This window comes from Faecalimonas sp. (assembly GCA_029264305.1).
GTDB lineage: Bacteria > Bacillota > Clostridia > Lachnospirales > Lachnospiraceae > Faecalimonas.
This window is the reverse complement of sequence record JARICA010000008.1, coordinates 230,685-288,355: the sequence shown is the minus strand read 5'-3', so window position 1 is coordinate 288,355 and position 57,671 is coordinate 230,685. Positions and strand designations below refer to the sequence as shown.

The following is a 57,671-nucleotide window of genomic DNA, read 5'->3' as shown; positions in this document are numbered from 1 at the left end:
TTAATTCACATTCAACTCACATTGAACGCCTCAACAAGTATCTAACAATACTTTCAGCACGTTAACGAGTGCCAATCCGTTACAGCCTACTAATTCTCATATTCGGTGTACTGCTCCAAGATGTATTCATAACCAATAGTCCATGCGCCTCTCAGCAACCGGCAACTCTCTGTACGGCATTCTCAATTACTACTTTTTCTCTTCATCGCTTTTCGTTATATATCTGAATGGTAACGTATTCATATGCTTTTGTCAAGCAAAAGAGTTTTATGGAGCGAGTCATTTTTATTTTCTTACAAAAACTCGTTCAATTTCCGCTACATACATTGTATGGTAATCTTTCTCAGGGTAACTTCTTTGTTCCGTTTCTCCATCCAAAAAACATTCTGGCTTTAATGTATCCGCATATAATTTTCTACAAACAAAAACAAGTTGTGCTTCTTCAAAAGCAATTGTTTCTTCTAATTCTATCGGCGTCAATCCACATTCTTTTATTTTATCTCTATCTTTTCCAGACACTCTTCCTAAATAAGTCAAAGCTTCTCGATATTCTTCTGGAAAAAATGTAAGAGTGAATCTTTCATTTCCATCTACAAATTCCTTTGTATATCTTTGTGGTCGAATGTAAATTGTTGCCACGTTCTTATTCCAAAGAACGCCCACACCTCCCCAACTTGCTGTCATAGTATTATGCTTTTGCATATTTCCTGCTGTAATCAAAGTCCATTCTTTTCCAATCTTAGTAAACGGATTTATCTGCAGTTCATTTATTGAAATCTCTACAAATGCCATATTACTCCTTTTTATTAACCATTGATAATAACTTCTTTTAAAGATAAATCTTCATTCAACAATACAACATTTCCAATTTTTCCTGTTTTGATTGAGCCGTATTTGTCATCCAAACCAACACTTTTTGCTGGATTAATTGTCGCTGCTGCAATCGCCTCTTCTAACGGAATATTCATCTTTTGAACGGCAACTCTTACACAATCCATCAAGTTTGTCACCGAACCTGCCAATGCTCCAGTAGAAATAAGTGTAGCCTGATTTCCTTCTACTTTTACTGCCTGACCACCCAATGTATATTCTCCATCGTCAAGTCCTGTCGCGCGCATACTATCACTAATCAAAACAACTCTATTTTTAAACATATCAAATGTTGTTCTAACAACAGATGGGTGAATGTGTACACCGTCTGTAATTAATTCAACAAAGCAGTGACTACTGTCATGTGCCGCTCCAATAACACCTGGTGCGCGATGTGTAAATGCAGGCATTGCATTGTATAAATGTGTTGCATGGTCTGCACCTAAATCATATCCTTTTTTCGCAGTATCATAATCTGCCAATGTATGTGCAAAAGAAATATGTACTTCGTCTTTTAATTCTTTGATAAATTCCATTGCCCCATCTACTTCTGGTGCAATGTCGATAAGACGATATAACCCATTTGCAGCATCTTGCAATTTATGGAACATTTCCACACTTGGTGTAACAATATATGTTCCTGCCTGTGCACCTTTTTTGCCTGATGAAATAAACGGTCCTTCCATATTAATTCCTGCAAGAACAGCACCTTCTTCGCTTTTATATTCCCCTGCCGTCTTTGAAATATGTAACAATTCTTCTTCTGACAATGTCATTGTAGCTGGAATCATTGTTGTAATTCCCTGTGATGCTTCGTATTTTGCAATTTCACGAATTGCCTCTTCTGTTCCATCACAGAAATCATGACCCACTGCACCATGAAAATGTACATCAATCAATCCAGGGATGGCATATCCACCCTGTCCATCTATTACTTCATCCTGATTTGTTGCCACATCTTGAAAAACACCATTCTCAATAATAATTTCTCCCGGCTCAAATCTTCCTTCTTCTGTAAATACTTGTACGTTCTTAATAATCATTGTTCTCACCTCTATCGAGCTACTTTAGAATATGCTGCCTCGTCACATACAATTGTTACATCTGGATGCATCTGCAAAATAGATGCAGGTACTTCTGGAGTAACTGGTCCGAAAAATGCTTTGTTCACAATTTCTGCTTTATCTTCCCCACTTACAACAACAACAATTTTTTTAGCATTCATAATTGTTCCAATTCCCATTGTATATGCTTGTCTTGGAACATCATCTGCTGAAGCGAAGAAACGTTTATTTGCTTCAATTGTACTTTCCTGTAAATCTACACAATGTGTAACTTTATCAAACTGTGGAGCTGGTTCGTTAAACCCAATATGTCCATTATGTCCGAGTCCTAATAATTGCAAATCAACTCCACCAAGAGAATTGATTAATTCTTCATAACGTGCACATTCTTCTTCTGCATTAGGTTCCATACCATTTGGAACATTTGTATTTTCTTTATCAATATTAATATGATTAAAGAAATTGTCGTTCATGAAATAATAATAACTTTGATCATTTTCTCTTGGAAGTCCTTTGTATTCATCTAGATTTACAGATTTTACCTGTGAAAAATCTAAATCTCCTTCTTCATATCTTTTAATTAATTCTTTATATGTACCGATTGGTGAAGAGCCAGTTGCAAGTCCAAGAACACAATTTGGTTTCATAATAACCTGTGCTCCAATGATATTCGCTGCCTTTCTGCTCATTTCATTATAATCTTTTGCTACACAAATTTTCATGTTTATTTCTTCCTTTCTATATATGTTACTTTTGTCATTCTGTACTATTAACTAATACGCTTTATATATTACCACGTTACCTAATGATTTTGTAGCCTATTTAACTAATTCATTATCTTTTTTTCTTTTCTCTTCCAATAACAATATCGTTTTCTAAATTTTTAACTTTGCAAGTGCGTCTGCGAATGCGGTGTTAACAGGTTCTTCTTTCTGCTTCTTTAAGTAACGCTGTACCTCTTTTTTACTTACCCCAGCTCCCTCTTTTTCTCTTCTAACCTTAAAAGCAGACATTTTTTCTTTATAACCACAACCACATACAAATTGCTCTTCTTCACCCTTTTTTATTATTTCCATTTTTTTATGACAATTTGGGCATCTTGCATTGGAAAGTCTTGCGATTACTTCTTTGTGCCCACATTCTCTGTCTTGGCAAACAAGCATTCTAGCATTTTTCCCATTTACCGCTAACATCGGTTTATTACATTTTGGGCATTTCTTCGTTGTTACATTATCATGTCGAAATTGACCTTCTCCTGATTTAATTTCTTGAACGATATCTTCCGTATATGTTTTAATCTCCTTCATGAAAGTTTCTTTTTTTTGTTTTCCCTTTGCAACACGCGAAAGTTTCATCTCCCAATCCGCCGTTAACTCTGGCTTTTTCAACTCTTCGGGTACCAAAGACAACAGTTGTTTCCCTTTTGATGTTAAATAAATTTCCTTTCCCTTCAGTTCCATAAGAAATGTATTAAAAAGTTTGTCAATAATATCCGCTCTTGTAGCTACTGTTCCCAGACCTCCTGTTTCACCAAGTGTCTCTACTGTCTGTTTATCTTTTGACTCCATATATTTAACTGGATTTTCCATTGCCGATAAAAGAGTTGCCTCTGTAAATCTTGCTGGTGGCTTTGTCTTTCCCTCAGTCACAAATACTTTTTCAATTAAAAATGTATTTCCTTTTTCTATTTGTGGTAAAGATTGTTCGAGCAATTCCTCTTCCTTTTCTTCTTCGTACTCGTACACCTCTTTCCATCCAATCTGTTGAACTGTCTTTCCTTTTGCTATAAAAGTTTCTTTTTCCACTTTTCCTTTTAACGTTGTCTGCTCATATATAAACGGCGGATAAAGAACACTTAAAAATCTTCTCACAACTAAATCATAAATTTTTCTTTCTTCATTTGTCATATGTTCCAATTGTACGTATTGTTCTGTCGGAATAATGGCATGATGATCACTCACTTTTTTATCGTCCACAAAAGATTTATTTGTCTGCAATGGCTTCATCAAAAGACTTCCCGCAAGTTTTTTATATGGCCCTACACCACAAGCACGCAGTCTATCTTTAATCGTATCTACTATATCTCTTCCGATATACTTTGAATCTGTTCTTGGATAGGTCAACACTTTATGATTTTCATAAAGTCTTTGCATAATATTTAATGTTTGTTTTGCAGAAAATCCGAATCTCCTATTTGCATCTCTCTGTAATTCCGTCAAATCATAAAGACCTGGAGCGAAAGATTTCTTGGCTGTTTTTTCCACTTCTTCTATTTTCAGTTGTCCTCTTTGCACCGCATTCTCTAATTCTTGAATTCTTTCTTTTGAAAATGTGCGATAACTTCCTGATTTTCCATCTTGCCATGTCCATTTAATCTTTCCTGCTGAAACACCCAAGCCATAATATGTCTGTGCCTTGAATTTTTTAATCTCTTCTTCTCTTTTTGCAATCATGGCAAGTGTAGGGGTCTGCACTCGACCACAGGATAATTGGGCATTATATTTACAAGTCAACGCACGAGTAGCATTAATTCCAACAAGCCAATCCGCTTCCGCACGGGAAATCGCAGCCATATATAAATCATTATATTTTCTTCCGTCCGTAAGATGTGCGAATCCCTCTTTAATTGCTTTGTCTGTCACAGAAGAAATCCAAAGACGTTTTATTGGTTTATGACAATTCGCTTTTGCCAAAATCCATCTCGCAACAAGTTCTCCTTCTCTTCCGGCATCTGTAGCAATAATAATTTCAACCACATCTTTTCTAAATAATTGTGCCTTTACCGCATTGTATTGTTTTGCAGTCTTTTTAATGACAACTAATTCCATTTTTTTTGGCATCATGGGAAGAACATCCATTTTCCATTCTTTAAATTTCTTGTCATATCCCTCCGGATCTGCAAGGGTAACCAAATGCCCCAATGCCCACGTCACAATATAATTTTCCCCTTCAATAGCACCAGAAATATTCTTTTTACATTTCAGTACCCTTGCAATATCTCTAGCCACTGATGGTTTTTCTGCTATAACTAATGATTTCATTCTTCTTTTCTATTCCTCACTTTTGCATACTTTCTCTATTTAATTATATCTAATTTCCATTAACATCAACCCATGTGGAGGGGCTGTTACTCCTGCTATTTTCCTATTTTTTGCCTCCAGAATTTCTTTTACTTGTTCCGGTTGATAGAATCCTCTTCCCACTCTAATAAGTGTTCCAACAATAATTCGAACCATATTATAAAGAAAACCATTTCCGCTAATTCTAATCGTAATTTCTTCATTATTTTTCAGAATCTCTAATTCTTTGACTGTACGCACTGTATTTTCCACATCTGTTTTTATATTACAAAAACTAGCAAAATCATGTTCTCCTAAAAGGTATGCCGCCCCTTTTCGCATTTTCTCTATATCTAATTCATAGGAAACAAAGTAATTTGTCAAACGCTTTGTTGGAATAAGAGTTCGCGTATTTACAATATGGTATTCATATGTCTTTTCACAATCACAATATCTCGGATGAAAATCCAATGCGACTTCTTCTGATTTCACTACCACAATATCCTCTGGCAAAATGCGATTCACCGCCATAGCTATTCGCTCTGGAGGAATAGTTGTTTCCGTATCAAACACAGCCACATTTCCCATAGCATGCACTCCAGAATCTGTTCTACTCGCTCCAATCACTGTAATATTTTCACCAGTCAATTTTCTTAATGCTTTATTCACTACTTCTTCTATCGTAATCCCATTTGGCTGAATTTGCCATCCACAATAATTCGTGCCATCATAGGCAATTGTCAACTTCACTCTTTTCATTTCTTACCTCTACTCTTCAAAAAGGGACAGGGCATTTCTTAATTGGGGACGTAGTAAAACTCAATTTTACTACGTCCCCAATTAACTAAAATATCCACACCCGAAAGGATATATAACGTCCTACCAAAACCATAACTACTATATATAGTATTGTTACCACATAAGCAATATAATCTCTTTTTTGATATATAAGTGGTTTCATTTTTGTACGTCCTTCTCCACCTCGATAACATCTTGCTTCCATTGCCATTGCTAAATCGTTTGCTCTACGAAATGCAGATACAAATAAAGGAACAAGTATTGGAATCATGTTTTTTGCTTTCTGAATAAGATTTCCGTTTTCTAAATCTGCTCCTCTTGCTATTTGTGCTTTCATAATTTTGTCTGTTTCTTCCAGTAAAATCGGAATAAAGCGTAGTGCAATAGACATCATCATTGCGATTTCATGCACTGGCATTTTAATTTTGTTAAATGGTTTTAACAAACGTTCGATCCCGTCTGTTAACTCATTTGGTGTTGTTGTTAATGTCATCAATGATGAGCCGACAATTAAGTAAATAAGACGTATTGCCATATATACTGCCGTGCGAAGTCCTTCGTCCGTAATTTTCAAAACCCAAAAAGAAACTAATACGTTTCCTTGATTTGTTAAAAACAAATTAAATATGACTGTAATCATCAATAAAATAACGATAGGTTTCAGCCCTTTTGTGATAAATTTAAACGGTACTTTTGATACTTTAATTACTGTAAATAAAAATGCCGTACAAAGCACATATCCTAACACACTTTTGAATAGGAAAAGTGAAATCAAGTAAAATAACGTACACATAATTTTTACTCGTGGATCAAGTCTATGCACAATGCTGTTTGCCGGATAATATTGTCCTATTGTTATATCTCTAATCATAATACTTTCATTATCTCCTCTACGGCTTCCTCGATAGTTGTTGCCTCTGTGCTTACCTCAAATCCTTTATTTTTCAATGCATTCATTACATAAGTAACCTGTGGTGCTGACAACCCTATCTTCTCCAATTCCTGATAATGGGAAAACACTTCTTTTGGTGTCCCATCAAACATCTTTTCTCCTCTATTCATTACGATAAGTCGATCTACATATTTTGCTACATCTTCCATACTATGTGATACCAAAACTACCGTCATGTCTCCTTGGCGATGTAATTCTGCTATTTGGTCTAAAATCTCATCTCTTCCTTTTGGATCTAGCCCTGCTGTTGGTTCATCTAGTACAAGAACTTTAGGTCTCATTGCCAAAACTCCTGCAATCGCTACACGTCTTTTCTGTCCTCCTGATAGGTCAAATGGAGATTGTCCATAATATTTTTCAGGAAATCCTACCGCTTCCAATGCTTCTCTTGCTCTTTTTTCACATTCTTCTTTAGGCAATCCTTGATTTTTAGGTCCAAAACAAACATCCGTCAACACATCTACTTCAAATAACTGGTGTTCCGGATATTGAAAAACAAGCCCAACTTCACTTCTCAATTTTCGCATAGAATATCCTTCTGCATACACATCTTCATCATTGAAATAAAATTTTCCACCGGTTGCTTTCATCAAGCCATTTAAGTGTTGAATCAAAGTTGATTTTCCCGAACCAGTATGCCCTATAATTCCTACAAACTGTCCTTGCGGGATTTCTAAAGATACATCTTTTAGCGCTTGTTTTCTATACGCTGTACCCTCTCCATATATATAATTGATATGTTCTAATTTAATTGACATAATGCCTCCACTAATTCTTCGGTTTTAAGAATATCCTTCGGAAGTTTTACTCCTTTTTTTCTTAATTCATACGCCAACATTGTTACCTGTGGAACATCTAATCTATATTTTTTCAGTTCTTCCACTTGTGAAAATATTTCTCTTGGTGTTCCATCCATGACAACATGCCCCTGTTCCATGACAAACACTCTATCTGCTCCTATAACTTCTTCCATATAATGTGTAATTAAAATAACCGTAACCTTTTCCTTTTTTCGCAGTTCTTCAACTGTACGTAAAACTTCTTTTCTTCCAATTGGATCTAACATTGCCGTCGGTTCATCTAACACAATACATTTCGGACACATAGCAATTACACCAGCAATAGCCACACGTTGTTTCTGTCCACCTGACAATTTATTTGGTGAATGATGTCTATATTCCTCCATACCAACTGCATGAAGACTTTTATCCACTCTATTCCAAATTTCTTCCGTAGGAACACCCAAATTCTCTGGTCCAAATCCTACATCTTCTTCCACAACTGTTCCAATAATCTGATTATCCGGATTTTGAAACACCATTCCTGCTGACTGACGTATTTCCCAAAGTTTGTTTAAATCCTTTGTATCTTTTCCATCGACCCACATTGTCCCTTCTGTAGATGTCAAAATTGCATTAATATGTTTCGCCAATGTTGATTTTCCAGAACCGTTATGCCCTAGAATCGCAACAAACTGCCCTTCTTCTATATTTAAGTTCACATCATCAATTGCTCGATGCTTTCCAACTACATTACCTGTTTCATCTAATTTATCATATTCAAACACAAGGTGGTTTGTTTTTATCATACTCATACGCAACCCTCTTTTCATCTTGTCACTGTGTGTTATTGTACTTCATCTCACTTTAATTTGCAATAATCTGGTCTTTGCTTTGCTTTTCTCGATTAACAATTATAATTCCCGCACATACACACAATAATGCAATTGCATTTTTTATCGAAAGAATTTCCTCACCTAAAAAGATTCCTGATAACGCCACACCAAAAACAGGAATACTAAATCCAAAAATTGCAACTTTACTTACTGGATTATATTTTAATAATACTGTCCATAAAGTAAATGCAACGGTGGAAAGAAGTGCCAAATAAAGCAATAATAAAGTAGATTGTACCGTAAAGTTTGTAATACTTCCCCCTGCAAAAATACCAATAAAAGTCAACACAATTCCTCCAAACAGCAACTGATACGCTGTCAGTGTCATTGGCTTTTCTCTATGAGAAATTAATTTCAATGTAACTGAACTTGTACCATAAGCAATGGAACAAAGTAAAACCATACCCTCTCCTTGAATCGAAAAACCACTTCCCCATGCTCCTGGTGACAAATTGATAAAAATAACTCCCGCAAATCCTACAATACAACCTAATATTTTTTTCCATGTCATCTTTTCTGACGGAATAAGTATTGCCGCAACAATAATTGCAACAAATCCATTTGATGCATTAATAACAGAACCTTTTGCTCCAGATGTATTCGCCATTCCTATATAAAAAAGAAGGTATTGGATCGTTGTTTGTAACATCCCCTGTGCAAATACATAGGGAACAGACTCTTTCTTTATATAAACAAAACGTTTCTCATATATACACGCCAATAAAAGTGTTAACACACCTGCTAAAAAGAATCTGTAACCTGCAAATAAAATCTGGCTTCCCACCGTATTGATTTCAAATAACTTATACCCTATTTTGACTGCTGGAAACGCACTTCCCCAAAGTGCACAACAAATTAATGCCAAAATCGCAACTACACTTGTTTTTTTCATTGTTTTTTCCATTTTTTCACACTCCATTTTTTTCATTTCTCTATTGTAACGAAGTTTCTTTCATTCGTAAAGTGAAAACCGTACGTTGACAAAATATTTCTCCCCCATTACAATAAAGTATACTATTATTTTTCATAAGAAAGGAAGTAATCAAATGGCAAATCCAATCGTAACATTTGAAATGGAGAACGGAGATATAATCAAAGCAGAATTATATCCTGAAATCGCTCCAAATACAGTAAATAACTTTGTATCCCTTGTAAATTCCGGATATTATAACAACCTTATTTTCCACCGCGTTATTCGTGGTTTCATGATTCAGGGTGGTTGTCCTGATGGAACTGGAATGGGTGGTCCTGGATACACAATCAAAGGGGAATTTAATCAAAACGGATTTACAAATCATTTAAAACATGAACCTGGCGTACTTTCTATGGCTCGTGCAATGCATCCTGATTCTGCAGGTTCACAATTTTTTATTATGCATGAAACTTCTCCTCACTTAGATGGCTCTTATGCCGCATTTGGTAAAGTGACAGAAGGAATGGATATTGTAAATAAAATTGCTGAAACAGCAACAGATTACAGTGATCGACCATTAGAAACACAACGAATGAAAACAGTAACAGTAGAAACTTTTGGAGAAACTTATCCTGAACCAGATAAAATGTAATAATAGGCGGCAATTTTGCCGCCTTTTTTAGAAATTGGAGATGCTATGATTGTTTACTTGAAAACACTTGAAACCCCAGAAGAAAAACTAAAATTTGAAGAATTATACTTCCTCTATAAAGACAAAATGTACGCTATTGCCTTTAAAATTTTACATAACGAAAATGATGCGGAAGATATTGTTCACGAATCTTTCAAAGCGATTATTGAACATTTCGAAAAAATAAATGATATTTCCTGTCACAAAACATGGAACTACATTGTTACTATTGTAAAGAACAAATCATTTACACTTTATCAGAAGAAAAAACATCAGGAAACTTCTTCTTATGAGGATTGGACTGAAGTAGAAATGAATTTCACACCAGAAAAAGTGACTGAAGAACGAGAACTTGCAGAAATTCTTGCAGAATTAATTCGTAACCTACCTTTTCCTTATAAGGAAGTTTTATACTTACAATATTACAATTCACTTTCTGGTGAAGAAATTGCTAAATTTATCGACAAGACGCCTGCCCACGTTCGCAAAATTTCACAACGAGCAAAGGCAATGGTAAAAGAAGAATTATTAAAAAGAGGTATTCAAAATGAATGATAAATTATTAGAAGATGCCATAAAAATCGCTGTCGAAAAAGATTATAAAAAAGAAGTAACTAATTTTCCTCAAAAAGATAGTCATACTTTTTCTCTAGCATTTGAAGAAAAAATGAGACCTCTTTTACATCGGGATTCTATTATTGTATACCACAGACCTCGAAAGTTTCGATATATTCTTGTAGCAGTTCTTGTTCTTCTCTTTGGCGGAATGACTGTTCTTGCCAACCCTGATATTCGAGAACGTGTCGGAACATATTTTGAACAATTATTTGATGACCATACAGATGTATCATTTGACGCTCCTAAACAGGCTAAGAAACAAGAATTTGTGAAGGTGAAACCAACCTATCTTCCAGAAGGGTATGAGTTGATTAAAAAAACGTTCAATAAACAAACTCAAGAATATATTCTATCTTTCGTAAATGAAAATGGATATGCTCTGCATTACACTCAATCCATTCCAGAACAGTGGGAAAATTCTCCTAATTCAATTACCTCTGACGGAGTACCAGCAAAAAAAATAAATGTTGGTGGTTTCCCAGGCTATCTGCTTTCTGATGAACATGGAGTGTATTCTCTTATTTATGTTACTGATAACTACATTTTTTATGTAGGTGGAAAAACAGAGTCTGAAGAATTAATTAAAATGATAAAAAGTTTGCAAAAAGAATAATTTTTTTAGAAAGGAGAATTTTTATGAAACTATCTTTAAAAACTTACAAACCTCTAGTACTTATTTGGGAAATAATGTGTATTCTTTCCTGGTGTAAAGCCATTTTCTTACCTGCTGACATTAAGAACAACTATAGTAGTTTGTTTTTTGCACTCAATTTTGTATACTGCATCTACAGCATTGTTCTAATTTGGCTGATGCCTAAAGATTTTACAGTTTCTACCAAACAAAAAATCATTGCAGGAATACTAATTCTTGGATTAGTTATCAGCATTTTTTTCTAAATCTAAAATTTTTTAAAATATTTTGTCACATTTTTCTCCTTGGATTGTTACTACTTATATAAAAAAATTTAAGAAGGAAGTGATTATTTATGAAGGTATCCACAAAACAATTTAACTTTTTAAAAATCGTTTGGTTTATTCTAACTTTTATACTGGTATTTACCAAGTTTTATTTTCCTAACGGTACAAATTATAATAACATCACTAATTTATTCGATTTGCTACATTTTCTCTACACCTGCTTTCTTGTTTGGATAAGACCAAAAAATTATGACTTTTCTCTTTTCGAAAAGGGACTCATTATTTGTATAATTATAGCAATAATTATTTCTCTTTTTTAATCATTTTAATCCTGTAGACAGTAAAATCGTCTACAGGATATTTTCTATGGATTAAAATAAAAATCAATACCTTAAAAATAATACACAACTCACCACTCCTTAAGAATCACCTAACTTTTGGAAATAACTTCCGTATCCATTGACAACACAATGAACACCTAATATACTGAATTTACTAAAGGAGGTCTGCATATGAAAATACCCCATAAAACTTTTCGTTTTTTAAGAATTCTTGCAATTATAATGACGTTTATTTTTTGGGCAAATATGTTTTTCGTCCCTTATGAAATTTTAGTCACGTATAATACCGGATTTTTTATATTTGACATTCTATATTTCACGTTGGCTTTTATTGTTTCATACTTTGAACCAAAAGATTATCATGTACCTAAAATCGAAAAACCGATCGGCTTTATTATGATTATTGCAATTATAATAAAACTTCTCTTTTTTTCATAAAGAATATCAGGGAGAGGATACTTTGACGTTAAAGTAAAAATCACGACTGTGTTTTATTCTTCTAGTCATCAGTGGTTGTGGTATTTTCAATAGCGTTGTTGCACAGAAATTTTTCCACATTGAATTCAAAAATTGAATTATTTAAAGGAGGTAACATTTATGATGGATTTTTTTAATGATGTACTATTTGATTTAATTATGTTTGTAAAAGTAATTCCTGTATTTTTAATCACAATAATTGTGTTATACTTCGTGATTAAATCTGCTGTCAAAAAAGGATTACAAGAATATCAAACCTCTTTGGATGAGAATAAGAAAAACAATTAGAGATACTAATAAATTAATACCAAAAGACTTTGATTTTTTACTAATCTAAAACTAAAAAGAAGGAGAACTTATATCTATGTCCATTATACTTATTTTTTTAAACTTCGCACTGTTTTTCAAAAGCCTTTGGAGATGGTTCGCTTTTACAGGTATCGATTCCAATACAATTTCCTTAGTTGCTTTGTTATTGTGCATCGTTCTTGCTATTGTTCCTGCTGCCTACTGTGCCGAACGAGAAAAGCAATATTTAGAATCTTCTCTCAGTCGGAAAAAGCAGATACTAATTCTTTGTCTATTTGCTTTTATCGTAGCTGGATTTTATGTGTAAATGGAATAAATTAGGAGGGGAAAATCCCCTCCTTTATCGTTGTATAAATACGTATTTTTTCTCATTTGACATACTTTCTTCAAATTCATAATCATTCCAATCAAATCCTTTGATTTGTTCTGGATGATCAATTCTATTTTCCACAATAAATTTCACCATTTGTCCTCTTGCCATTTTTGCCGAAGTGGTAATTGTTCGTAATTTTCCTTTATGATATGTTAAAAACTCCACATCAATAAATTGATCTTGCTTAGCATATTTTCGGATAGTTTTTGCATATTCTTCTGATGCCAAATTTAATACAATCTGATTTTCTTTATATACTTCTTTATATAGCAATTCTCCCCAAAACTGATATAAACTCTTATCGTTCAATTTCAATTTGCATTGCATTTCCAACCGATAGGGCAAAATTTCATCCAATGTTCTTACACAACCATAACAAGCACTCAAAATTCGTAAATGATTATTTACGTATTCCAACTCTTCTGTCGAAAATTTTTCTGCTCCTATATTTTTAAACACAAGACCATCATATGCCAAAATTGCCATTGTTCCTTCTTTATTCAAATCAAAATTTTGAATATCCAAAAATGCTTGTACAGCTAATTTTTCATTCACTTTCATTAATGTTTCTAACTCATATGGTTGATATTTTTTGAGTTTTTCTATAATTTGTTTCGTTTTATCTTGAAACACAGTACGACTCAACGAAACATTATCTCGTTTCACTACCTTCATATTTTTTGCTGGTGATATAATTGTAATCATTTATCTTTCTCCCGTATCTTGTTTTATTGTTGTAAAAAACACAACTCCTAAAATAATAATTCCTCCAATGATTTCCTTCTTACCTGGTATTTCTCTTAAAACTAATGCTGCCGCTATAATTCCGTATACAGATTCCAAACTAGAAATAATCCCTGCTGTCTGAACACGAATATACTTTAATCCTTCAATAAACAAGGAATGTGCCATTGCTGTACAAAGGATGCCATATAAAAGAAGTCCCCCCATATCCATCATTGTTACTTGTGGTTTTATAATAAATAGCGATGGCAATAACACAATTGTAGCAAATCCCTGCTCGTAGAACGATATTATACTTCCGGAATAATCACTTGCAAATTTTCTATTCCACAAGGAAAGAATTGCATAGGAGAAACTGCATATCATACCAAGCAGAATTCCCTGTGTCATGCGATTTCCCAATTCAAACTCTGGAACAATACAAAACACACCCACCATCATAATCACTGCACTACATATATTAGAAATTTTTAATTTCTCATGAAATACATACGGTTCTAAAAAGGTGACGAATAAAGGGAATGTAGAAAATGTAATTGTTCCTATTGCCACAGTTGACATCTGAATGGAAAGCATAAAGGTAGTCCAATGTACAGCAAGAATTATCCCCGCCACAAACATTTCCACATACTTTTTTCCACATTCCAAGCGAATATTCTCACGTCTGATTTTTAACACAAAAAATAAAAATAGAGACGAAAATAATACTCTTCCAAAAGTAATTATAATTCCTGATAAATTAATCATTTTGGCAAACAAACCAGATATTCCAAATAAAAGCACTGCCAAATGTACTGAAATAAGACTTTTCTTTTGTAGATTCATTCTTCTTGTTCCTTTTCTTTCTTGCAGACATTATAATCTTTCTTTCCTTTTTTCGCAAGATTCTGATAAAGAATAAACAATTCTTGTGACGCATATTTGAAAGTGCTATACTAAATAAAACGCATTTATTTAACAGGGGATTTTATGAAACAACTTATACAGAAATTAAAAGAAACACAAACATTAACAAAAAAAGAGTGGAGAACTCTCATCGAGCACCGTACTCTAGAATTATCAGAATATCTTTTTTCAGAGGCACGGGAAGTACAGAAACACTACTATGGAAATCGTGTATATATCCGAGGGTTAATTGAATTTACAAACTTTTGTAAAAATGATTGTTTTTACTGTGGAATTCGTAAAAGCAATCCACATATTTGTCGCTATCGACTAACAAAAGAAGATATTTTAAAGTGTTGCCAAATTGGCTATCCCCTTGGTTTTCGCACATTTGTCCTACAAGGTGGTGAGGACGGTTTCTTCACGGACGAAAAAATAATAGACATTGTTTCTTCAATAAAATCCAATTATCCAGATTGTGCTATCACTCTATCCATCGGCGAAAAATCTTATGATAGTTATAAGGCATTTTTTGACGCAGGTGCTGATCGATTTCTTCTTCGACACGAAACATATTCAACAGAACATTATAGGAAATTGCACCCTCACACTTTACATGCAAAAAATCGGCAACAATGCCTATGGGATTTAAAAGATATCGGATACCAAGTAGGCACTGGATTTATGGTCGGTTCTCCTTATCAGACTACCGAAAATTTAGTAGAAGATATGCTATTCTTAAAAGCATTAAATCCACAAATGGTTGGTATCGGACCATTTATCCCCCATCATGATACTCCATTCCACAATTTTCCCCAAGGGAGTCTAGAACTTACCTTGTTTATGTTGGCACTCATTCGCCTTATGCTACCTAAGGTGCTTCTCCCCTCCACAACTGCTTTGGGAACAATTGCACCAAACGGAAGAGAACAAGGTATATTAGCTGGTGCGAATGTCGTAATGCCAAATCTTTCTCCCAATACTGTACGCAAAAACTATATGCTGTATGATAATAAAATCTGTACCGATAGTGAGGCTGCTGAAGGAATTGAACAACTAAAAACACAATTACAAACAATTGGATATGAAATCAGCGTTTCCAGAGGAGATTCGCTAAATCAAGCCTAATAGGAGGTATTTAACATGTATAATATTTTATCAGAAAAACCAGAAGAATTTATTAACCACGAAGAAATTCTGGACACCTTAGCATTTGCCGAAAAAAATAAACACAATTTGGAAATGATTAATAAAATTATTGAAAAAGCTAAACTTCGCAAAGGTCTTACACATCGTGAAGCATTGATTTTATTAGATTGTGATATTGAGGAAAAAAATCAAGAAATTTATGCTCTTGCTGAACAGATTAAAAAAGATTTTTACGGCAATCGAATTGTTATGTTTGCTCCTCTTTATCTTTCTAACTATTGCGTAAATGGCTGTACATACTGTCCTTATCATATGAAAAACAAACATATTGCAAGAAAGAAATTAACACAAGAAGAAATTCGAAAAGAAGTGATTGCCCTTCAAGATATGGGACATAAACGTCTAGCATTGGAAACCGGAGAAGATCCTGTGAATTCCCCTATTGAATATGTATTAGAATCTATCAAAACAATTTACAGTATAAAGCATAAAAATGGTGCAATCCGCCGTGTCAATGTAAATATTGCCGCAACCACAGTAGAAAATTATCGTAAATTGAAAGAAGCTGGCATCGGAACTTATATTCTGTTCCAAGAAACCTACCACAAAGAAAGTTATCTGCAACTTCATCCAACTGGTCCAAAACATGACTACGACTATCACACCACAGCTATGGACAGAGCAATGCAAGGTGGCATTGATGATGTAGGAATTGGCGTACTTTTTGGCTTAGATAAATATCGTTATGAACTTGCAGGACTTTTAATGCACGCCGAACATTTAGAAGCTGTATTCGGAGTCGGACCACATACAATCAGTGTTCCACGCCTTCGACATGCAGACGATATCGATGCTGATTCTTTTGATAATGGAATTGATGATGACACTTTTGCTAAAATCGTTGCCTGTATCCGTATTGCTGTCCCTTACACCGGAATGATTATTTCCACAAGAGAAAGCCAAGTCTGTCGTGAACGTGTATTACATTTAGGTGTATCTCAGATTAGCGGTGGCTCTAAAACAAGCGTAGGTGGTTATGCTGAACCCGAGCCTGAAGACAATAAGTCAGAACAGTTTGACGTAAGTGATACAAGAACTTTAGATGAAGTAGTAAAATGGCTTATGGATTTAGGATATATTCCAAGTTTTTGTACTGCCTGTTATCGTGAAGGAAGAACTGGCGATCGATTTATGTCACTTTGTAAAAGTGGACAGATTCAAAATTGTTGTCAACCAAATGCTCTGATGACATTAAAAGAATATCTTATGGACTATGCTTCGGAAGCCACAAAAAAAATAGGAGAATATGTTATTCAGGAAGAAATCAATCAAATTCCGAATGAAAAAGTTCGACAAATTGTAATAGAAAATTTAAAGGCAATCGAACAAGAAAATCGAAGAGATTTTAGATTTTAGGGAGGAAATATATGAGTTTAAACAATACTCCTTCTGCCAACAGAATTCATATTGGTATTTTTGGCAGGAGAAACTGCGGAAAATCCAGTTTAATCAACGCATTAACAGGACAAACTCTCTCTATTGTATCTGATACCAAGGGAACAACTACAGATCCAGTCTTAAAGGCAATGGAGCTTCTTCCCTTAGGTCCTGTCCTATTTATTGATACTGCTGGTCTTGACGATGTAGGAGATCTTGGACAATTACGAATTGCAAAAACATATCAAATGCTGAACAAGACAGATATTGCCTTGCTTGTGGTAGACAATTCAATAGGTATGACTAAAGAAGATCAGGCTATTTTAGAGAAAATTGAGAAAAAACAAATTCCCTATTTAGTTGTTTATAACAAATGTGATATCGGTAAAAAAACAAACAAGCAACTATCCAAAACTTCTATTGAAGTCAGTGCAAGAACCGGCTTTCATATACAAGAATTGAAAGAACGAATTGCTACTTTACTTCCAACTACTACAAACCAAACACCAATTGTTCGAGATTTACTTTCTCCAAATGATTTTGTTATTCTTGTGGTACCAATTGATTCTTCTGCACCAAAAGGAAGACTTATTCTACCACAACAACAGACAATTCGAGATATCTTAGATGGGAATGCTATCTCTATTGTCGTTAAGGATACGGAATTACAAGATACACTTGAGCATTTAGGAAAAGCACCTCGTCTTGTCATTACCGATAGCCAAGCATTTAAACAGGTGGCAGAAATCGTTCCACAAAATATTTTGCTAACTTCTTTTTCTATTCTCTTTGCCAGATATAAAGGGAATTTTAAAGCGCTAATCAATGGAGCACTTGCAATTGACCAACTCAAAAATGGAGATACTGTACTCATTTCTGAAGGTTGTACACATCATCGCCAGTGTGGAGATATTGGTACAGTAAAACTCCCATATTTACTAAAACAATATACAAAAAAAGAATTGAATTTTGTATTTACAAGCGGGGAAGAATTTCCTCTAGACCTAACACCATATCATTTAATTATCCATTGTGGTGGCTGTATGTTAAATGAACGAGAAATGAAATATCGTATTTGTTGTGCCTATGATGAAAAAATCCCAATAACAAACTATGGTATTGCTATTGCCAAAATGAATGGAATCCTAGAAAGAAGTTTAGAACCTTTTACTCACACTTAAAGGAGAATTGCCCATGAATATATATGATCATGTTTTAGAATTTAAAGGAACTTGGCGTACCTATCAAGAACGAGTTCTTTCTCGCTCAGAACAGTATTTATCTGACCAAAAAATCCATATTGTTGCTGCTCCCGGTTCTGGAAAAACAACTTTAGGAATTGAATTAATACGACGACAAGGGAAACCCTGTCTTATTCTATCTCCTAGCATTACCATTCGCCAACAATGGCTTTCCCGCATGGAGCAAAGTTTCTTATTGGACGGAAATAATCCAAAAGAATGGTTTTCTAATAATCTAAAACAACCAAAAGCCATTACAGCTATCACTTACCAAGCTTTACATAGTTGTATGAAACATTACAAAGGTACATTATCCGACATAGATGAAGTGGAAAACGAAACAGAAGAAATTGTTGATTACACAGATTTTGATTTGCAAAATTTTTTAGAAGAAAGTGGCATTCAAACTGTTTGCCTAGATGAAGCACATCATTTGCGAAGTGAATGGTGGAAAGCATTGGAAGATTTTTTAAAACACGTTCCAAACTTAACATTAATTTCCTTAACAGCAACACCTCCTTATGATAGTAAACCTGCGCAATGGAAACGCTATACCGACCTTTGTGGACCGATTGATGAAGAAATTTTCACACCAGAACTTGTGCAGGAAGGAAGTCTATGCCCCCATCAAGATTATGTTTACTTTAACTGGCCAACAAAAGAAGAAGAGCAGGCCATACACAATTTCACCAAAGAAGCAAATGAAATTATAGATTTTCTGAAATCAGATAAAGAATTTATTCAGATGATCGCTTCTCACCGTGGCATTTTATCCCCAATGGAATATAGTGAAAAATTTTTAGATAACCCAAAATATTTTTCATCTATTCTTATTTTTCTACATGAAAATAAAATTCCTTTTTCGCCCTATCTTACTGAATTAACAGGGACAAAAGGAAATTTTCCAAAACTTTCAGGGAAATGGTTAGAAGCACTGCTTCAAGGTTTTCTGTATGATGATATAGACGGCTTTCCTAGTGATCCCGTATATCGTGAACAATTAATTGCAAAATTAAAATCAGCTGGATGTCTTCGAAGAAATAAGGTTGTCCTCACAAAAAATGAAGAAATAACCAAACTTCTTACTTCCAGCAAAGGGAAATTACATAGTATTAATGATATTGTACACGCAGAATATACAAGTATGGGAAATGATTTACGTCTATTAGTTTTATGCGACTTCATAAAAAAAGAATTGCTACATACCATTGGCAATTTAGAAAAACCTGTTCAGGAAATAGGCGCTGTTCCTATTTTTGAAAATATACGTCGAGAACAGATTGACGGTCTCCGTCTTGGTGTTCTAAGTGGAAGCGTTGTTATACTACCTTCCGATATACAAGAAGAGTTATATACTCTCGCACACTCCTATTTCTGTGAATGTGAAATGACTCCTTTGAAAGATACCGGATATAGCAAAATAACTGTTCATGGTACAAATCATCATATCGTATCCATTGTTACAGAATTATTTTCTAGAGGATATATTCATCTTTTAATTGGAACAAAATCTTTACTCGGAGAAGGATGGGACTCCCCTTGCATTAACTCACTTATTTTAGCAACTTATGTAGGCTCTTTTATGCTAAGCAATCAAATGCGTGGTCGAGCTATTCGTGTTTCTCAATCTACTCCAGATAAAACAAGTAATATATGGCATCTTGCCTGTATTTTCCCAAGGAAATATAGACAAGAACAAGAACTTGCCGGAGATTACGAAACACTTACCAGAAGATTCAATGCTTTTCTTGGCGTTTCCTATACGGAAGATGTCATTGAAAATGGAATCGAACGGCTACATATTGACTCAAAATTAAATACAAAAAAAGAAATTGAAAAATGCAATGAAAAAATGATTAAACGCGCTACAGATCGTGATTCTTTGCAAAAATCTTGGAAAAAATCTTTAAAAGTAATTTCTGATAAAATGAGTGTAGAAGAAATGGTTGAAATGGATAATACTATGGCTAATGATCCTGGTTATTTATTTTTCAATGCAGTTGTTTGGGAAATTATTTCTTTACTGACAAATATTATAAGTTTGACTGCTGAGTTTTCTATACGAAGAACTCCTAGCGCAGATACTACAGGAACCATTTTCATTTCCATCTTGTTTTTATTATCTGTTTTTGGAATTGGGAAATACGGATATCGCATTTTTAGTATGTGGTCTCCACAAAAACGTATGCAAAAAGCAGCGAACGGTATTTTAAATGCCCTCATCCAAACTAACCATATTGAAGAGCCACTCCATTGTCGAGCCGTTGTGGAACAAAAAGAAATTCTTGCTTTCACTTATCTAAAAGGAGGAACAACCAGAGATAAAACTCTATTTGCAGAATGTGTTGCTGAATTCTGGGGTGTAATTGATAACCCACGTTATATACTTGCCCTCCATGGTGGGAAAAAACGAACAAGTGAATATTATTGTATTCCTGAAATTTTAGGAAAGAAAAAAGAAGATGCCCTTATTTTTGCGAAATGCATGAAACAACTTTTAGGCCCTTACGAGGCAATCTACACACGTACACCAGAAGGCAGAAAACTTCTTTTAAAGGCAAGGACGCGTTCTTTTGTAAATAAAAATGATCGCATCCTTACAAATAAGAAAAAAGTGAAAAATGAGTTTGAATAACCATGATACCAATGATTTGCATTACTAAAATCATTGGTATTCCAATATGAAATTTTGCCTTTTTTGTCTTATGATGAAAGATTTGCATTCCAAGAAACGCCCCTATAGAGCCTCCCACAAAAGCTACACTTAACAATGTTGCTTCTGGTATTCTCCACTTGTGGCGTTTCGCCTTTTCTTTATCTGCCCCATACAATATGAAGGCTATTATATTTACCACGCATAAATAAATAATTATATTTTTCATTTTAATACCACCCTAACCATGATATAATAAGAAGAATAAATTTGTAAATATATTAGGAGGAATATCATGAATTTTCTAAGCATTTTCGATGTGATTGGTCCAAATATGATTGGTCCGTCCAGTTCACATACTGCCGGTGCAGTCGCTATTGCGCTTCTTGCACGAAAGATGTTTGCACAACCAATAGATAAAGTAACATTTACATTATATGGTTCCTTTGCCAAAACATATCACGGACATGGAACAGACAAAGCATTACTTGGGGGAACACTTGGTTTTTCTACTGATGACGAGAGAATCCGAGATGCTTTCTCTATAGCCAAAGAAAAAGGACTCGAATATCACTATATTATTGATGAAGAAACAATTACAGAGCATCCGAACACTGCCGACATTTTATTAGAAAATAATGCTGGACATACCCTTTCTATTCGTGGAGAATCTATCGGCGGAGGAAAGATGAAAATTGTCCGAATCAATAATATTGACGTAGAATTTACTGGAGAATATAGTACACTAATTGTACAACAAATTGATAAACCTGGGGTAGTTGCACATATCACCCAGTGCCTAAGCGAAGAAAACGTAAATATCGCCTTTATGCGTTTGTTTCGTGAGGATAAAGGTGCTACTGCCTTTACCATCGTGGAATCTGATGAAGAAATTCCAACAGAAATTTTAGATAAAATCCGCGTAAATAAACATGTTAAAGACTTGATGCTCATTCAAATGTAGGAGGATATGAAAATGGATTTTTTTAATGGACAAACTTTATTAAATTTATGTGAAAAAGAACAGGTTTCTATCTCCGCAGCGATGAAAGAACGTGAAGTAACTATGGGAAATTTATCATCCAAAGAAGTAGATGAAAAATTAGCAGAAGTACTTACTATCATGAAAAACTCTGCTCATAAACCGATACAAAATCCCGGAAAATCTATCGGGGGACTGATCGGTGGTGAAGCAAAACAAGTTGCTGACCATGCAAAAACAAATACTAGTGTATGTGGTTCCATGTTATCAAAAGCAATTTCTTATAGTATGGCTGTTTTGGAAGTCAATGCATCTATGGGATTGATTGTTGCTGCACCAACTGCAGGATCATCGGGTGTTGTTCCTGGAACATTGCTTGCATTACAGGAAGAAAAATCATTATCCGATTCTACGCTTTTCAACGGACTATTAAACGCCAGTGCTGTCGGATATATTTTAATGCGAAACGCTTCTGTTTCCGGTGCAGAAGCTGGATGTCAAGCAGAAGTTGGAGCCGCCTCAGCAATGGCTGCTTCAGCAGTCGTTGAAATGATGGGTGGTACACCTGAAATGTGTTTAACTGCTGCCAGCATTGCCCTTTCAAACCTTTTAGGTCTTGTATGTGATCCGATTGCAGGATTAGTCGAATCCCCTTGCCAAAGCCGAAATGCAATTGGAGTTGCCAATGCAATCACCTCTGCTGAACTTGCTCTAAGTGGGGTAACTCATCCAATTCCTTTTGATGAAATGGCAGAAGCCATGTTTCGAGTAGGAAAGAGTCTTCCATTTGAATTACGTGAAACTGCAATGGGTGGCTGCGCAGGTACACCTACCGGTTGCCATTTAGGTTGCAGTATTTGTAAATAAAGCATAAGGTCTATTTCATTTTTCAAACGAAATAGACCTTATTTTTGTTTTATGGAATATAAAATCCATAATGTACTTTTCCATTGTCCCATGTTGCAATCACTTCATAAATGCAAGATTTTTTTGCTCTTTTTATATAACCAATATTTTCATCTAAAACCACTCGTACTCGCTGCCCATGAGAATTCTTTTCTTTTGCTGTGCTAACTGAATATCTCATCACTTTAACATAATTAGGAGCAACTGAAAAAAGTAATTTCAAATCCGAGTTCTCCCCATTACAGACAATCTCTGCTAACCCTTCTTTTTCAAAGAACGTTCTATCTTCTACTTTTTCCATCTGTTGTTTTCCATTCATATCTTCGTATTTCCACTCATAATTTCCCTCTGTAGCAGAAGTTGTAACCAATGCATTTTTTTGCATATTTTCAATATCCATATATGGGATGTCTGCCTTACTTGGTCTTTGTAAAAATTTAGCAACTTCTTGTTGATATTTCTCTGTATCTGCTACAGTTCCCTTTTTTATTCGAACCATTTTCGTCACACCTGGATATTGTCCTGGATAAGATTGTAACATTTTCCCATCGCCGTAACAGACAAGAATATCACCTGCACCCAAATCCTTTTTCTTTATTTTGTTCTCATGTGCATCGTACAATTTATCCTCTGGAATAATCGCATAAAAAGGTGACTCTGTGCTTCTATCAAAAAAGATATAATTATCCTCTTCACAAGGAACATACATTGCCTCTATCTGTTTGTGATTTTCTTCTGTCTTTTTTTGTTTTGTCTGTTTTTCTTCCTTACATGACGTTAAGCAAACACTGACAAGTACTAAAATAATACATATACTTATTCTTGTTCTCTTTCTCATATTCTAATTCCTTCTAACACTTCTCCTATCGGTTCTTGAATACATAAATCTGCCTGTTTATCTTTTGGAGTTGCGCTCTTATTCAACACAACAAGATATTTCCCTTTAAAATAATCAATAAAACTTGCCGCTGGATAAACTACAAGAGAAGTTCCTCCGATAATCAACATATCTGCCTCTGAAATTTCCATGACAGATTTTTGAATCACTACACGGTCTAAACTTTCCTCATAAAGAACTACATCTGGTTTTATTCTTCCTCCACATGTGCAAATAGGAATATTTTCTGATTCTTTTACATATTTTGCATCATAAAATTTCCCACATTTTTGACAATAATTTCGATGAATACTTCCATGTAATTCTAATACATTTTTACTTCCTGCAAGTTGATGCAATCCATCAATATTTTGCGTAATAACAGCGCTTAACTTCCCCGCTTTTTCCATTTCTGCAAGTTTTAAATGTGCTTTATTCGGTTTCGCATCTAAGAACATCATTTTCGATTTATAAAATTCATAAAATAATTCTGGTTTCTTCTGAAAAAATGTATGGCTAACAACCTGCTCTGGCGGATAAATATACTTTTCCTGATAAAGCCCATCACTACTACGAAAATCTGGAATGTTGCTTTCTGTAGATACTCCTGCTCCTCCAAAAAATACAATTCGTTGACTTTCATCAATCATTTTCTGAAGTAACGCTAACTTTTCCATTAGAATACCTCCTTCTTATATACTTCTCCTTCTAAATTCTTCCATAGATATGTATTTCCTTCAATAATCATATAACTGTGTTCTGAATTTTCCTTCGGAATAGATATTGACCCTGGATTCAAATAAATATATTTTCCATTCCATTCTCCTGCTGGTACATGAAAATGTCCATTCAACAAAATATCTCCTTCTTGTAACATTGGAAGATTTTCTCTGTTAAATTGATGTCCATGCGTAGCAAAAATCATTCTGTCATTCACAGAAAAAATTGCATAGTCTGCTAATATAGGAAATTCTAATACCATCTGATCAACCTCTGTATCACAATTTCCTCTAACACAAAGTAGCTTTTCTTTCATATGATTTAACATTTCAATTACCTTTTTCGGCTGGTATTCTCTTGGTAAATCGTTTCTTGGGCCATGATAAAGAATGTCCCCTAAAAGTAGTAATTTGTCCGCTTCTTCTCTATGAAATGCTTCTATCATTTTCTCACAATAGTAAGCTGAACCATGTATGTCTGATGCAATCATTAACTTCATTTTTTTGCCTTCTTTCTTTATCTCAATCTTTAGTTTAACTGTAACATAAATGACCATAAACTCACAAGAACTTCTTCTAAAATCCCAAAGAAAAAGGGAGCTTTTCAGAAAGAAATTAATGATAATTTCTAAAAAATTCTGAAAGCCCCTCTAATGTTTTTAGCAACACTGGAATCTCTTCCTCATTCAATTTTTCGATAACTGCTTCCGTCATCTGATGATGAAATTGTGCATGATGTTTATATGCTTTTTTCCCTTTTTCCGTTAATTTAATATAAACAACTCGCCGATCTTCTTCACTTCTTTCTCGAACAGCATATTTCTTATTAACTAAACTATTCATCGAAGTTGTTAGTGTCCCTGCAGTTACATTTAATTTCTTTGCAATGATTGACATTGGATTTCCAGCTCCAAGACCAATCGCCTCAATAATGTGCATATCATTATTTGTAATATCTTTAAATTCTTCTGTGATAATCGCCTTTTCTTCTAGTTCCCAGATTTCATTAAACAAATGCACTAAAATATCATTAATGGTTTCATATGTATTCATTTACTTCCTCCTTCGCCAGAATGATACTAAGTCTATTATACACATTCTTCTAGTAAAAGAAAAGAATCAATTACTTCTTTCACCGTTTCTATTTTTGTCGCACGATATGCTTCTCCTCCACAGAAAATAAGTCCCTCTTCTATGTTCCCTTTCACTGCTTCTATTAATTTTTGCGTAATACAATATGGAATTTCTTTTGGGTTGCATCCTTTGATACATTGGTAACATCTTGTAGGCAAAATACGCTCTCCCGCTTGTATCTTCCTAAGCAAAGTATTGCAAATTGCTCGTGCAGGCATTCCAACTGGACTTTTTACAATTTGGATATCCTCTTTTTTCGCATTGATATATGCCTCTTTATAACGTATATCTGCATCACACTCTTTTGTTGTAACAAATCGACTCCCAACCTGAATACCGTTTGCGCCCAATTCTTTCGCTTTACATAAATCTTTTGCTGAATACATTCCACCCGCAAGTATAATGGGAATGTTTTTTTTATATTTTTTCTCATACATTCTCACGATATCAATAATCTTTTGAATCTCTATCTCATAGGAAATATCATCCCATTTTTCCAATTCATCTAAATGGAATCCCAAATGTCCCCCAGCCTTCCAACTTTCTATAATAAGCATATCTGCTGTTGTATTATATTTCTTATCCCAATATTTTAAAATAATATGAGCTGATTTTTCTGTAGATACAATGGGAGCGATATTGGTATCTGTTCCTCTTGTATAGAACGGAAGATCTGTCGGCAACCCTGCTCCCGATACAATCAAATCTGCTCCAAGTACCACCGCTTCTTTGACATATTCTTCATATCTCCTAGTTGCCACCATAATATTAAAGCCAATCACTCCATTTGGTGCAAGTTTTCTTGCAGATTCCAATTCTTTTTTCATAGCACGCAAGTTTGCCTGCAAAGGATTACTTGTAAAGTCTTTTTCACGAAATCCTATCTGTGCAGAAGAAATCAATCCGATTCCCCCTTCTTTTGCAACTGCTCCTGCAAGTTGATGTAGACTGATCCCTACACCCATTCCTCCTTGTACAATTGGAATGTATACTCTTTTCTTTCCAACCACAAAAGACATTTGTTTATTTTTCATGAGTGCTCCTCTCTACATGTTTCGGAAACGTTGGTAACGTTCTTCTGCTATATCTATTTCCGTTTTTTTTCTATATTTCCATAGAAAACATTTGATTTTTTTCTCTAACTCTTCACAAACAACAGATAAATTTTCTACCGTCAAATGATTTGGTTCTTTAATAACATCTTCTACAATTCCTGCCTCTTTCAATTCTTTTGCCGTCAATTTCATCACTTCTGCCGCTTCTTTTGCCCGTTTACTATCTTTCCACAAAATAGATGCAAACCCCTCTGGTGAAAGAATGGAATAAATAGCATTCTCCATAATCCATACTTCATTTGCAGTCGCCATCGCCAAAGCTCCTCCACTTCCTCCTTCTCCTATAATTACAGAAAGTATTGGAACTTTTAGTGCTGACATTTCATAAATATTTCTAGCAATTGCCTCACCTTGCCCTCGTTCCTCCGCATCAATTCCACAAAATGCCCCAGGCGTGTCCACAAGACACACAATTGGACGATGAAATTTTTCCGCCTGTTTCATTAATCGTAACGCTTTTCTATATCCTTCTGGTGATGGCATTCCAAAATTTCTTTTCAAATTTTCTTTTGTTGTCTTTCCTTTTTCCTGGGCAATAACTGTTACCGGAATCCCTTGAAACTTCGCAATTCCTCCAACAATAGCCTTGTCGTCCTGAAAATATCTATCCCCATGTAATTCTATAAAGTCTGTAAAAATTCTGCCAATATAATCAGATCCTGTTGGACGATCTTTCATTCGAGATTTTGATACACACTCCCATGCTTCTCCTGCATATATCGTGTTTTCTTCTATATACATATCCTTTGGTTTCTCACACACTTCTTTCTGCTCATGTAAATCAATTAATTGAAATAAAACTTTTTTCAACTCTTCTCTTTCTACAATCGCATCGATAAACCCGTGCTCTAATAAAAACTCTGACCTCTGAAATCCTTTCGGTAATTTTTGTCCTATTGTCTGTTCAATAACTCGTGGTCCTGCAAATCCAATCAATGCATTCGGCTCTGCTAAAATCACATCACCTAACATAGCAAAACTTGCTGTTACACCACCTGTTGTCGGATTTGTCAAAACAGAAATATAAAATCCACCTGCATCACTATGTTTTTTCAATGCAGAAGCTGTTTTCGCCATTTGCATTAGAGAAGTAATCCCTTCTTGCATTCTAGCGCCTCCAGAACAAGCAAACATAATAATTGGCAGTTTTTCTTCTGTGGCACGTTCCACCATACGGGTAATTTTCTCCCCCACAACTTCTCCCATACTTGCCATAATAAAGCGACTATCACATACACCAATCGCTACTAATTTCCCCTCAATTTTCGCCTTTCCAGTAATAACCGCTTCTTCTAACCCTGTTTTTTCCTGCGTTAACCTAATTTTTTCTTCATACCCTTTATATTGTAATGGATTTCTTGTACATAATCCTCTATCCCATTCTTCAAAGCTCCCTGCATCTACAACCATTTCTAATCGATGTTTTGCATGAACTCGAAAATAATTGTGGCATTTGGGACAAATATAATATCCATTTTTTACATCTTCTGTAAAAATAGCAGACTTACAAGAATTACATTTTTTTAAAATTCCTTCCGGCACTTCTGGTATCTGTTCTTTTGGGGACGATTCATTTAATGAAATGTAATTTGTTTTTTTAAACATTTTTTTTAAATTCATTTTACTCACATCTTTTCTATAATATCGTACTGCTCATCTATATTCGTACCAATTCCATCTATAATCACTTCACCAAGGGCACTTCTTAGTTTTGCAATAGCATCCTCTCTCGTTTTCCCATGTACAATCAATTTAGCCAACATAGAATCATAATATGGTGGGACGATATACCCATGATATAGGGCTGTATCAATCCGCACACCTTCTCCTCCTGGAAAATGTACATCTAAGATTTTCCCAGAAGATTTAGCATTAATTCTACACTCGATAGCATGACCATCTAGCCGAATATCCTTTTGTGTATAAGCAAGAGGTACACCAGAAGCAATTTTAATCTGTTCCTTAATTAAATCCATTCCTGTCACCCATTCTGTTACTGGATGCTCTACCTGTATTCTTGTATTCATTTCCATAAAATAAAACTGTGTATCATTTTCCAATAAAAATTCGATTGTCCCCGCATTTTCATACTGCACTGCCTTAGCAGCTTTTACAGCTACTTCTCCCATTTTTTTACGAAGTGTTTCAGAAAGTACTGGACAAGGTGACTCCTCTATCAACTTTTGATGGTTTTCTTGAATAGAACAATCTCTTTCACCAAGATGTACCACATTTCCATATTGATCTGCCAAAATCTGAAATTCAATATGTCTTGGATTTTCCACAAAATGTTCAATATACATAGAATTATTCCCAAAAGATACTTGTGCTTCCTTTTGTGCTGTTTGAAAACTGTTTAAAAATTCTTCTTCAGTATATGCTACACGCATTCCTTTTCCACCACCACCAAGAACAGCCTTTATAATAACCGGATATCCTACCTCTTCTGCAATTTTTCGTCCTCTTTCTATATCCAAAACAATTTCACTGCTTCCTGGAATAACTGGTATTCCCGCATCAATCATAGTTTCTCTTGCTTGCGATTTATTTCCCATTTTTCGAATTACTTCTGATTTAGGCCCAATAAAAGTAATATGACATTTTTCACACAACTCTGCAAATTTACTATTTTCTGAAAGAAATCCAAATCCTGTATGAATGGCATCTGCTCCAGAAGTGATTGTTGCACTAATAATTCTTTCCATATTCAAGTAACTTTCTTGCGAAGCCGCAGGTCCGATACAAACTGCCTCATCTGCTAATTGTGTGTGAAGCGCCTCTTTATCTGCTTCAGAATATACTGCCACTGTTTCAATTCCCATTTCCCTACAGGCACGGATAATTCGTACTGCGATTTCACCTCTATTTGCAATTAACACTTTTTTTATCATGTTTTCCACCTATCCAACCATAAAAGTCAATTCTGCACTTACCACCACTTTTCCGTCTACACTGGCAACTGCCTCTCCAATACCAAGCGGTCCTTTCTGTTTAATTATTCTTGTTTCTAACTTTAACTTATCTCCCGGAACAACTTTCCCTTTAAATTTACATTTCTGTATTCCACCAAAATATGCCACTTTCCCTTTATTTTCCTCTTTTGATAAAATAGCAACAGCTCCAACCTGAGCCAATGCCTCTACAGTAAGTACTCCTGGCATTATCGGTTCTTTTGGAAAATGCCCTTTGAAAAAATCTTCTCTGTATGTCACACATTTGTATCCTATTGCAAATTCTCCCGGTTCATAATCTTCTATATAATCCACAAGCAAAAACGGATGTCTGTGGGGAATAATTTCACAAATTTCTTGTACCGTTAACCCTTTCATCTCTTCTCCTTTTCTATTTTAAGCGAAATAATGGTTGCCCATACTCTACAGATTGTCCATTTTCTACGAAAATTTCCTCCACAACACCATCAAATTCACTTTCAATCTCATTCATCAGTTTCATTGCTTCCACAATTGCTAAAGTTTGTCCTCGCTTTACTACATCACCTATACTTACAAACGGTTCCCCATCCTCCGAAGGCGAAGTATAAAATGTTCCCACTAATGCAGAAGTTACAATCTTTCCTTCTTTAGTTTCTTCTTCCATTTCTTCCTTTATTTGTACTTCTTCCACTTTCACTTGTGGAATAGACACTTGACCATCTTTTTTCATTCCGATTTTTATTCCGTTTTCTTCATATTGAAACTCTGTCAACTTTGAGGAAGATACAGTATGTATTAATTCAATTAATTGACTATTTTCCATTTTATTCTTCCTCCTTATATTTTTTCACTAGAATAGTCGCATTATGTCCCCCAAATCCGAGCGAATTACTAATAGCACAATTCACTTCTTTCTCAATTGGAGAATGTATCGCATAATTTAGTGTACATTCCTCATCTAAATTTTCTGTTCCCATTGTCTGATGAATAAATCCCTCTTGAATTGTTTTGATACAAGTAATAAATTCTACTGCTCCAGCTGCTCCAAGCAAATGTCCGATCATTGATTTTGTTGAATTAATAATTGGTTTCTTTGCATCTTTACCAAATGCAAGTTGAATTGCTCTTGTTTCAAATAAATCGTTATGGTGTGTGCTTGTTCCATGCGCATTAATATAGTCCACTTCGCTAGGATGTATTCCTCCTTCTTTTAAAGCAAGTTCCATAGCCTTCGCTGCGCCACTACCATCTTCGATTGGAGATGTAATATGATGTGCATCACAAGTTGCACCATATCCTAAAATTTCACCATATATTTTAGCACCTCTTGCCTTGGCATGTTCCAATTCTTCCAATACAACAACACCAGCTCCTTCCCCGATAACAAACCCACTTCTATCTCGATCAAACGGAATAGAAGCTCTATTTTTGTCTGTACTTGTTGTCAATGCAGTTAATGCCGAAAAGCCAGCCACAGCCGTTTGACAAATAGAACTTTCTGTTCCCCCTGCCAACATAACATCTGCATCACCATATTGAATAGCACGAAATGCATCCCCAATTGCATGTGTTCCCGTTGCACAGGCAGTTGTAACACTTGTACATTTCCCTTTTAAACCAAGTTGTATTGCCACATTTCCAGCTGCCATATTCGAAATCATAAGCGGAACCATCAATGGAGTTACACGTGCCGGACCTTTTGTTTGTAATTTATCATATTCTCTTTCCACAACCTGCAAACTTCCAATCCCTGAACCGATAATCACTCCTATACGGAATGGATCTTCTTTTTCCATGCACAAACCAGCATCTTCAAAAGCCTCCTTTCCAGCTACAACTGCATATTGCGAAAATGGTTCCATACGTTTTGCAGCCTTAAAATCCATTCTTTCTTTTGCAACAAATCCTTTTACTTCTGCTGCTAGTTTCACCTTATATTCCGTTGTATCAAATTTTGTGATTTCTCCGATACCAATCTGGTTTTTCTTAATCCCTGCCCAAAATTCTTCCACTGAATTTCCGATCGGGGTAATTGCTCCCATTCCTGTCACAACAACTCTTCTTTTCATTATATACTCTCCTTATATTGCCATTCCACCATCTACGTGAAGCACTTGCCCTGTAATATATCCGGCTTTCTCTGATGCCAAAAAACTAACTGCACAGGCAACATTTTCTGGCTTTCCATAATATCCAACTGGTATTTTTGTCATAGTCTCTTCTTTCACTCGATCTGGTAAAGTTTTGGTCATATCCGTCTCGATAAATCCAGGTGCAATCGCATTTACTGTAATCTTTCTTGATGCCAACTCTCTAGCTGCAGACTTTGTCAAACCAATTACTCCAGCCTTAGATGCTGCATAATTTGACTGCCCAGCATTTCCAACAACTCCTACAACAGAAGAAATGTTGATAATCCTTCCATAGCGTTGTTTAATCATCTGTCTTGTGACAAAACGCATACATTGAAATGTTCCTTTTAAATTTGTATTGATGACCATATCAAAATCTTCTTCTGTCATCTTCATTAACAGACCATCACGGGTCACTCCAGCATTATTAATCAAAATATCAATTCGTTTATATTTTTCAATGATTTCTTGAAAAAATTTCTCACATGCACAAAAATCTGCAATATCGCACTGCATAATTTCTGCCGTTCCTCCCTTTCCTTCTATCTCTTCCTTTACTTCCTCTGCTTTTTGTGCTGAACCATGATAATTAATAATGACATGAGCTCCTTGCTCTGCTAATTCTAGTGCAATCGCCTTCCCAATTCCTCTTGAACCACCTGTCACAACTGCTATTTGTCCCCTTAACATCTATTCACACCTCCAAGTTCAGAAACTACCTTCTCCATATCTTCCCAAGTACTGATACTATATGTTTTTACAGTTTTATCAATTTTTTTAATAAATCCAGACAAAGTCTTTCCTACACCAATTTCCACAAATATATTCACACCTTGAGCAATCATATTTTCTATACTTTCTTGCCAACGAACCGAAGAAGCTACTTGTTTTGCAAGTAAATTTTTCGTTTTCTTTATGTCTGTAATATATTCTCCTGTTACATTTGTCACATAGGGAATTTTCAATTCCGTAAAAGAAATTTTTTCCAATAATTCATCTAATTTTTTCCCTGCTCCAACTAAAAATGGCGAATGAAATGGACCACTCACATGCAATGGTAAAACTCTTTTTGCTCCTGCAATTAAAAGTTTCTCATTTGCTTTTTTTACTGCCTCTGTTCTACCCGTAATCACAATCTGATTTGGACAATTATAATTAGCAATAAAGACATCGTCCATAGGCTCAATAATTTCTTCAATCTCTTCTTTTTTCATTCCTAAAACGGCTGCCATTGTCCCTTCGCCTTTTGGAACTGCCTCTTGCATAAATCGCCCACGTTCTTTCACAATGGAAATAGCATCCATATCCGCCATTCCTCCCGCAATCGCTATTGCAGTATATTCACCTAAACTCAATCCTGCTGTCACATCTGCATACAAATTATTTTTTTCCACTTCTCTTGCAATAGCAAGACATGTAGTCACAAGAGCAACCTGTGTATATTCTGTTTGATCAAGCAAATTGTTTTCTTCAAAACATAACTTCCTTAAATCTAATCCAAGTTTGTCCGAAGCAGTATCAAATATATTCTTTGCAATTTCACTATGCTCATAAAAATCTTTTCCCATACCTATTTTTTGTGCTCCCTGTCCAGAGAAAACAAATGCGATTTTATTCATAAAACTTCTTTCCTTTCATTAATCTATCTGCAACTGTTACCAGTTTTTCAACAAACTCTTTGCAACTCATTTCTTCTTTCACAAGTCCTGCTATTTGTCCCGCCATTACACTCCCATTTATTACATCGCCTTCTACGACTGCCTTTCTTAACCCTCCTAAAGTCAAAAGTTCCAGTTCTTCTAAAGACGCACCTTCCTTTTCTAATTTCAAATACTCTTTCGTCATCTGATTTCGCAATGCACGTACCGGATGACCTGTTGTTCTTCCTGTTACTCTCGAATCAATGTCTTTTGCTTTCACAATACATTTTTTATAATTATCATGAACAATAGACTCTTTTGTTACAACAAAACAAGTACCTAACTGTACCGCTTCTGCTCCTAACATAAAAGCTGCTGCCATTCCTCTCCCATCTCCAATACCGCCTGCAGCAATGACTGGAATTTTTACTGCATCAACAATTTGTGGAACAAGGACCATTGTTGTATTTTCTCCAATATGCCCTCCTGCTTCTGTCCCTTCTGCTACAATTGCGTCTACCTCATAACGTTCCATACGCTTTGCCATAGCTACGGAAGCCACAACAGGAATTACCTTTATTCCAGCCTCTTTCCACATTTTAATATATTTCTCAGGATTTCCTGCTCCTGTTGTCACAACAGGTACTTTTTCCTCCACAACCACTTGAGCCACTGCATCTGCATTCGGACTCATCAACATTATATTTACACCAAATGGCTTATCTGTAATTTTTTTTACTTCCTTAATCTGTTCCCGTACCCATTCTGCCGGTGCATTTGCAGCTCCAATCATACCAAGACCGCCTGCTTCTGATACACCTGCCGCAAGATGATACTCAGCAACCCAAGCCATACCTCCTTGTATAATCGGATATTCAATTCCCAATAATTCCGTCACTCTTGTTTTCATATGATAACCTTTCTTCAATTGGGGACGTAGCCAAATTCAATTTGACTACGTCCCCAATTGACTTTTTTTCTATTTCTTTTTTCTCTATCCCTTTAAATAGGCAACTACATCTCCGATTGTTGTTAATTTTTCCAAATCTTCAGTAGGAATTTCTTTTTCAAATTCTTCTTCAAATGCCATTACCATTTCAAATAAATCTAAAGAATCTGCACCTAAATCCTCTTTAAATGAAGTTTCTGGTGTTAATTCCTCGATGTCTGCTCCTAATGAATCTGCTACAATTTCTTTTACTTTTTCTAACATGTTTTTTCTCCTTTATTTTTTATTTATGTAATCCTAAATTGGATATTACCATTCCACTAAACTTGCCCCCCAAGATAAGCCTGCCCCAAATCCTGATATAATAATTTTCATTCCTCTTTTTAGGAATCCTTTCTGATTCATTTCATCCAATAAAATTGGAATACTAGCTGAAGAAGTATTACCATATTCCTGCAAGTTCATAGGAAACTTTTCTATTTCTACTTGTAATCTTTTTGCAACTGCTTCTACAATTCTTCTGTTTGCTTGGTGTAGAACAAAATATTTTATTTGTTCTTTTTGCAAATGATTTTGTTCTAGTAATTCACCAATACATTTTGGTACTTGCTTTATAGCAAACTTAAACACTTCTTGACCATCCATATGAATAAAATCATTTTGACCACAAGTAAGCGCCTTGCCTTTTTCTCCTTCTGAATGTGTTATAAGTGGAAATGGATTTCCTTCCACAGCTTTTAATACAACCGCACCTGCACCATCTCCAAACAAAATACATGTTCCTCTATCTTTCCAATCAATTAAATCAGAAAGTTTCTCTGCACCTATAACAATTCCTGTTTTATATATTCCACTTGCAATATAAGCCTGCGCTGTATTATAAGCAAAGAGAAATCCGCTACATGCTGCATTCAAATCAAAACAAGTTGCATTTACAGCACCTATTTCCTTTTGCACTTCACAAGCAGTGCATGGCAAAACTATACTTGAAGATATTGTTGACACAATAATAAAATCAACTTCTTCAGCCATTATATTTGCATTTTTCAATGCTCTTTCTGCTGATTTTACTGCCATATAAACTGTATCCTCTTCTTGTGCAATATGGCGTCTCATAATTCCAGTTCTTTCTTTGATCCATTCATCACTTGTTTCTACAAAATTTGCTAAATCATCATTCTCCATTACAGTAGGCGGAATATACGATCCCGTCCCATATATTTTTCCTATCATTTTCTTTTCCCCATTTTTCTTTTGGTTTCAAATATTTTGATATTCAAAGTATACTACTAAAAAAATTTTTGTCAACTATAATTTTCTTCTTTTTATTTATAAATTATATTGTTTTAGACATACTATAGTAGAAAAACCCTAAAATTTAAGGAAAAGGAGACTGTTATGAACTCTCTTGATTATATTAAAACTTTTAAAATTTCAATTGGATGTTGCATTGCTTTTTTGATTGCAGAAACATTTTCTCTAACTTCTTCTACCTCTGTTATTACAATCACTCTCTTAAGCATATTAAACACCAAAAAAGATACTTTTCTTATTGCAGGAAAACGACTTTTTTCTTTTTTTATCGCCGTATTAACAGCAATATGCATTTTCCCAACATTACATTATTCTTTAATTAGCCTAGGAATTTATCTTGCTCTCTATCAACTTCTTTGTCAACTTTTACACTTAACAGAAGGATTTTCCATGAGTACCGTTCTTATGCTGCATCTATTAAAAGTCAAAAAAATTTCTGTAGCTCTTCTTATAAACGAATTATGTCTTATGTTAATTGGCATTTGCATGGGAATTTTAATGAATCTTTATATGCCAAACAAAATTAAAAAAATGCAAAAGTCACAAAAAGAAATAGAAGAAAAAATGGCTCAAATCCTGTTTACAATGTCTCGAGCTATTTTTCAAGAATATTTAAGCGAAACCATTACTAAAAGTCTCTCCGAATTAGAAATTCTTCTTTCCAATTCTCTTTCTCATGCACAATATACACAAAAAAATTTTTTTCTTAAGGATATGAGCTACTACGTGAATTATATCCATATGCGTTCTAAACAAACTGTTATTTTAAAACAAATTCACCATAATCTTCCTCGCTTACAAGAATCTTATTCTCAAACAAATTTAGTCTCTAAATTTATGCGTATAACTGCCATTTCCATGGAAAATTATGATAATGCGGAGGATTTACTAAAATATCTTTCCCTGCTACGTCAAAAGTTTCGTTCTACCCCTCTTCCGTCCACTCGACAGGAATTTGAATCTCGTGCCGTTCTGTACGAAATTGTAAATGAATTGCAAGAAATCCTCATTTTAAAAAGAATATTTACAGAAAGCCTTTCCCCACATGAGATTAAAATTTTTTGGGAAACAAAAAAATAGAATGTGCAAAAGCACATCCTATTTTTCTACTTTCTCTACAATTAATTTGACACCAACAATATCTGTAACTTTAACAATTTCATTTTTTTCAATAATTCCCACCGGATCCTTCGCTCTAGCTGTCCATTCTTGTCCATCTACAATAGCACTTCCAGTTTCATTCAAATTATCAATCGTTTCTGTTACTTTTGCCATTTTCCCTATAACACTTTCATAATTTGTCTTTGTTCTTCCCGAATTAATATATTTTTTTGCAAAAGGACGTGTAAATATCATTAATATAATTGATACTACAAAAAAAGCTACTATTTGCCAAATGACATTGACTCCTAAGCAATTTAAAATCAAAGCTACTAATGCACCACCAGCCATCCATATAGACGTAAGTCCAACCGTAATAATTTCAATAATTAGAAATACAATTATCAAACTTAACCAAATAACATTCTCCATAGAAATCCCTCCTATTTTCATTTACCCACAAGTGCTTTTCATGTTATGGAATTTCATCAAGAAACTCTGGACACCATTGTAAAAATCTTTCAAATTCTTCCTCGGTTAAATCTCTCACTACTTGGGCATTATATTCTCTATCATCTTGGAACAATATATGCATTGCTCGCACCATTTGTTTCTCTTCTAAAGTGTTTTTCATTTTTCTTACCTCTAACTTAAACTTTTCTTCATTCAAGTTGTGTTTTTGCTACTATATGGTTGTATTTTCACTTTTATTATGCCACTAAATGGTAGCCTAATCAAGAGGTGATTATATGTATTTAAAACGTTTGAAAGATTTAAGAACTGACCATGATTTAACGCAAGAAAATATGGCTGATATTTTAAAATGCCATCGCGAAGTTTATAGAAGATATGAGAGTGGAATCCGGACACTTCCGATTGATTATCTTGTAACTATAGCAAAATATTACAACACTAGTACGGATTATCTACTCGAATTGACAGATGTAAAAACTCCTTATCCACAAACACAGTCTCATAAAAAAGGGATTACAAAGTAAAATGATACTATTTTAAAACGACCAACCGCTATGCAGTTGGTCGAAATTTTTATATTTTCTAATTTTGGTGTGGAAGTTCACATTTTTCCAAAACCCAGTTATCCCCTTCTTTTACTAGAATACACTCTGTTTCAGTTTCTTTGTGTAAGCCTTTCACATGTTGGTTCTCTTTATCCATATTATAATAATAGAAAATCTGATTAAAGATTATTTTATTAGCAGTAACTTTCTTTGGACGATATGCTACAAAAGCATAAGCCTCATCTGCTCTATCATAAACCTCCGGAGCATAGTAGGCACCATTTTTTTCAATCCACTTCTTAGATATATCTTTCATGACCTCTTCTGCTTTTTCTTCCGTAAATAATTTGCGTAAATAAGTGCGCATCGACTGTTGGTTTGAGTATTCTTCTTCTTGGACGCGATAATAAGTATTACCATTCTCCCCTTCAACTTTATCACTAGAATCAATATAATCGCACTCATAATAAATATCACTCAATACTTTACGTGCATCACTAATTAAAGATGACTTTTCTACTGGCATGCTATATACATCACACACATTACCACTTTTATCTAGTACATGACAACCGCTTCCTTGATCAATATAAAAACTAAACAATGTTTTCCCATCTAATACCATATCAACCTGTGCCATTTCCCCATTTTTCAATTTCGCTGCGCCACGATATTTAAGTTCCGTATCACGTTTTACCTTAACATGATTTTTTACTGATACAAGTGCGTCTTTTTCATTTAAAACCCCTTTCCATTTTGCTTTCATCCTATCATAATAGAAATCATTATTTTTACCAGTTGGCCATGGTGAGTCATCGTTTATAAATTTCTTGTTATCGTCGTTTTTCTTCTCTGTACTTTCTGTTTTGCTATCTTTTGATGAGTTTTTTTCAGAATCTGACACCTTGTTACCACTACAAGCTGCAAGACTAAATGTCATGGCTAATGCCAAAATTACTGCTACGGCTTTTTTCATTTTAGTTTCTCCTTTTCTTTTTCGTCCTAAAACAGAGTCCTCTTTCCTCAAATCTTCTAGCAAAATTTTCACTAAAACATAAACAAAATTAGAACTCCCATTTAATTTTGTTCATCATATCATTTTATATCAAAGATTTCAATACATAAATATACAATAGTTGTTCAAATTACTTTTCTTCAAAATCAAAATAATTATTTACATTTTCTCATTTTTAGAAATTTTTTGCAACTAGACTGCACAGAAAAAAGCACCTAAAAGTTATCTTTATAACTTTCAAGTGCTTTTCTTTATACTGCGGATGACAGGAATCGAACCTGCACGGTCTCCCACTAGATCCTAAGTCTAGCGCGTCTGCCAGTTCCGCCACATCCGCATATGATATTTTAAGTGCTCTTCTTAAAATAAATATGAACAAACTTTCGCTTGTTCATCAAGTGAAGCATCGGGGATTCGAACCCCGGACAACTTGATTAAAAGTCAAGTGCTCTACCGACTGAGCTAATGCTCCATATCAACTGGGCTAGTTGGATTCGAACCAACGAATGCAGGAGTCAAAGTCCTGTGCCTTACCGCTTGGCGATAGCCCACTATATTTGAGGGTGGATAGTGGGACTCGAACCCACGATATCCAGAACCACAATCTGGCGCGCTAACCAACTGCACCATACCCACCACAAAGCGTGCTTGAAGGGATTCGAACCCCTGACCCACGGCTTAGAAGGCCGTTGCTCTATCCAACTGAGCTACAAACACATATGCTTCTCTTAAAGTAATTTAATCAAATTTGCTTTAAGAAAGCGGGTGATGGGAATCGAACCCACGTATCTAGCTTGGAAGGCTAGTGTTCTACCATTGAACTACACCCGCAGAATCGGGGTGACAGGATTCGAACCTGCGACCTCCTGGTCCCAAACCAGGCGCTCTAGCCAAGCTGAGCCACACCCCGATGTGAAGTTTTTGTTGTCATCTCCGTGACACAATGGTTATTATATATGCTTTTACAAGAAATGTCAACAACTTTTTTTATTTTTTTTTATTTTTTTATTTTAATAATAAAATCAACACCCGAAACCCTTGATTTTACAAGGGTTTCCAGCTTTTGGGGTATCTTTATTTTTTATCGTTTTATTGCATTTTAAATATAATGCAATTCATATTCTACAGAATTATCCTCATGAATTTCCATAATCATATAACTTGCCCGAAACCCTTCTTGCCTCGGATACGATAAACTTCCTGGATTTAATATAGTAATTTTATCTCCTTGTTCAAGATATGGTCTATGTGTATGCCCAAACATAATAATATCTGCGCCTCTTGCAAATCCTTCTTCTTTAATCCTTTCCATTCCTACAGATACATAATAATAATGTCCATGTGTCATAAAAATATGATGATTCCCTAGTTGAATTTCTTCCTCACGGTTTAAATCTGAAAAATAATCATTATTTCCCGCAACAATCTTTACTGGACATCCTGCAACAGCCTCAATATAATCCTCTCCACCTTCTACATCACCCATATGTAAAAGCAAATCAATTTCTCCAGCCTGTTTTAATGCAATATCTAAATTTTTATGTAATTTATGTGTATCACTTACAATTAAAACTCTCATTTTATTATCCTAACTTTTGCTCAATAATCGTTCGCATAGCACGAAGCGCTTTTCCTCTATGACTCAATTCATTTTTCTTCTCTGGAGTTAACTGCGCAGTTGTGCAACCATATTGTGGAAGATAAAAAATCGGATCATATCCAAATCCATTTTCTCCCTCTATTGCATGTCCGATCATTCCTTCAATTGTTCCTCTTACAGTTTCTACTGCACCATCAGGAAATGCACAGGCAATCGCACATACAAATCTTGCTGTTCTTTTTTCATCCGGAACCCCTTCTAATCGATCTAATAATAGTTGATTTTTAATATCATAAGACGTATCAACTCCTGCATATCTAGCCGAATAAATTCCCGGTTCTTTATTTAAATAATCTATTTCGAGTCCAGAATCATCTGCCAACACAATATCTCCTGTTAATTTTGCTATTTCAGTTGCTTTAATGATAGCATTTTCCTCAAATGTACTTCCATCTTCCACAATATCAATATCAATTCCAGCCTCTTTTAAAGAACGAATAGGCATTCCCAAATCAGCTAAAATCATGCGAATTTCTTTCATTTTATTTTCATTTCCTGTAGCAAATAAAATTCCCTTATTCATTTGTATCCTCCTTTTGTTTTTTTGGTGGTCTTGGTCCTAAAAATTGGTAAAAATATGTTTTCAACATACCATTATAAATTTTTCTATTTTTATCTGCTTTTCTTCCAAAGTATTTTTCTGTATCTTCATAACTGGTAATCATGTATGCTGACCAACTGTCTAACCTCTTAAAACTTTCTCCAAATTCTCCATATAATTTCGGCAAATCTTTCTTCTCTTCTAATCTTTCTCCATATGGTGGATTTGTAATAATAAATCCATATTTTTTAGGATGACTCAGTTCTTTTACCCCACGTTCTTGAAAATGTATTAAGTGTTCTACTCCTGCCTCTCTCGCATTTTCTCTAGCCGCTTTAATAACTGATTTATCTATGTCATACCCTTGAATGTCAACTTCGATCTCATCATCTACCAAATCATTTGCTTCATTAATTGCATTATACCATGCTTTCTTCGGAATAAAATTTGTCCATTCTTCTGCCGTAAACGATCGATTCATCCCAGGCGCTATATTCGCTGCAATCATTGCAGCTTCAATCGGAAATGTACCACTACCACAAAACGGATCAACAAGAATTCTATCTTTTTTCCATGGTGTCAGCATAATGAGCGCTGCTGCCAGAGTTTCAGTAATAGGGGCTTTACTAGATAGTTGTCTGTATCCCCTCTTATGTAAAGAAACACCAGATGTATCTAGTCCCACCGTTACCATATCTTTTTTAATAAATACACGAACAGGATACGATGCTCCACTTTCTTCAAACCAATCTACATGATAGTGTTCTTTCAAACGATTTACCATAGCTTTTTTCATAATGGATTGAATATCTGAAGGACTAAATAATTTACTCTTTACAGATGCCGCTTTAGTTACCCAAAATTTACCATCTTTAGCAATATATTTTTCCCATTCAATTTGTTTTGTTTTTTGAAATAATTCTTCAAATGTTGTTGCTTTAAATGTTCCCACATTCAGCAAAACACGTTCCGCCGTTCTTAAAAAAATATTCGCACGACAAATAGCGTCTACATCACCATAAAATGAAACTCTTCCATCTTCCACAACTGATATTTCATATCCTAAATTTTGCACTTCTCGTTTCAGGACAGATTCTAACCCAAAATGACAAGGAGCAATCAACTCTATTTTTTCCATATATACCTCCAATATTCTATATTTCCTATATTATTTGAAATTCTTCTATATGTCAAATGGGGACGCTATTTTTTAGCATCCCCACGAAAAATTTAATTATCACTATATTTGTTTGACTGTGCATTATTCATTTTGTTTTTTGTTGCATTTGTATTTTTGTTTGAAGTTTTATTCTTCTTGCTCTGATAATCTTCCTCTGATGAATATGCATTTCTTGTTCGGTTATTTGTTGCATTTGTTTTTGCCATAATTATTTCCTCCTCATTCTTTTGTTTCTCAAAATACAGCTTAATAAACTGTGTTGTACTTTGATTACAAAAATATTATGTCTTTAAATTTCTTTTTCTATTCATTACAAAAAAAATAAGAACCTTAACTTTTTTTTAAGTTTTTCTTGCTTTTTTTACCAATTTATATTATACTAACCCATGTAGAAATTATTTCTACAACCCCTTATTAATTATTTATACTCCCCTCGAAAGACCGATAGCTCCCCTATCGGTCTTTTACTATATCTTGAAATATTCTATATAAAAAGCGACAAATCATATCACATGACATGATTTGTCGCCTTTTTATTTATCACGAAAGAACTTAATCAAAAACATAATTGCTAAAAACGGTATAAGTATAGGCAATATTATTCGTGCTATACCTACTACAAGTGTTACTACAAAAAATATGATGCCCACAATACTAACAATAAGCAGTAATTTTTTCCACCATGTATCCAACCCGAAAATATGCATTTTTCTTTCTTGTGTTTCATATTGTGTCACAGTATCATTTGCACTTTCATAGGTTTGTTCACAACCTGGAGATTCAATTAATGTTTTGGCAATAATCCATGGGTCTCCCAATTCTTCTATAACCTCTTTTTCTGCTCGTCCCTTTTTTACCTCTTCTTCAATATACGTCTTATAATATTGTATATTCTCTTTTATCGCCTGTTCACTCATATTCCCTTCGAGTGCTTCTCGAAGACTGCTTAAAAACTTATTGTGATTCATCCTCTAACTCACTTTCTTCTATACTTCAAACATTAAATCACCATATGAAGGCATAGGCCACACTTCTTTTGACACTATCATCTCTAACTTATCCACTGGATCACGAAGTGCCTGCATTGCTGGTGATACTTCCTCATAGAACCAAAATGCTTGTTCTTTTCCTTCTTCTTTTTCTTGTGCTTGATTCGTCATTTCTCCGAGTTTTACAAGTGCTTCTTTTGCTTCTTTTAATAATCTAGAAACTTCATTTAAGACTTCCGACTGCACTTCAGCGTCTGCTCCTGCTTCTCTTACTGCAATAACTGTATCTGCTAATTGTTTCGTATATTTAACTACTGCTGGAAGAATATGCTTACTTGCAATATCAATCATTGCTTTCGCTTCAATATTGATTGCTTTTGCGTATGTTTCATATTGAATTTCTGCGCGCGACTCCAATTCTGCCTTTGTAAATACATTAAATTTTTCAAATAATTTTACAGCCTTATCCGAAACCATAGCATCAATAGATTCTACCATAGATTTTAGATTCGGAAGTCCTCTTCTTTTTGCTTCTTCCACCCATTCTTCTGAATATCCATTTCCGTTAAACACAATTTTTTGATGTTGAATAGCATATTCCTTAATCAGATCATGGACTGCTAAATCAAAATCTTCCGCCTGTTCTAAGATATCACAAGCATCAGAAAAAGCATCGGCCACTATTGTATTGATTACAACATTTGGTGCAGCAACCGAATCTCTTGAACCAACCATACGAAACTCAAATTTATTATTTGTAAAAGCAAACGGAGATGTTCTATTTCTATCTGTCGCATCTTTCGCAAGATTTGGCAGAGTACGCACACCTGTTTCCAACTTCCCTGATTTTAAACTGTGTGTGGCTGAACCTGTTGATACAAGCTGATCCAACACATCTTCTAACTGTTCACCTAAGAATACGGAAATAATTGCTGGTGGTGCTTCTGCTGCTCCTAAACGATGATCGTTTCCCGGATCAGCTGCAGACTCTCTTAACAATTCTGGATATGTATCTACTGCTTTCAATACACACATCAAGATGAAAAGAAATTGAATATTTTCATGGGGAGTTTTTCCTGGTTCTAACAAATTCTTTCCATCGTCTGTTGTCAAAGACCAGTTATTATGCTTTCCAGAACCATTTACCCCTGCAAACGGTTTCTCATGTAAAAGACAATGTAACCCGTGTCTTGCGGCCACTTTCTTTAACACTTCCATAATTAACTGGTTATGGTCTACTGCCACATTACATTGTGCATAAATTGGTGCTAGTTCATGCTGTGCTGGTGCAGCCTCATTGTGTTGTGTCTTTGCAGAAACTCCCAATTTCCACAACTCTTCATTCACATCCTTCATATATGCCGCTATTCTTTCTCGAATACTACCAAAGTAATGATCATCTAATTCTTGTCCCTTTGGTGGCATTGCACCAAACAAAGTTCTTCCAGTAAACACTAAATCTTTTCTCTTTAAATATTTTTCTCTATCAACTAAAAAATATTCTTGTTCTGGACCCACTGATGGAATTACCCTCTTAGATGTTGTGTTTCCAAACAAACGAAGTAACCGTAATGTTTGTTTGTTTAACGCTTCCATAGAACGAAGTAATGGTGTTTTCTGATCAAGAGCTTCTCCTGTATAAGAACAAAAGGCTGTTGGAATACATAATGTTGCACCTCCCGCATCTTGACGAACAAAAGCGGGTGATGTACAATCCCAAGCTGTATATCCTCTTGCTTCAAAAGTCGCTCGAAGTCCACCAGATGGAAAAGAAGACGCATCTGGCTCTCCCTTGATCAATTCTTTTCCCGAAAAACTCATAAGTACTTTCCCATTTGCCATTGGTGCAGAAATAAAAGAATCATGCTTTTCTGCTGTCACTCCTGTTAAAGGTTGGAACCAATGCGTATAATGCGTTGCCCCTTTCTCAATTGCCCACTCTTTCATCTCGTGTGCAATAACATCCGCAGTTGCAAGATCTAATTCTTTTCCGTCTTCTATTGTCTTCTTTAAATCTTTATATACTTTCTTCGGCAGTCTCTCTTGCATAACTGTATCATTAAATACATTCTCACCAAAAATCTCTGCCACATTAATGAAATCACTCATCTTCTCCTCTTCCTCCAGCGTATACCAAAATTTACTTATACGATACCCTACTTTTTTTCTTTTTGCAAGTTTTTCTTAATGCAAAAAAGAGATGTAGCCTTAACCACATCTCTTTGTATTTTTCTTATCCTTATGCTCTATTTACTGAACCGAATAATTCCATTTTTTCTTTTACTGTTGCTTTGATTGCTTCAAAACCAGGTGCTAATAATTTACGTGGATCAAATCCTTTTCCTTGTAAATCTTTTCCTGCTTCTACATATGCACGAGTTGCTGCTGCAAAAGCTAACTGGCATTCTGTATTTACGTTAATTTTAGATACACCTAAATCAATTGCTTTTTTAATCATATCTGCTGGAATTCCTGTTCCACCATGAAGAACTAATGGAAGTTCTCCTGTTAACTGCTGAATAGCATCTAATGTTTCAAAGCTAAGTCCTTGCCAGTTTTCAGGATATTTACCATGAATATTACCAATACCTGCTGCAAGGAAGTCAATTCCTAAATCTGCTACCATTTTACATTCTGCAGGATCTGCACATTCACCAGCACCTACAACTCCATCTTCTTCTCCACCGATTGAACCTACTTCAGCTTCAAGAGACATTCCTTTTTCTTTAACAATTGCTACTAATTCTTTTGTTTTAGCAACATTTTCTTCGATTGGATAATGAGAACCATCGAACATAATTGATGAAAATCCTGCATCAATACATTTCAAACATCCTTCGTAGCTACCGTGGTCTAAGTGAAGTGCTACAGGTACTGTAATGTTTAATTCTTCTAACAATCCGTTTACCATTCCAACGATTGTTTTGTATCCACCCATATATTTTCCAGCACCTTCTGAAACACCTAAGATAACTGGTGAATTGTTTTCTTGTGCTGTAAGTAAAATTGCTTTTGTCCATTCAAGGTTATTGATATTGAACTGTCCTACTGCATAATGTCCTGCTTTCGCTTTCTGAAGCATATCTTTTGCTGATACTAACATAATTCATTCCTCCGTTTGTTTGTCTATTTTTAACATAAGATAATTATACCCTAATTTTTTCAAAATGGAAACCCTAAATTCTGTTTTCCAACTACCTGACAAAATAAATGCCTATTTTCTCCTTCTTCCTAGCACATATGCCAAAGTAATCGCAGAAATTCCAAGTCCAAACACCATCATCTCACTGTGGCTCTTATCACCTGTTTTCACTGCATTATGTGATTGTTCTATAATTCCATTCTGCGAAGGTTTCTGTGCATTTGGTTTTGCAGGTTTAGAAGGAATCTGTGGTTTGTTTGGTTCTTCTGGGATTATCGGTTTATCCGGTGTTACTGGTTTATCTGGTTCTTCAACTTTCTCAAATTGTGCAATCAGATTTCTGTTTTTATCTGCTGTAAATGTATATTCTTTATCCATACTGATTACGGAATTATCTTCTACCCAACCTATAAATGTATATCCTTCATTTGCGTTGGCTATTACTTTTATCTCTTCTCCTATTTGATAAATAGATTTTTCCGGAACAATCTCTACTACCCCCATTTGCTCATGGTTAGGTTTCGCTGTAATGGAATATGTTTTTTCAGGAAATGTTCCTAAAAATTTAGCATCCGCCCAGTTCGCATGATCATTAAAATTATTTTCGCCTTGTAATGCTTTAAGTGTAACTTTCTTTGCATTTTTAGGTAATTCTACCGCAAATTTTTTCATTGGAGTCTTTTGTGTCATTTCACCACTATCAAATACATTTTGTCCATCCACTTCAATACAAAACTGTACTTTTCCGTCATTCGCATTATACTGACAATAATCAATTCCAACAAATCCTTCTAATGCTTTGTAACCTTTTCCAGCAATGTTATATACAATTACAGATTCTGCATGAGTTCCTAAACCTTTTTTAAATTCTACTGGCTCTCCTTTTTCATTTGCCAACTGAATTGTGCTTCCTAAATGATTTTTATCCCGATTTACTTGTGTTCCATAACCTACTGTAGCACTTTCCCATTCTAAATCTGATAAATATGCACCTTTTCTTAATGCAATGCGATAGGTTTCCTTTGTCTTTCCATCAGCGGCTGTTACAATAATGTCTACATTTTGGAGTCCATCATAAACATTCAACTCTCCCTCAAAACGATTTCTTGTTGCAGCCTTTTCTCGTCCTTGTTTAACTTCCACTGTGGCATCTGGATCAATGGTTGTTACTTTCAACATAACTTTATCTGCGTCCACAAACTGTTCACTTAGGTTTTTCTCATTTTGTATATCAGACGTGATATCTTTTTTACCTAAGAGAACTTCTTGAATTCCCGCATTTTGATCAAATTGTTTGTACACGGTTATGCGATAATTTTTCTTAAGCAGTTGATCTCCTGCCACACACTGAATAAGAAGAGTGTTTTCCCCTGATTTTAATTCATTAAATGTAGCCTCCAAACCATTTTTCACTTCACCATTCAAAGAAATTTTTACTGTTGAAACAGTTGTATCTACTTTAACCTTTAAGTGCTTTTCCGTTTTGTCTAACGCAAAGAAATAGTCTTCCTTTGTTCCATCAAAGTTTTCTATCACTTTTCCATTCAATGTAATTCCACTTACATTTATTTCTGATGAAGGCATATATGTCACATTTAAAATGTATTGTTTATAAGTTGTATTATCTTCTGCATAAACACGAATATAAAAACTATTTAATCCATTTCTAAATTTTGCCTTTGCTATATATCTGTTTCTCTCATTTGAAACTTTTAATGGCTTTCTATATTCACCTTCAAACACTTCTACTTTTCCAATTTTTCCTTCTGTTTCTACTACAACATCAGATGAAGTTGCACTACCAATTCCATTTGTATAGAAACTCCTTTCTTCTATCGGCTTGTTTTGTTCAAAATGAAGTTGAGGCATACTTAATTTATTTACTTGAATTGTACTATCACCTTTTAACTGTACAGTTAATATATATGTATTCTTTCCACGCACAATTTTAATTTCATCTTTATCTTGTACCTCTAACATAAGGTGATCTGTATTATTCCTTTTTCCTTCTACTTGTACGCCATTTTTATATACTCGAGTTTCTCCTATGCCATCATTTACAGAAACATAAGATACTTCTATTTTTTGTAATGCTTTTGGAACAAATACGCTCTGTTGCTTATTAGCACCACGTTTATATACAACACCATGATTTACAGAAATTTCCTGTAATTCATCTGTATCTTCCGGCGTAATTTCTGCCTTTACTTTTTCACTTGGTTTTCCTGTAATACCATATTGGTCTTTTGGATATACTTGACAAAAAATATCTGTTTTACCTGCAACGGAAAGTTCTTTTTCTTTCGTCACTATTGTTTTTTCTTCTTCATTTTCTTTCCAATACCATCTGTATACAGTTTCTCCCTCTTTTGCTCCCTGTTTATCAGCAAATGTATATTCTACTTTTACTTTACCATTTTCTCGTTTTGCTTTTACATCGGATACTGTTGGACGCTCCGTCTTACCTTTTTGCACTGAAATTGCGGTTTCTTTTAACAACGCAGCAAAATCTGTATCTGCACTTCCTACATGGAAATCTGAAAAAGTTACTTTCTTCGCTCTTGCTTTTGATTCCCAACAAGCCATGCCAATTTTATAATTATTTCCAAATGAAGCATTTGTAAATTCTTTTGCTGTCTGCCATTCTCCATTTTCCTTTTTATAAGAAAGTGTAATTTTGTCTGCTTTTTTGGTGATTCCTAAATACGCAGAACTTAGATTATTGTCTTCTACTTTTCCGTGATATTCTTGCGCAGAAGCATTTTTTTCTTCCACTGTAGCAATCCCATTATAATGAGATTTTTTTCCTACTGTTACATAATTGTCATCATCATTATACAAAATAAACGATGCTGTATCCCATTGATTATCCTCTTTGATTGGTAATCCATCTACTTTTACAACTGCTCTAAGATTATTTTTATCAACATTCTTCGGATTGTATAAAAATAAATTCTTAACCGTATTTGTATTTGTATATAAATCACCTGGCTGCATTGTCAATTCAATAGATTTTTCAGTCAACTTATACTTCGCCTTATCTTCACGTGTAATAGCAAAATCTGTATTTAATGCTTGTACTTCTCCACCATAAATAATAACTGCTTTTCTGTCTTTTGCATTTCCTTTAACTGCATTTACCCAAACAACACCATTTGCTTTTGCAGTAAATTCTCCTGTAGCAGAAATCGTTGCAATGTTTGTTTCTTCATTCGTAACAAAATCTGTTACCGACCAAGTTGCACCTGTTCCTTTTTTCAGTGTAAAGTTTATTTTTTCATTCACTTTCACTTCTTTATTATCATCTTCTTTAATTTGAATTGCATCAGATTCTGTTACTTCTCCAGCAACCGTCACTTCAATCTCATTTGATTTTACAATCGTATCATTCCATTGACAATAAGCAAAAACAGTTGTTTTCCCAGCCTTGATACCTTTAATCTGTCCATTTTTATTTACAATGGCTACATCTGGATTTGTACTTGCATAACAGATATTTCGTACTGGTTCTACTGGTGCTTGATTTTTATTACGAATGATTTTAATATCATCACCTTGAATTGAAATATTCTTTTCTGTCGCATCATCTTCTGCTATTGCGTATAATTTTAATCCATCATCATACACATTATTTTCAATCTTAATATCTTTTGATTTTGTGAATTCAAAAACATTATCTACATTTTTATTATTTGTATTTCCTTGCGCATCTGTTTTTAACTGAACAGATTGACCAGCTTGAATCGTTTGGTTTTGTAATGTAATCCCCACTTTTACATCTGGATTCATACGATATACTTTGTTATTTTTAAACGTCAAATTTTCTACACTTTCCGCCTTTACTACCGTATCTTCATCCATATAGAACGTATTTCCTTCAATACTAATGTTTTTATGGATTGGATTTGACGCATCTGGGAATTGTCCGCCCTTTGTTACTGGATGGATATATATCGCTGGCGCATATTCCCAACTTGTTCTTCCAATATCTTTTACATAAAACGTATTATTTTTAATTTTCATGTCTCGAATAGGTCCTGACTCGTACCAATCATTCGAGTCATTTGAAAGGAAAATAGTCGCCATAGACATATTATGAAAAACGTTGTTTTCAATTACAACTTCCTTTCTTGTTGTACAGAGTATACCTCGTGTAGGTACATTTCTAAACGTACAATTTCTAATTGTAACCTTTGGTGCATATGTCACGTTTTCTGCAACATATTTCGGCTGAACCCCAATTTTATCGGATAGATTGCTAGGTAATTCTTCTTTAAATTTCACTTTCATTGTGCGAAGATCATTTCCATGTTCGCCTGGATTAGAAATCACTTCTGCTACTTCATATTGCTTTTCTCCATCTGTTGAAGAAAGTAAATCTCTTGTGAAAAATTGTACTTTATCTCCTACATGATACTGTGGAAAACCTCCCTGTTGGTTATGAATATACTTCAGTTCTAATGTATGCGCATCTATTCTTTTTTCCACTCGAGTAAACGTTCCATGCAAATTAATCGGGTCATCATGTGTATTTGCAAAATTACAATTCTCAATTACAATCTCTCCTGAAGCACCTGAAGCATGAATACCATCTGCATAACTTACTGTTAAATGTCCTGAGCTTTCTCTTGGCATAAGATTACAATCTTTATAATATACATTTTCACTCATTTGAATTAGCCAACCAAACCCATGCATAAAATGTACGTTCACCTTTTCTGTATGAACATTTTTACTTTCCCAAGTAAATGCACCTGCTGTTTCTCTATGTGCACTACTTGCCAGTTCTAAAACCATACCTTTTTTTTGCATATTTGGTCTTTTCCCTACATAATGTACACGAACTTGATTATTTCCTATTTTCTCGATTTTAGTTGCTGCCTCAAACGGTCCTTGATTTGTATAGTATGCTCTTGTCATTTCTGACTCAGGTTGATAAGCCACTACTGAATATGCATTGTGAATTCCTTTTTCTGTCCAATATGGTTTATTTGTATATGGACTATTTTCACTCTTCCAAAGAATTGTATTTCCTTGAATTTCATATGGGAAACAATTTGGAATATAAAAATCGGTATACTCATGTATTCCTTCTTTTCCCATATTTGTTATTGTCATCTCAGATACTGTTGGAACAGCAAAATCCCATGAAAAATTATGTAATCTAATATTTTCTGATTTTGCTACAGCTAAAGCCATCATATTCCCATGCATCATAAAAAGAGACCCATTTCCCTCAATAGTAAGATTCTTTTGTTCTTCAATTAAAATACCAATTGTCTTCACTGGATTTTCAATACTATTCGTATTAGAAGTGTGATACTCTCTTTTCTGTGCTCTGTCTTTATAAATGTGATACTCTCCCTTTGGGAAATTTAATGTAACTGATTTTTTCCCTCCATCTGATACCTTTTTAGCTTCTTTTAATGCATTCCAAATTGACTCTGCACTGTCATTTACACCTGTTGGATCTGCCCCAAAATCAAGTACATCAATAACGATTGTTCCATTCTTCTTTTCATTGCCGTCTTTACTTTGTGCTAAACTTACCATCGGCTGAACCAATAAAGTAAATACGAGCAATATACTCATAATTATATTTCGTTTTGTATTTCTTTTCATAATATTCCTCCTTTACCATCTTCTATTTTGTATGTTTTCACTAATTTTTTCAATATTTTTTATTGTTTTTTATCGTTTTCGTTACTTTGTACATAGTATCTTTTCTTATCATTCAAATTTTCTTTATTTTTTGGATATTTTTACAAAGTATAGTTTTTTCTGCAACATTTTCCCAATAATAAAAAAACTGCCAAGTTCTTTTATAAAGAACTTGACAGTCTATATTAAAGTGACTCCAAGGGGAATCGAACCCCTGATTCCAGCGTGAGAGGCTAGCGTCTTAACCGCTTGACCATGGAGCCATTTTTCGTACTCGTATAGTATATAACATTTTATTATAATATACAAGTACAAAATTTATAATTCTTTATTTTATCATTGTCCAATACCCTTGGATAAAAATAAATAGCACAACAAGTGGTAAAATATATGTCAAATAAATTTTCACTATTTTATTTCTAGGAAACTTTAATCCAGTTCCAGCATTTGCTTCCTTCAAGAAATTATCCCATCCCCATCCATATCTTGTTACACAGAACAATAAATATACTAATGATCCAAGAGGAAGCAAATTGTCACTAACAATAAAGTCTTCTACATCCATAATACTCTTACCTGCCAATGTGAATCCTGACCAATCTGTCATTCCAAGTACACATGGAACACCTAAAATAATAAGAAAAATCCCATTAATGCATGTTGATTTCTTCAAGGACCAGCCCAACAATTCTCTCGTACACGTAATAACATTTTGGAAAACTGCAATAATTGTAGATAATGCCGCGAACGTCATAAATAAAAAGAATAATGTTCCCCATACACGGCCACCTGCCATTTCATTGAATACATTTGGCAATGTTACAAAAACAAGTCCTGGTCCTTCTCCTGGATTGATACCGAAAGCAAAACATGCTGGGAAAATAATTAACCCTGCCATAATTGCCACAAACGTATCCAATAATGTAACACTGATTGCTTCACCAGCTAGCGTTCTTTCTTTCCCAATATAACTACCAAAAATCGCTAAAGCTCCAATTCCAATACTCAATGTAAAGAAAGATTGTCCCATTGCCGCAAATACAGTTGTTCCAATTCCAACCTCTTTCATTTTACTCAAATCTGGTTTTAAATAAAACGAAAGTCCTTCCATCGCATTTGGCAATGTTAACGCGCGAACAACAAGCACAACCATAATCAAAAATAAACTAACCATCATTGCTTTTGTAATTTTTTCTACTCCTTTTTCCAATCCGAAAGAGCATACAATCAAACCTATAACTGAAATTACTAGCATCCAAAACAACATTTCGTTTCGATTTGAAGTCAATGTAACAAAAATTTCTGAAATCTGTTTTGCATTCGCCCCTACAAACTCACCTTTTGCCATTTTCACAAAGTAGGCAATCATCCAACCTCCTACAGTTGTATAGAACATCATAAGTAAATAGTTTCCGGCAATAGCAAAATATTTATGTATATGCCATTTTGATCCCTTAGGTTCAAGCACCTCATAAGACTTCGCAACACTTTTCTGACTCGCTCTTCCTACAGCAAATTCCATCACAACAATGGGTAAGCCTAAAACAAATAAAAAGAACAAATATAGTAGCACAAATACTCCGCCTCCATATTGTCCCGTAATATATGGAAATCTCCATACATTACCTAAACCTATCGCACACCCCGCCGAGATTAGAATAAACCCTAATCTCGAAGAAAATTTTTCTCTCTTTTCCATCTGTAATTTTTCCTCTATTCCTCTTCTTTTTTCAATGAACATTCCATCAGTGATGCTTTATATTCCGCATCTACCATAATTTGCAATTCTTTTTGAACATTTTTAATGATTACTTTATCGTGTTCTCCACCAAACTCCCCGTCAAGCGTCCATGAAACTTCTTCTAACGATTCAAATATGACCTCTTTCGCTTTAAATGAATACATATATTTCGAATCCTGTTGTTCTGAGACAAGGGAAACAATGATCCCTTGTAACTCCAATGGATTTTTCGGCCTTTTAATCAAAGTTGCTTCAAATTCCCCATCATCAAATACAACTTTTTTTCCTACCATATTTTTAAATCCACCTACTGAGCGCGAATTTGTTACCATCCCAAAAATAAATTCATCCTCAATCACTTCTCCATCGTGAGTTACACGCATATTATAAGAAGGGATATTAAACAATCGCTTCGTTCCTTCTAAAACATATGCTAAATGACCAAGAACATTTTTCACTTCTTGTTTTGTCTGATAAGAAACATCTGTAAATAAACCAAATGCAGCAATATATACAAAAACATCCTTATTGAATCGTCCAACATCACATGAAAATATTTCCCCATTCACTGCAACATCAGCTGCTTTCAACATTTCTCTCGGAATATGTAGACTTTTCGCAAAATCATTTGTTGTTCCTGTAGGGATATATCCAATTGGAATCTTCTTTTCCCTTTCCATCATTCCTGTCACAACTTCATCCAACGTTCCATCCCCGCCACTACATACTAGAAGATCATAATCTCCAGTGAAGTTTGCAACTTTTTTATAACCATCTCTATACTTTTGCGTCGGATATACTGTTATCTCATATCCAGCTTTCACAAAAATGTCAAAAATATCAGATAATTTTGGTTTTAACAATCCTTTTCCTGCATTGGGATTATAAATAAACAATAATTTTTTCATACTGCCCTCCATATATTTCAAAAAAGATTGCGTCAAGACGCAATCTTTTCATCTATTTCCCAGCTACTAAAAGTTCTTTCATCTTTTCTGTTGCCATAGTTTCGTCATCACCATCTGCAACTACTGTTAATTCATCGCCTGTTGAAAGTTGAAGGCTCATCATTCCCATTATGCTTTTTGCATTAATTTTTTTTGTTCCTACTTCAATAAAAACTTGACTTTTAAATTCATTTGCCACCTGGACTGCCTTCGCTGTCACTCTTGCACAAATACCATCTTCTGCCTGAATCGTCACCGGTTGCTTAATCATAACATACCTCCTTGTTTTCTCTGAGTTTATCGGCCATTTCACCCAATTTTCTCAGACGGTGATTCACTCCCGATTTTCCTACTGGCGTAATGAGTAAATCCCCTAATTCCTTTAATGTTGCTTCTGGATATTCTAATCTTGTCAACGCTACATCTCTCAAAGCATCTGATAGATTTTCCAATCCAATTGTATCACGAATATACACAATATCTTCCACTTGCTTGACTGCTGCAGAAACTGTTTTATTAATATTCGCCGTTTCACAGTTTACTTTTCTATTCACTGTGTTACGCATATCTTTTATAATACGCACGTTTTCAAATTTCATCAATGCAACATGTGCTTCTATGATATTAAGAAGGTCTGCAATTTGCGCTCCCTCTTTGACATATACAACATAAGATTTCTTTCGCAATATTACTTTTGCATCAATTCCAAAACTATTCATCATCTTTTGCAACTGCTCAGCTTTTGCACAGACAGCACAAACAATTTCAAAATGATAGGATTTTTCTGGGGCGCTTATAGAACCCGATGCTAAAAAAGCACCTCTGATAAACGCCCTTTTACAACAATACTGCTGGACAATTACATTCTTCACTATAGAAAGTTCTTCAAAAATGTCTCCGTCCTCTTTCATCAGTTTCGTTGCTTGAAGCACCTTTATTGCGTCTTCATGCGTTTTTATAATAATCCAATAGGAAACACTCTGTCTTGCCAGATTTTTCCGTATGGAAATTTCAGTTCTTATATTAAATGTTTTTTCTAGTAATGTAAAGCACTTTCTTGCAACAATCACATTTTCTGTATGTATTTTTATTGCATAATGGTTATTACTATCAATCATAACACTTCCGCACATACTGATTAATGCCGAAAGTTCTGCAATCTGACAATGCCTTGCCGAACTTATCTGCACTCCTAATTCTTCTTTAATTTCTCCCGAAAACGACATCTGCCACCTCTATTATACCTTTCTGAGTGCATCTTTTTCAATGTCACGATGCTCAATTCTTACTCCATACTGATTTTTCTCTTTAAAATAATTATATAAAGCATTCGCCAATGTAACGGATCTGTGTTTTCCACCTGTGCAGCCTATTCCAATTACTAATTGATGTTTCCCTTCTGTGATATAGTTTGGTATTAAAAACTCAATCATTTCCTGCAATTTTTGCAAAAACACATCTGCTTTTCCGTTACTCATCACATACTCTTGCACTTCTTTTTCATTTCCCGTTTTAGGTCGAAGTTCTTCTATATAGTATGGATTCGGAAGAAAACGAACATCAAATACTAAATCAGCATCATTCGGAATTCCATATTTGAATCCAAAAGAAACAATTGTCAAATATAAATTCTTATATTCTTGATTGTCTACAAAAATTTTCTGTAGTGCCTGTTTCAATTCTCTTGTCAACAAAAGGCTCGTATCAATAATATAGTCCGCTTTCTTTTTGATCGGTTCAAGAATTTCTCTTTCTTGATAAATCCCATCTCCAATACTTCCCTGCGCCGTAAGTGGATGGGTTCTTCTTGTTTCCTTATATCTTTTTACCAAAACGTTGTCATTTGCATCTAAGAATACAATTTCACAGTCAATTCCTTTTAACATTTCCTCTAATTCGAGAAAATCCTGTCCTCCTCTTATATCAATTCCCAATGCAATTTTGTTAAATTCCGTTCTAGGTATTTTTAATAATTCTGCTAACTTAGGAAGTAACGGAATCGGTAGATTATCCACGCAAAAATACCCTACATCTTCTAATACTTTTAATGCTGTACTTTTCCCAGCTCCTGACATTCCAGTTACAATTACAACTCTCATCTTAAAATTCTCCTAGTTTTTTTACTTCTGGCTCAAGTATAACTCCAAATCTTTCTTCTACTTTTTCTGAAACTTGATTCATTAAATTCACTATATCTTTCGCTGTTGCATTTCCTCGGTTAATGACAAATCCACAATGTTTTTCTGAAACTTGCGCATCTCCAATTTGAAATCCTCTAAGTCCTGCTTGCTCAATTAACTGTCCTGCAAAATGTCCTGCTGGTCTTTTAAAAGTACTTCCTGCACTCGCATATTCAAGAGGTTGCTTTTTCACTCTCTGTTCACGAAGCTCATCCATATACTCCCGAATCTCTTCTCTATCTTTCTCTTTTAAATTCATAACAACTTCTAAGGCAATATATCCTTTTTTCCCAACAATACTTGTCCTATATCCCAATTCTAACTCTTCTTTATTTAAAACAAGAATTTCTCCTTCTCTTGTCAAGACGGTCACTTCTTCTAGGACATCTTTCATTTCACCACCATAAGCGCCTGCATTCATAACAACCGCACCGCCTAAAGTTCCTGGAATCCCTCCTGCAAATTCAAGTCCACTTAAACCATTTTTACACGCTTCACTTGCCACTTTAATGAGCAATGCGCCTGCCTGTGCCTTTATTCTCGTTCCAGTCACTTCTATTTTTTCCATCTGCTTATATAAGCAAATAATCACTCCTCTAAATCCCTTATCTCCTACCAAAAGATTAC

At 34.7% G+C, this 57,671-nt stretch carries 57 protein-coding genes, 8 tRNA genes and 1 other annotated feature (2 of these 66 cut by a window edge); of the genes, 13 read left to right on the top strand and 52 right to left on the bottom strand.

Annotation, left to right across the window (positions count from 1 at the left end):
* Window positions 1-215, bottom strand: a binding site (T-box leader) (it extends 31 nt beyond the left edge of the window).
* 70 nt (window positions 216-285) lie between these two features.
* The 9 genes from ACY2U7_RS02065 to ACY2U7_RS02025 all read right to left on the bottom strand — a co-directional run bounded on the left by ACY2U7_RS02065 (window position 286) and on the right by ACY2U7_RS02025 (window position 9,322).
* Window positions 286-792: a flavin reductase family protein gene (locus tag ACY2U7_RS02065; protein ID WP_461812626.1), complete on the bottom strand. Its 507-nt coding sequence runs from the start codon at window positions 790-792 to the stop codon at window positions 286-288.
* Window positions 793-806: 14 nt separating this feature from the next.
* Window positions 807-1,913 (bottom strand): N-acetylglucosamine-6-phosphate deacetylase, encoded by a 1,107-nt coding sequence (gene nagA / locus ACY2U7_RS02060; protein WP_461815756.1) that lies wholly within the window; start codon window positions 1,911-1,913, stop codon window positions 807-809.
* 11 nt (window positions 1,914-1,924) lie between these two features.
* The gene (gene nagB, locus ACY2U7_RS02055; RefSeq protein ID WP_461812624.1) at window positions 1,925-2,656 is read right to left on the bottom strand and encodes a glucosamine-6-phosphate deaminase; all 732 of its coding nucleotides are present in this window, start codon (window positions 2,654-2,656) and stop codon (window positions 1,925-1,927) included.
* A gap of 153 nt (window positions 2,657-2,809) precedes the next feature.
* Window positions 2,810-4,975 carry a DNA topoisomerase III gene (locus ACY2U7_RS02050; RefSeq protein WP_461815755.1) on the bottom strand — a complete coding sequence of 722 codons (2,166 nt, stop codon included), beginning with the start codon at window positions 4,973-4,975 and terminating at the stop codon, window positions 2,810-2,812.
* Window positions 4,976-5,014: 39 nt separating this feature from the next.
* The gene (gene truA / locus ACY2U7_RS02045) at window positions 5,015-5,752 is read right to left on the bottom strand and encodes a tRNA pseudouridine(38-40) synthase TruA (RefSeq protein ID WP_461815754.1); all 738 of its coding nucleotides are present in this window, start codon (window positions 5,750-5,752) and stop codon (window positions 5,015-5,017) included.
* Window positions 5,753-5,837: 85 nt separating this feature from the next.
* Complete coding sequence (locus ACY2U7_RS02040; RefSeq protein ID WP_461812621.1) at window positions 5,838-6,662, bottom strand: energy-coupling factor transporter transmembrane component T family protein; 825 nt, start codon at window positions 6,660-6,662, stop codon at window positions 5,838-5,840.
* Window positions 6,659-7,501 (bottom strand): energy-coupling factor transporter ATPase, encoded by an 843-nt coding sequence (locus ACY2U7_RS02035; protein WP_461812620.1) that lies wholly within the window; start codon window positions 7,499-7,501, stop codon window positions 6,659-6,661. Before ACY2U7_RS02035 ends, ACY2U7_RS02040 begins: the two co-directional genes overlap by 4 nt.
* On the bottom strand, window positions 7,486-8,337 hold the full coding sequence (locus tag ACY2U7_RS02030; RefSeq protein WP_461812619.1) for an energy-coupling factor transporter ATPase: 852 nt from the start codon (window positions 8,335-8,337) through the stop codon (window positions 7,486-7,488). Before ACY2U7_RS02030 ends, ACY2U7_RS02035 begins: the two co-directional genes overlap by 16 nt.
* Window positions 8,338-8,389: 52 nt before the next feature.
* Window positions 8,390-9,322 carry a DMT family transporter gene (locus ACY2U7_RS02025; protein ID WP_461812618.1) on the bottom strand — a complete coding sequence of 311 codons (933 nt, stop codon included), beginning with the start codon at window positions 9,320-9,322 and terminating at the stop codon, window positions 8,390-8,392.
* Window positions 9,323-9,464: 142 nt separating this feature from the next.
* Between ACY2U7_RS02025 and ACY2U7_RS02020 the strand changes: the two genes are divergently transcribed.
* The 5 genes from ACY2U7_RS02020 to ACY2U7_RS02000 all read left to right on the top strand — a co-directional run bounded on the left by ACY2U7_RS02020 (window position 9,465) and on the right by ACY2U7_RS02000 (window position 12,992).
* A complete protein-coding gene (locus tag ACY2U7_RS02020) occupies window positions 9,465-9,983 on the top strand; it encodes a peptidylprolyl isomerase (protein ID WP_461812617.1) in 519 nt (172 codons plus the stop codon).
* Window positions 9,984-10,028: 45 nt separating this feature from the next.
* The gene (locus tag ACY2U7_RS02015) at window positions 10,029-10,577 is read left to right on the top strand and encodes an RNA polymerase sigma factor (RefSeq protein WP_461868026.1); all 549 of its coding nucleotides are present in this window, start codon (window positions 10,029-10,031) and stop codon (window positions 10,575-10,577) included.
* Window positions 10,570-11,253, top strand: a complete 684-nt coding sequence (locus ACY2U7_RS02010) for a DUF4367 domain-containing protein (protein ID WP_461815752.1) — start codon at window positions 10,570-10,572, stop codon at window positions 11,251-11,253. The genes ACY2U7_RS02015 and ACY2U7_RS02010 overlap by 8 nt, the downstream gene beginning before the upstream one ends.
* 1,243 nt (window positions 11,254-12,496) lie before the next feature.
* Window positions 12,497-12,664 carry a DUF6019 family protein gene (locus ACY2U7_RS02005; RefSeq protein ID WP_461815751.1) on the top strand — a complete coding sequence of 56 codons (168 nt, stop codon included), beginning with the start codon at window positions 12,497-12,499 and terminating at the stop codon, window positions 12,662-12,664.
* A gap of 76 nt (window positions 12,665-12,740) precedes the next feature.
* Window positions 12,741-12,992, top strand: coding sequence for a hypothetical protein (locus ACY2U7_RS02000; protein WP_461815750.1), 252 nt, complete (start codon window positions 12,741-12,743; stop codon window positions 12,990-12,992).
* 33 nt (window positions 12,993-13,025) lie between these two features.
* Here the strand turns inward: ACY2U7_RS02000 and yaaA are convergent, their stop codons facing one another.
* Window positions 13,026-13,763: a peroxide stress protein YaaA gene (yaaA, locus tag ACY2U7_RS01995; RefSeq protein WP_461815749.1), complete on the bottom strand. Its 738-nt coding sequence runs from the start codon at window positions 13,761-13,763 to the stop codon at window positions 13,026-13,028.
* Complete coding sequence (locus ACY2U7_RS01990) at window positions 13,764-14,627, bottom strand: DMT family transporter (protein WP_461815748.1); 864 nt, start codon at window positions 14,625-14,627, stop codon at window positions 13,764-13,766. It lies immediately after the preceding gene.
* Window positions 14,628-14,771: 144 nt separating this feature from the next.
* On the opposite strand from ACY2U7_RS01990, the gene hydE reads away from it, so the two are divergent.
* From hydE to ACY2U7_RS01970, 4 genes are read left to right on the top strand one after another with little or no spacing between them, the layout of a single operon-like run.
* Window positions 14,772-15,815 carry a [FeFe] hydrogenase H-cluster radical SAM maturase HydE gene (gene hydE / locus ACY2U7_RS01985; protein ID WP_461815747.1) on the top strand — a complete coding sequence of 348 codons (1,044 nt, stop codon included), beginning with the start codon at window positions 14,772-14,774 and terminating at the stop codon, window positions 15,813-15,815.
* Window positions 15,816-15,830: 15 nt separating this feature from the next.
* Window positions 15,831-17,252 (top strand): [FeFe] hydrogenase H-cluster radical SAM maturase HydG, encoded by a 1,422-nt coding sequence (gene hydG / locus ACY2U7_RS01980; protein WP_461812707.1) that lies wholly within the window; start codon window positions 15,831-15,833, stop codon window positions 17,250-17,252.
* Between the two features lie 11 nt (window positions 17,253-17,263).
* Complete coding sequence (gene hydF / locus ACY2U7_RS01975) at window positions 17,264-18,454, top strand: [FeFe] hydrogenase H-cluster maturation GTPase HydF (protein WP_461815746.1); 1,191 nt, start codon at window positions 17,264-17,266, stop codon at window positions 18,452-18,454.
* A 13-nt stretch (window positions 18,455-18,467) separates the two neighbouring features.
* On the top strand, window positions 18,468-21,149 hold the full coding sequence (locus ACY2U7_RS01970; protein WP_461812705.1) for a DEAD/DEAH box helicase family protein: 2,682 nt from the start codon (window positions 18,468-18,470) through the stop codon (window positions 21,147-21,149).
* On the opposite strand, the gene ACY2U7_RS01965 is transcribed toward ACY2U7_RS01970, so the two are convergent.
* On the bottom strand, window positions 21,112-21,396 hold the full coding sequence (locus ACY2U7_RS01965) for a DUF1294 domain-containing protein (protein ID WP_461812704.1): 285 nt from the start codon (window positions 21,394-21,396) through the stop codon (window positions 21,112-21,114). The two genes, ACY2U7_RS01970 and ACY2U7_RS01965, sit on opposite strands and share 38 nt — an antisense overlap.
* A 66-nt stretch (window positions 21,397-21,462) precedes the next feature.
* Between ACY2U7_RS01965 and sdaAB the strand changes: the two genes are divergently transcribed.
* Together sdaAB and sdaAA are read left to right on the top strand one after the other, a co-directional pair.
* Window positions 21,463-22,131: an L-serine ammonia-lyase, iron-sulfur-dependent subunit beta gene (gene sdaAB, locus ACY2U7_RS01960; RefSeq protein WP_461812703.1), complete on the top strand. Its 669-nt coding sequence runs from the start codon at window positions 21,463-21,465 to the stop codon at window positions 22,129-22,131.
* Between the two features lie 12 nt (window positions 22,132-22,143).
* The gene (gene sdaAA / locus ACY2U7_RS01955) at window positions 22,144-23,016 is read left to right on the top strand and encodes an L-serine ammonia-lyase, iron-sulfur-dependent, subunit alpha (protein WP_461812702.1); all 873 of its coding nucleotides are present in this window, start codon (window positions 22,144-22,146) and stop codon (window positions 23,014-23,016) included.
* Window positions 23,017-23,065: 49 nt separating this feature from the next.
* Here the strand turns inward: sdaAA and ACY2U7_RS01950 are convergent, their stop codons facing one another.
* From ACY2U7_RS01950 to ACY2U7_RS01880, 15 genes are all read right to left on the bottom strand, one after another.
* The gene (locus ACY2U7_RS01950) at window positions 23,066-23,893 is read right to left on the bottom strand and encodes a hypothetical protein (RefSeq protein WP_461815745.1); all 828 of its coding nucleotides are present in this window, start codon (window positions 23,891-23,893) and stop codon (window positions 23,066-23,068) included.
* Window positions 23,890-24,609, bottom strand: a complete 720-nt coding sequence (locus ACY2U7_RS01945) for an NAD-dependent protein deacylase (RefSeq protein WP_461812700.1) — start codon at window positions 24,607-24,609, stop codon at window positions 23,890-23,892. The genes ACY2U7_RS01950 and ACY2U7_RS01945 overlap by 4 nt, the downstream gene beginning before the upstream one ends.
* Window positions 24,609-25,151: a phosphodiesterase gene (yfcE, locus tag ACY2U7_RS01940; protein WP_461812699.1), complete on the bottom strand. Its 543-nt coding sequence runs from the start codon at window positions 25,149-25,151 to the stop codon at window positions 24,609-24,611. Before yfcE ends, ACY2U7_RS01945 begins: the two co-directional genes overlap by 1 nt.
* Window positions 25,152-25,266: 115 nt before the next feature.
* Window positions 25,267-25,704, bottom strand: coding sequence for a MarR family winged helix-turn-helix transcriptional regulator (locus ACY2U7_RS01935; RefSeq protein ID WP_461812698.1), 438 nt, complete (start codon window positions 25,702-25,704; stop codon window positions 25,267-25,269).
* Between the two features lie 35 nt (window positions 25,705-25,739).
* Window positions 25,740-26,819 carry an NAD(P)H-dependent flavin oxidoreductase gene (locus tag ACY2U7_RS01930; RefSeq protein WP_461815744.1) on the bottom strand — a complete coding sequence of 360 codons (1,080 nt, stop codon included), beginning with the start codon at window positions 26,817-26,819 and terminating at the stop codon, window positions 25,740-25,742.
* A 12-nt stretch (window positions 26,820-26,831) separates the two neighbouring features.
* Window positions 26,832-28,520 (bottom strand): acetyl-CoA carboxylase carboxyltransferase subunit alpha, encoded by a 1,689-nt coding sequence (locus ACY2U7_RS01925; RefSeq protein WP_461812696.1) that lies wholly within the window; start codon window positions 28,518-28,520, stop codon window positions 26,832-26,834.
* Between the two features lie 5 nt (window positions 28,521-28,525).
* The gene (accC, locus tag ACY2U7_RS01920; RefSeq protein ID WP_461815743.1) at window positions 28,526-29,791 is read right to left on the bottom strand and encodes an acetyl-CoA carboxylase biotin carboxylase subunit; all 1,266 of its coding nucleotides are present in this window, start codon (window positions 29,789-29,791) and stop codon (window positions 28,526-28,528) included.
* A 9-nt stretch (window positions 29,792-29,800) separates the two neighbouring features.
* Window positions 29,801-30,229 (bottom strand): 3-hydroxyacyl-ACP dehydratase FabZ, encoded by a 429-nt coding sequence (gene fabZ, locus ACY2U7_RS01915; protein ID WP_461812694.1) that lies wholly within the window; start codon window positions 30,227-30,229, stop codon window positions 29,801-29,803.
* Window positions 30,230-30,242: 13 nt separating this feature from the next.
* Window positions 30,243-30,656: an acetyl-CoA carboxylase biotin carboxyl carrier protein gene (locus tag ACY2U7_RS01910; protein WP_461812693.1), complete on the bottom strand. Its 414-nt coding sequence runs from the start codon at window positions 30,654-30,656 to the stop codon at window positions 30,243-30,245.
* A 1-nt stretch (window position 30,657) separates the two neighbouring features.
* The gene (fabF, locus tag ACY2U7_RS01905; RefSeq protein WP_461812692.1) at window positions 30,658-31,902 is read right to left on the bottom strand and encodes a beta-ketoacyl-ACP synthase II; all 1,245 of its coding nucleotides are present in this window, start codon (window positions 31,900-31,902) and stop codon (window positions 30,658-30,660) included.
* A gap of 12 nt (window positions 31,903-31,914) precedes the next feature.
* Entirely contained in the window at window positions 31,915-32,655 is a 741-nt protein-coding gene (gene fabG / locus ACY2U7_RS01900) for a 3-oxoacyl-[acyl-carrier-protein] reductase (protein WP_461812691.1), read from the bottom strand.
* A complete protein-coding gene (gene fabD, locus ACY2U7_RS01895) occupies window positions 32,649-33,584 on the bottom strand; it encodes an ACP S-malonyltransferase (RefSeq protein ID WP_461812690.1) in 936 nt (311 codons plus the stop codon). Before fabD ends, fabG begins: the two co-directional genes overlap by 7 nt.
* Window positions 33,577-34,515: an enoyl-[acyl-carrier-protein] reductase FabK gene (gene fabK / locus ACY2U7_RS01890; RefSeq protein ID WP_461812689.1), complete on the bottom strand. Its 939-nt coding sequence runs from the start codon at window positions 34,513-34,515 to the stop codon at window positions 33,577-33,579. Before fabK ends, fabD begins: the two co-directional genes overlap by 8 nt.
* 84 nt (window positions 34,516-34,599) lie before the next feature.
* Complete coding sequence (gene acpP, locus ACY2U7_RS01885) at window positions 34,600-34,818, bottom strand: acyl carrier protein (RefSeq protein ID WP_461812688.1); 219 nt, start codon at window positions 34,816-34,818, stop codon at window positions 34,600-34,602.
* A 45-nt stretch (window positions 34,819-34,863) separates the two neighbouring features.
* Complete coding sequence (locus ACY2U7_RS01880) at window positions 34,864-35,787, bottom strand: beta-ketoacyl-ACP synthase III (RefSeq protein ID WP_461812687.1); 924 nt, start codon at window positions 35,785-35,787, stop codon at window positions 34,864-34,866.
* A gap of 165 nt (window positions 35,788-35,952) precedes the next feature.
* On the opposite strand from ACY2U7_RS01880, the gene ACY2U7_RS01875 reads away from it, so the two are divergent.
* Window positions 35,953-36,948 carry an aromatic acid exporter family protein gene (locus ACY2U7_RS01875; protein WP_461812686.1) on the top strand — a complete coding sequence of 332 codons (996 nt, stop codon included), beginning with the start codon at window positions 35,953-35,955 and terminating at the stop codon, window positions 36,946-36,948.
* An 18-nt stretch (window positions 36,949-36,966) separates the two neighbouring features.
* Here ACY2U7_RS01875 and ACY2U7_RS01870 read toward each other — a convergent pair whose 3' ends face one another.
* Complete coding sequence (locus ACY2U7_RS01870; RefSeq protein WP_461815742.1) at window positions 36,967-37,401, bottom strand: NfeD family protein; 435 nt, start codon at window positions 37,399-37,401, stop codon at window positions 36,967-36,969.
* A gap of 43 nt (window positions 37,402-37,444) precedes the next feature.
* Window positions 37,445-37,603, bottom strand: coding sequence for a hypothetical protein (locus tag ACY2U7_RS01865; RefSeq protein ID WP_461812684.1), 159 nt, complete (start codon window positions 37,601-37,603; stop codon window positions 37,445-37,447).
* A 115-nt stretch (window positions 37,604-37,718) separates the two neighbouring features.
* Between ACY2U7_RS01865 and ACY2U7_RS01860 the strand changes: the two genes are divergently transcribed.
* Complete coding sequence (locus ACY2U7_RS01860) at window positions 37,719-37,967, top strand: helix-turn-helix domain-containing protein (RefSeq protein WP_461812683.1); 249 nt, start codon at window positions 37,719-37,721, stop codon at window positions 37,965-37,967.
* A gap of 58 nt (window positions 37,968-38,025) precedes the next feature.
* Here ACY2U7_RS01860 and ACY2U7_RS01855 read toward each other — a convergent pair whose 3' ends face one another.
* The 23 genes from ACY2U7_RS01855 to murB all read right to left on the bottom strand — a co-directional run.
* Window positions 38,026-38,964, bottom strand: coding sequence for a hypothetical protein (locus ACY2U7_RS01855; protein ID WP_461815741.1), 939 nt, complete (start codon window positions 38,962-38,964; stop codon window positions 38,026-38,028).
* Between the two features lie 296 nt (window positions 38,965-39,260).
* A tRNA-Leu gene (locus ACY2U7_RS01850) sits at window positions 39,261-39,340 on the bottom strand.
* A 62-nt stretch (window positions 39,341-39,402) separates the two neighbouring features.
* A tRNA-Lys gene (locus tag ACY2U7_RS01845) sits at window positions 39,403-39,475 on the bottom strand.
* A 7-nt stretch (window positions 39,476-39,482) separates the two neighbouring features.
* A tRNA-Gln gene (locus ACY2U7_RS01840) sits at window positions 39,483-39,554 on the bottom strand.
* Window positions 39,555-39,565: 11 nt separating this feature from the next.
* Window positions 39,566-39,639 (bottom strand) — tRNA-His (locus tag ACY2U7_RS01835).
* 7 nt (window positions 39,640-39,646) lie between these two features.
* Window positions 39,647-39,720: transfer RNA gene (locus ACY2U7_RS01830), tRNA-Arg, on the bottom strand.
* Between the two features lie 43 nt (window positions 39,721-39,763).
* Window positions 39,764-39,834, bottom strand: a tRNA-Gly gene (locus tag ACY2U7_RS01825).
* Between the two features lie 4 nt (window positions 39,835-39,838).
* Window positions 39,839-39,913, bottom strand: a tRNA-Pro gene (locus ACY2U7_RS01820).
* Window positions 39,914-40,102: 189 nt separating this feature from the next.
* Entirely contained in the window at window positions 40,103-40,582 is a 480-nt protein-coding gene (locus ACY2U7_RS01815; protein WP_461812681.1) for a metallophosphoesterase family protein, read from the bottom strand.
* A gap of 4 nt (window positions 40,583-40,586) precedes the next feature.
* Window positions 40,587-41,186: an XTP/dITP diphosphatase gene (locus ACY2U7_RS01810; protein ID WP_461812680.1), complete on the bottom strand. Its 600-nt coding sequence runs from the start codon at window positions 41,184-41,186 to the stop codon at window positions 40,587-40,589.
* Window positions 41,179-42,342: a THUMP domain-containing class I SAM-dependent RNA methyltransferase gene (locus tag ACY2U7_RS01805; RefSeq protein ID WP_461812679.1), complete on the bottom strand. Its 1,164-nt coding sequence runs from the start codon at window positions 42,340-42,342 to the stop codon at window positions 41,179-41,181. The genes ACY2U7_RS01810 and ACY2U7_RS01805 overlap by 8 nt, the downstream gene beginning before the upstream one ends.
* A gap of 92 nt (window positions 42,343-42,434) precedes the next feature.
* Complete coding sequence (locus tag ACY2U7_RS01800) at window positions 42,435-42,590, bottom strand: hypothetical protein (RefSeq protein ID WP_461812678.1); 156 nt, start codon at window positions 42,588-42,590, stop codon at window positions 42,435-42,437.
* A 327-nt stretch (window positions 42,591-42,917) separates the two neighbouring features.
* Window positions 42,918-43,352 carry a DUF1700 domain-containing protein gene (locus ACY2U7_RS01795; RefSeq protein ID WP_461812677.1) on the bottom strand — a complete coding sequence of 145 codons (435 nt, stop codon included), beginning with the start codon at window positions 43,350-43,352 and terminating at the stop codon, window positions 42,918-42,920.
* Between the two features lie 18 nt (window positions 43,353-43,370).
* Window positions 43,371-45,482: a glutamine synthetase III family protein gene (locus ACY2U7_RS01790; protein WP_461815740.1), complete on the bottom strand. Its 2,112-nt coding sequence runs from the start codon at window positions 45,480-45,482 to the stop codon at window positions 43,371-43,373.
* A 130-nt stretch (window positions 45,483-45,612) separates the two neighbouring features.
* Window positions 45,613-46,476, bottom strand: coding sequence for a class II fructose-1,6-bisphosphate aldolase (gene fba / locus ACY2U7_RS01785; RefSeq protein WP_461810008.1), 864 nt, complete (start codon window positions 46,474-46,476; stop codon window positions 45,613-45,615).
* Window positions 46,477-46,587: 111 nt separating this feature from the next.
* Window positions 46,588-52,137 (bottom strand): NPCBM/NEW2 domain-containing protein, encoded by a 5,550-nt coding sequence (locus ACY2U7_RS01780; protein ID WP_461815739.1) that lies wholly within the window; start codon window positions 52,135-52,137, stop codon window positions 46,588-46,590.
* Window positions 52,138-52,367: 230 nt separating this feature from the next.
* A tRNA-Glu gene (locus tag ACY2U7_RS01775) sits at window positions 52,368-52,439 on the bottom strand.
* A 65-nt stretch (window positions 52,440-52,504) separates the two neighbouring features.
* Entirely contained in the window at window positions 52,505-53,875 is a 1,371-nt protein-coding gene (locus ACY2U7_RS01770; RefSeq protein ID WP_461815738.1) for a sodium-dependent transporter, read from the bottom strand.
* 14 nt (window positions 53,876-53,889) lie between these two features.
* On the bottom strand, window positions 53,890-54,825 hold the full coding sequence (locus ACY2U7_RS01765; RefSeq protein WP_461812673.1) for a diacylglycerol/lipid kinase family protein: 936 nt from the start codon (window positions 54,823-54,825) through the stop codon (window positions 53,890-53,892).
* A gap of 52 nt (window positions 54,826-54,877) precedes the next feature.
* Window positions 54,878-55,135 carry an HPr family phosphocarrier protein gene (locus ACY2U7_RS01760; RefSeq protein WP_461810004.1) on the bottom strand — a complete coding sequence of 86 codons (258 nt, stop codon included), beginning with the start codon at window positions 55,133-55,135 and terminating at the stop codon, window positions 54,878-54,880.
* Window positions 55,128-56,090, bottom strand: coding sequence for a DNA-binding protein WhiA (whiA, locus tag ACY2U7_RS01755; RefSeq protein WP_461815737.1), 963 nt, complete (start codon window positions 56,088-56,090; stop codon window positions 55,128-55,130). The genes ACY2U7_RS01760 and whiA overlap by 8 nt, the downstream gene beginning before the upstream one ends.
* 12 nt (window positions 56,091-56,102) lie before the next feature.
* Entirely contained in the window at window positions 56,103-56,963 is an 861-nt protein-coding gene (gene rapZ / locus ACY2U7_RS01750) for an RNase adapter RapZ (RefSeq protein WP_461812671.1), read from the bottom strand.
* 1 nt (window position 56,964) lies between these two features.
* On the bottom strand, window positions 56,965-57,671 hold the 3' portion of the coding sequence (gene murB / locus ACY2U7_RS01745) for a UDP-N-acetylmuramate dehydrogenase (RefSeq protein ID WP_461812670.1). It continues 205 nt past the right edge of the window; 707 of the gene's 912 nt are visible here — the last part of the coding sequence; its start codon lies off the right edge, out of view; it ends in the stop codon at window positions 56,965-56,967.

Coding starts and splice junctions, on each gene's coding strand:
- ACY2U7_RS02065 (WP_461812626.1), bottom strand. CDS start 792: ATGGCATTTGTAGAGATTTCAATAAATGAACTGCAGATAAATCCGTTT.
- nagA (WP_461815756.1), bottom strand. CDS start 1,913: ATGATTATTAAGAACGTACAAGTATTTACAGAAGAAGGAAGATTTGAG.
- nagB (WP_461812624.1), bottom strand. CDS start 2,656: ATGAAAATTTGTGTAGCAAAAGATTATAATGAAATGAGCAGAAAGGCA.
- ACY2U7_RS02050 (WP_461815755.1), bottom strand. CDS start 4,975: ATGAAATCATTAGTTATAGCAGAAAAACCATCAGTGGCTAGAGATATT.
- truA (WP_461815754.1), bottom strand. CDS start 5,752: ATGAAAAGAGTGAAGTTGACAATTGCCTATGATGGCACGAATTATTGT.
- ACY2U7_RS02040 (WP_461812621.1), bottom strand. CDS start 6,662: ATGATTAGAGATATAACAATAGGACAATATTATCCGGCAAACAGCATT.
- ACY2U7_RS02035 (WP_461812620.1), bottom strand. CDS start 7,501: ATGTCAATTAAATTAGAACATATCAATTATATATATGGAGAGGGTACA.
- ACY2U7_RS02030 (WP_461812619.1), bottom strand. CDS start 8,337: ATGAGTATGATAAAAACAAACCACCTTGTGTTTGAATATGATAAATTA.
- ACY2U7_RS02025 (WP_461812618.1), bottom strand. CDS start 9,322: ATGGAAAAAACAATGAAAAAAACAAGTGTAGTTGCGATTTTGGCATTA.
- ACY2U7_RS02020 (WP_461812617.1), top strand. CDS start 9,465: ATGGCAAATCCAATCGTAACATTTGAAATGGAGAACGGAGATATAATC.
- ACY2U7_RS02015 (WP_461868026.1), top strand. CDS start 10,029: ATGATTGTTTACTTGAAAACACTTGAAACCCCAGAAGAAAAACTAAAA.
- ACY2U7_RS02010 (WP_461815752.1), top strand. CDS start 10,570: ATGAATGATAAATTATTAGAAGATGCCATAAAAATCGCTGTCGAAAAA.
- ACY2U7_RS02005 (WP_461815751.1), top strand. CDS start 12,497: ATGATGGATTTTTTTAATGATGTACTATTTGATTTAATTATGTTTGTA.
- ACY2U7_RS02000 (WP_461815750.1), top strand. CDS start 12,741: ATGTCCATTATACTTATTTTTTTAAACTTCGCACTGTTTTTCAAAAGC.
- yaaA (WP_461815749.1), bottom strand. CDS start 13,763: ATGATTACAATTATATCACCAGCAAAAAATATGAAGGTAGTGAAACGA.
- ACY2U7_RS01990 (WP_461815748.1), bottom strand. CDS start 14,627: ATGAATCTACAAAAGAAAAGTCTTATTTCAGTACATTTGGCAGTGCTT.
- hydE (WP_461815747.1), top strand. CDS start 14,772: ATGAAACAACTTATACAGAAATTAAAAGAAACACAAACATTAACAAAA.
- hydG (WP_461812707.1), top strand. CDS start 15,831: ATGTATAATATTTTATCAGAAAAACCAGAAGAATTTATTAACCACGAA.
- hydF (WP_461815746.1), top strand. CDS start 17,264: ATGAGTTTAAACAATACTCCTTCTGCCAACAGAATTCATATTGGTATT.
- ACY2U7_RS01970 (WP_461812705.1), top strand. CDS start 18,468: ATGAATATATATGATCATGTTTTAGAATTTAAAGGAACTTGGCGTACC.
- ACY2U7_RS01965 (WP_461812704.1), bottom strand. CDS start 21,396: ATGAAAAATATAATTATTTATTTATGCGTGGTAAATATAATAGCCTTC.
- sdaAB (WP_461812703.1), top strand. CDS start 21,463: ATGAATTTTCTAAGCATTTTCGATGTGATTGGTCCAAATATGATTGGT.
- sdaAA (WP_461812702.1), top strand. CDS start 22,144: ATGGATTTTTTTAATGGACAAACTTTATTAAATTTATGTGAAAAAGAA.
- ACY2U7_RS01950 (WP_461815745.1), bottom strand. CDS start 23,893: ATGAGAAAGAGAACAAGAATAAGTATATGTATTATTTTAGTACTTGTC.
- ACY2U7_RS01945 (WP_461812700.1), bottom strand. CDS start 24,609: ATGGAAAAGTTAGCGTTACTTCAGAAAATGATTGATGAAAGTCAACGA.
- yfcE (WP_461812699.1), bottom strand. CDS start 25,151: ATGAAGTTAATGATTGCATCAGACATACATGGTTCAGCTTACTATTGT.
- ACY2U7_RS01935 (WP_461812698.1), bottom strand. CDS start 25,704: ATGAATACATATGAAACCATTAATGATATTTTAGTGCATTTGTTTAAT.
- ACY2U7_RS01930 (WP_461815744.1), bottom strand. CDS start 26,819: ATGAAAAATAAACAAATGTCTTTTGTGGTTGGAAAGAAAAGAGTATAC.
- ACY2U7_RS01925 (WP_461812696.1), bottom strand. CDS start 28,520: ATGAATTTAAAAAAAATGTTTAAAAAAACAAATTACATTTCATTAAAT.
- accC (WP_461815743.1), bottom strand. CDS start 29,791: ATGATAAAAAAAGTGTTAATTGCAAATAGAGGTGAAATCGCAGTACGA.
- fabZ (WP_461812694.1), bottom strand. CDS start 30,229: ATGAAAGGGTTAACGGTACAAGAAATTTGTGAAATTATTCCCCACAGA.
- ACY2U7_RS01910 (WP_461812693.1), bottom strand. CDS start 30,656: ATGGAAAATAGTCAATTAATTGAATTAATACATACTGTATCTTCCTCA.
- fabF (WP_461812692.1), bottom strand. CDS start 31,902: ATGAAAAGAAGAGTTGTTGTGACAGGAATGGGAGCAATTACCCCGATC.
- fabG (WP_461812691.1), bottom strand. CDS start 32,655: ATGTTAAGGGGACAAATAGCAGTTGTGACAGGTGGTTCAAGAGGAATT.
- fabD (WP_461812690.1), bottom strand. CDS start 33,584: ATGAATAAAATCGCATTTGTTTTCTCTGGACAGGGAGCACAAAAAATA.
- fabK (WP_461812689.1), bottom strand. CDS start 34,515: ATGAAAACAAGAGTGACGGAATTATTGGGAATTGAATATCCGATTATA.
- acpP (WP_461812688.1), bottom strand. CDS start 34,818: ATGTTAGAAAAAGTAAAAGAAATTGTAGCAGATTCATTAGGAGCAGAC.
- ACY2U7_RS01880 (WP_461812687.1), bottom strand. CDS start 35,787: ATGATAGGAAAAATATATGGGACGGGATCGTATATTCCGCCTACTGTA.
- ACY2U7_RS01875 (WP_461812686.1), top strand. CDS start 35,953: ATGAACTCTCTTGATTATATTAAAACTTTTAAAATTTCAATTGGATGT.
- ACY2U7_RS01870 (WP_461815742.1), bottom strand. CDS start 37,401: ATGGAGAATGTTATTTGGTTAAGTTTGATAATTGTATTTCTAATTATT.
- ACY2U7_RS01865 (WP_461812684.1), bottom strand. CDS start 37,603: ATGAAAAACACTTTAGAAGAGAAACAAATGGTGCGAGCAATGCATATA.
- ACY2U7_RS01860 (WP_461812683.1), top strand. CDS start 37,719: ATGTATTTAAAACGTTTGAAAGATTTAAGAACTGACCATGATTTAACG.
- ACY2U7_RS01855 (WP_461815741.1), bottom strand. CDS start 38,964: ATGAAAAAAGCCGTAGCAGTAATTTTGGCATTAGCCATGACATTTAGT.
- ACY2U7_RS01815 (WP_461812681.1), bottom strand. CDS start 40,582: ATGAGAGTTTTAATTGTAAGTGATACACATAAATTACATAAAAATTTA.
- ACY2U7_RS01810 (WP_461812680.1), bottom strand. CDS start 41,186: ATGAATAAGGGAATTTTATTTGCTACAGGAAATGAAAATAAAATGAAA.
- ACY2U7_RS01805 (WP_461812679.1), bottom strand. CDS start 42,342: ATGGAAAAAATAGAGTTGATTGCTCCTTGTCATTTTGGGTTAGAATCT.
- ACY2U7_RS01800 (WP_461812678.1), bottom strand. CDS start 42,590: ATGGCAAAAACAAATGCAACAAATAACCGAACAAGAAATGCATATTCA.
- ACY2U7_RS01795 (WP_461812677.1), bottom strand. CDS start 43,352: ATGAATCACAATAAGTTTTTAAGCAGTCTTCGAGAAGCACTCGAAGGG.
- ACY2U7_RS01790 (WP_461815740.1), bottom strand. CDS start 45,482: ATGAGTGATTTCATTAATGTGGCAGAGATTTTTGGTGAGAATGTATTT.
- fba (WP_461810008.1), bottom strand. CDS start 46,476: ATGTTAGTATCAGCAAAAGATATGCTTCAGAAAGCGAAAGCAGGACAT.
- ACY2U7_RS01780 (WP_461815739.1), bottom strand. CDS start 52,137: ATGAAAAGAAATACAAAACGAAATATAATTATGAGTATATTGCTCGTA.
- ACY2U7_RS01770 (WP_461815738.1), bottom strand. CDS start 53,875: ATGGAAAAGAGAGAAAAATTTTCTTCGAGATTAGGGTTTATTCTAATC.
- ACY2U7_RS01765 (WP_461812673.1), bottom strand. CDS start 54,825: ATGAAAAAATTATTGTTTATTTATAATCCCAATGCAGGAAAAGGATTG.
- ACY2U7_RS01760 (WP_461810004.1), bottom strand. CDS start 55,135: ATGATTAAGCAACCGGTGACGATTCAGGCAGAAGATGGTATTTGTGCA.
- whiA (WP_461815737.1), bottom strand. CDS start 56,090: ATGTCGTTTTCGGGAGAAATTAAAGAAGAATTAGGAGTGCAGATAAGT.
- rapZ (WP_461812671.1), bottom strand. CDS start 56,963: ATGAGAGTTGTAATTGTAACTGGAATGTCAGGAGCTGGGAAAAGTACA.